Source organism: Burkholderia sp. Bmkn7 (assembly GCF_041103175.1).
GTDB lineage: Bacteria > Pseudomonadota > Gammaproteobacteria > Burkholderiales > Burkholderiaceae > Burkholderia > Burkholderia cepacia.
On sequence record NZ_JBGCUH010000001.1, the window covers coordinates 284636 to 342306 of the forward strand.

The 57671-nt window shown below is 65.6% G+C and carries 49 protein-coding genes (2 of these 49 running past the window's edge); 27 read left to right on the forward strand and 22 right to left on the reverse strand.

Annotation, left to right across the window (positions count from 1 at the left end):
- The 5 genes in view from AB3K92_RS01270 to AB3K92_RS01290 are tightly spaced (each overlapping or abutting the next) and all read right to left on the reverse strand, a layout consistent with a single transcriptional unit that may run on beyond the window.
- A protein-coding gene (locus tag AB3K92_RS01270; protein WP_301853959.1) for a hypothetical protein crosses the window boundary here: on the reverse strand, positions 1–901 show its 5' portion. Its footprint begins 419 nt before the window's first position; only the first 901 of its 1320 coding nucleotides appear in the window; the start codon lies at positions 899–901; its stop codon lies off the left edge, out of view.
- On the reverse strand, positions 891–1631 hold the full coding sequence (locus AB3K92_RS01275) for an outer membrane lipoprotein-sorting protein (RefSeq protein WP_021161211.1): 741 nt from the start codon (positions 1629–1631) through the stop codon (positions 891–893). The genes AB3K92_RS01270 and AB3K92_RS01275 overlap by 11 nt, the downstream gene beginning before the upstream one ends.
- Complete coding sequence (locus AB3K92_RS01280; protein ID WP_301853960.1) at positions 1628–2845, reverse strand: ABC transporter permease; 1218 nt, start codon at positions 2843–2845, stop codon at positions 1628–1630. Before AB3K92_RS01280 ends, AB3K92_RS01275 begins: the two co-directional genes overlap by 4 nt.
- Complete coding sequence (locus AB3K92_RS01285; RefSeq protein WP_059495768.1) at positions 2817–3527, reverse strand: ABC transporter ATP-binding protein; 711 nt, start codon at positions 3525–3527, stop codon at positions 2817–2819. The genes AB3K92_RS01280 and AB3K92_RS01285 overlap by 29 nt, the downstream gene beginning before the upstream one ends.
- On the reverse strand, positions 3524–5287 hold the full coding sequence (locus AB3K92_RS01290) for a fatty acyl-AMP ligase (RefSeq protein WP_059816405.1): 1764 nt from the start codon (positions 5285–5287) through the stop codon (positions 3524–3526). Before AB3K92_RS01290 ends, AB3K92_RS01285 begins: the two co-directional genes overlap by 4 nt.
- Positions 5288–5705: 418 nt before the next feature.
- Here AB3K92_RS01290 and AB3K92_RS01295 point away from each other — a divergent pair, with 418 nt between their 5' ends.
- From AB3K92_RS01295 to AB3K92_RS01305, 3 genes are all read left to right on the forward strand, one after another.
- Positions 5706–6653: a fatty acid desaturase gene (locus AB3K92_RS01295; RefSeq protein ID WP_366920049.1), complete on the forward strand. Its 948-nt coding sequence runs from the start codon at positions 5706–5708 to the stop codon at positions 6651–6653.
- Positions 6654–6709: 56 nt separating this feature from the next.
- Positions 6710–7582, forward strand: coding sequence for a ferritin-like domain-containing protein (locus AB3K92_RS01300; RefSeq protein ID WP_318828938.1), 873 nt, complete (start codon positions 6710–6712; stop codon positions 7580–7582).
- A gap of 615 nt (positions 7583–8197) precedes the next feature.
- Positions 8198–9190 carry a LysR substrate-binding domain-containing protein gene (locus AB3K92_RS01305; protein WP_048027489.1) on the forward strand — a complete coding sequence of 331 codons (993 nt, stop codon included), beginning with the start codon at positions 8198–8200 and terminating at the stop codon, positions 9188–9190.
- A gap of 349 nt (positions 9191–9539) precedes the next feature.
- Here the strand turns inward: AB3K92_RS01305 and AB3K92_RS01310 are convergent, their stop codons facing one another.
- Complete coding sequence (locus AB3K92_RS01310; RefSeq protein WP_059587291.1) at positions 9540–9845, reverse strand: DUF4148 domain-containing protein; 306 nt, start codon at positions 9843–9845, stop codon at positions 9540–9542.
- Positions 9846–10123: 278 nt separating this feature from the next.
- Here AB3K92_RS01310 and AB3K92_RS01315 point away from each other — a divergent pair, with 278 nt between their 5' ends.
- From AB3K92_RS01315 to AB3K92_RS01330, 4 genes are all read left to right on the forward strand, one after another.
- Positions 10124–10333 carry a hypothetical protein gene (locus AB3K92_RS01315; RefSeq protein WP_301853509.1) on the forward strand — a complete coding sequence of 70 codons (210 nt, stop codon included), beginning with the start codon at positions 10124–10126 and terminating at the stop codon, positions 10331–10333.
- A gap of 321 nt (positions 10334–10654) precedes the next feature.
- Positions 10655–11332 carry a response regulator transcription factor gene (locus AB3K92_RS01320; protein WP_021160456.1) on the forward strand — a complete coding sequence of 226 codons (678 nt, stop codon included), beginning with the start codon at positions 10655–10657 and terminating at the stop codon, positions 11330–11332.
- A 79-nt stretch (positions 11333–11411) separates the two neighbouring features.
- A complete protein-coding gene (locus AB3K92_RS01325; protein ID WP_230945805.1) occupies positions 11412–12743 on the forward strand; it encodes a HAMP domain-containing sensor histidine kinase in 1332 nt (443 codons plus the stop codon).
- Between the two features lie 58 nt (positions 12744–12801).
- On the forward strand, positions 12802–13485 hold the full coding sequence (locus tag AB3K92_RS01330) for a response regulator transcription factor (RefSeq protein WP_059485489.1): 684 nt from the start codon (positions 12802–12804) through the stop codon (positions 13483–13485).
- Positions 13486–13553: 68 nt separating this feature from the next.
- Here the strand turns inward: AB3K92_RS01330 and AB3K92_RS01335 are convergent, their stop codons facing one another.
- Both AB3K92_RS01335 and AB3K92_RS01340 read right to left on the reverse strand, forming a co-directional pair.
- Positions 13554–13709 carry a hypothetical protein gene (locus tag AB3K92_RS01335; RefSeq protein WP_162923038.1) on the reverse strand — a complete coding sequence of 52 codons (156 nt, stop codon included), beginning with the start codon at positions 13707–13709 and terminating at the stop codon, positions 13554–13556.
- Positions 13710–13778: 69 nt separating this feature from the next.
- Positions 13779–14051 carry a DUF4148 domain-containing protein gene (locus AB3K92_RS01340; protein WP_059621421.1) on the reverse strand — a complete coding sequence of 91 codons (273 nt, stop codon included), beginning with the start codon at positions 14049–14051 and terminating at the stop codon, positions 13779–13781.
- 322 nt (positions 14052–14373) lie between these two features.
- Here AB3K92_RS01340 and AB3K92_RS01345 point away from each other — a divergent pair, with 322 nt between their 5' ends.
- Complete coding sequence (locus AB3K92_RS01345; RefSeq protein WP_301853508.1) at positions 14374–15549, forward strand: porin; 1176 nt, start codon at positions 14374–14376, stop codon at positions 15547–15549.
- Positions 15550–15669: 120 nt separating this feature from the next.
- Here the strand turns inward: AB3K92_RS01345 and AB3K92_RS01350 are convergent, their stop codons facing one another.
- The 5 genes from AB3K92_RS01350 to AB3K92_RS01370 all read right to left on the reverse strand — a co-directional run bounded on the left by AB3K92_RS01350 (position 15670) and on the right by AB3K92_RS01370 (position 23305).
- On the reverse strand, positions 15670–17100 hold the full coding sequence (locus AB3K92_RS01350) for an efflux transporter outer membrane subunit (protein WP_301853507.1): 1431 nt from the start codon (positions 17098–17100) through the stop codon (positions 15670–15672).
- Entirely contained in the window at positions 17093–18298 is a 1206-nt protein-coding gene (locus AB3K92_RS01355; RefSeq protein ID WP_048027482.1) for an efflux RND transporter periplasmic adaptor subunit, read from the reverse strand. Before AB3K92_RS01355 ends, AB3K92_RS01350 begins: the two co-directional genes overlap by 8 nt.
- Positions 18288–21542, reverse strand: a complete 3255-nt coding sequence (locus AB3K92_RS01360; protein WP_301853506.1) for an efflux RND transporter permease subunit — start codon at positions 21540–21542, stop codon at positions 18288–18290. Before AB3K92_RS01360 ends, AB3K92_RS01355 begins: the two co-directional genes overlap by 11 nt.
- A gap of 157 nt (positions 21543–21699) precedes the next feature.
- Entirely contained in the window at positions 21700–22374 is a 675-nt protein-coding gene (locus tag AB3K92_RS01365; RefSeq protein ID WP_021160466.1) for a response regulator transcription factor, read from the reverse strand.
- Between the two features lie 22 nt (positions 22375–22396).
- Positions 22397–23305 (reverse strand): LysR family transcriptional regulator, encoded by a 909-nt coding sequence (locus tag AB3K92_RS01370; RefSeq protein ID WP_042975648.1) that lies wholly within the window; start codon positions 23303–23305, stop codon positions 22397–22399.
- 422 nt (positions 23306–23727) lie between these two features.
- Between AB3K92_RS01370 and AB3K92_RS01375 the strand changes: the two genes are divergently transcribed.
- Positions 23728–24102 carry a hypothetical protein gene (locus AB3K92_RS01375; protein WP_021160469.1) on the forward strand — a complete coding sequence of 125 codons (375 nt, stop codon included), beginning with the start codon at positions 23728–23730 and terminating at the stop codon, positions 24100–24102.
- A 75-nt stretch (positions 24103–24177) separates the two neighbouring features.
- On the opposite strand, the gene AB3K92_RS01380 is transcribed toward AB3K92_RS01375, so the two are convergent.
- The gene (locus AB3K92_RS01380) at positions 24178–25266 is read right to left on the reverse strand and encodes a porin (RefSeq protein ID WP_301853515.1); all 1089 of its coding nucleotides are present in this window, start codon (positions 25264–25266) and stop codon (positions 24178–24180) included.
- A 927-nt stretch (positions 25267–26193) separates the two neighbouring features.
- Between AB3K92_RS01380 and AB3K92_RS01385 the strand changes: the two genes are divergently transcribed.
- Complete coding sequence (locus AB3K92_RS01385) at positions 26194–26868, forward strand: lytic polysaccharide monooxygenase (RefSeq protein WP_301853514.1); 675 nt, start codon at positions 26194–26196, stop codon at positions 26866–26868.
- Between the two features lie 98 nt (positions 26869–26966).
- Here the strand turns inward: AB3K92_RS01385 and AB3K92_RS01390 are convergent, their stop codons facing one another.
- Positions 26967–27140 (reverse strand): hypothetical protein, encoded by a 174-nt coding sequence (locus tag AB3K92_RS01390; protein WP_301853505.1) that lies wholly within the window; start codon positions 27138–27140, stop codon positions 26967–26969.
- A 632-nt stretch (positions 27141–27772) separates the two neighbouring features.
- On the opposite strand from AB3K92_RS01390, the gene AB3K92_RS01395 reads away from it, so the two are divergent.
- The gene (locus AB3K92_RS01395; protein ID WP_081058717.1) at positions 27773–28846 is read left to right on the forward strand and encodes a glycosyl hydrolase; all 1074 of its coding nucleotides are present in this window, start codon (positions 27773–27775) and stop codon (positions 28844–28846) included.
- 54 nt (positions 28847–28900) lie between these two features.
- Here AB3K92_RS01395 and AB3K92_RS01400 read toward each other — a convergent pair whose 3' ends face one another.
- A complete protein-coding gene (locus AB3K92_RS01400; protein ID WP_059862182.1) occupies positions 28901–29779 on the reverse strand; it encodes an SDR family oxidoreductase in 879 nt (292 codons plus the stop codon).
- Between the two features lie 185 nt (positions 29780–29964).
- Here AB3K92_RS01400 and AB3K92_RS01405 point away from each other — a divergent pair, with 185 nt between their 5' ends.
- A complete protein-coding gene (locus AB3K92_RS01405) occupies positions 29965–30927 on the forward strand; it encodes a GlxA family transcriptional regulator (protein WP_301853504.1) in 963 nt (320 codons plus the stop codon).
- A gap of 77 nt (positions 30928–31004) precedes the next feature.
- On the opposite strand, the gene AB3K92_RS01410 is transcribed toward AB3K92_RS01405, so the two are convergent.
- Positions 31005–31937 carry a LysR family transcriptional regulator gene (locus tag AB3K92_RS01410; RefSeq protein ID WP_042975650.1) on the reverse strand — a complete coding sequence of 311 codons (933 nt, stop codon included), beginning with the start codon at positions 31935–31937 and terminating at the stop codon, positions 31005–31007.
- 208 nt (positions 31938–32145) lie between these two features.
- On the opposite strand from AB3K92_RS01410, the gene AB3K92_RS01415 reads away from it, so the two are divergent.
- From AB3K92_RS01415 to AB3K92_RS01450, 8 genes are all read left to right on the forward strand, one after another.
- Positions 32146–33012, forward strand: a complete 867-nt coding sequence (locus tag AB3K92_RS01415) for an NmrA family NAD(P)-binding protein (protein WP_059855951.1) — start codon at positions 32146–32148, stop codon at positions 33010–33012.
- 219 nt (positions 33013–33231) lie between these two features.
- The gene (locus tag AB3K92_RS01420) at positions 33232–33639 is read left to right on the forward strand and encodes an MAPEG family protein (RefSeq protein ID WP_048027470.1); all 408 of its coding nucleotides are present in this window, start codon (positions 33232–33234) and stop codon (positions 33637–33639) included.
- Between the two features lie 10 nt (positions 33640–33649).
- Entirely contained in the window at positions 33650–34624 is a 975-nt protein-coding gene (locus AB3K92_RS01425) for a PLP-dependent cysteine synthase family protein (protein WP_225723253.1), read from the forward strand.
- Positions 34625–35603: 979 nt separating this feature from the next.
- Positions 35604–36203, forward strand: coding sequence for a LysE family translocator (locus AB3K92_RS01430; RefSeq protein ID WP_301853503.1), 600 nt, complete (start codon positions 35604–35606; stop codon positions 36201–36203).
- A 497-nt stretch (positions 36204–36700) separates the two neighbouring features.
- Entirely contained in the window at positions 36701–38317 is a 1617-nt protein-coding gene (locus AB3K92_RS01435; RefSeq protein WP_301853502.1) for a tryptophan halogenase family protein, read from the forward strand.
- Positions 38317–39402 carry a monodechloroaminopyrrolnitrin synthase PrnB family protein gene (locus AB3K92_RS01440; RefSeq protein ID WP_021160483.1) on the forward strand — a complete coding sequence of 362 codons (1086 nt, stop codon included), beginning with the start codon at positions 38317–38319 and terminating at the stop codon, positions 39400–39402. The genes AB3K92_RS01435 and AB3K92_RS01440 overlap by 1 nt, the downstream gene beginning before the upstream one ends.
- A 65-nt stretch (positions 39403–39467) precedes the next feature.
- Entirely contained in the window at positions 39468–41168 is a 1701-nt protein-coding gene (locus AB3K92_RS01445) for an NAD(P)/FAD-dependent oxidoreductase (RefSeq protein WP_059555335.1), read from the forward strand.
- Between the two features lie 24 nt (positions 41169–41192).
- Positions 41193–42305, forward strand: coding sequence for a Rieske 2Fe-2S domain-containing protein (locus AB3K92_RS01450; protein WP_301853501.1), 1113 nt, complete (start codon positions 41193–41195; stop codon positions 42303–42305).
- 285 nt (positions 42306–42590) lie between these two features.
- On the opposite strand, the gene AB3K92_RS01455 is transcribed toward AB3K92_RS01450, so the two are convergent.
- Positions 42591–42848 (reverse strand): DUF4148 domain-containing protein, encoded by a 258-nt coding sequence (locus AB3K92_RS01455; RefSeq protein ID WP_301853500.1) that lies wholly within the window; start codon positions 42846–42848, stop codon positions 42591–42593.
- A gap of 200 nt (positions 42849–43048) precedes the next feature.
- On the opposite strand from AB3K92_RS01455, the gene AB3K92_RS01460 reads away from it, so the two are divergent.
- Both AB3K92_RS01460 and AB3K92_RS01465 read left to right on the forward strand, forming a co-directional pair.
- Positions 43049–43726: a heavy metal response regulator transcription factor gene (locus tag AB3K92_RS01460; protein ID WP_021160488.1), complete on the forward strand. Its 678-nt coding sequence runs from the start codon at positions 43049–43051 to the stop codon at positions 43724–43726.
- Positions 43723–45222 (forward strand): heavy metal sensor histidine kinase, encoded by a 1500-nt coding sequence (locus tag AB3K92_RS01465; protein WP_301853499.1) that lies wholly within the window; start codon positions 43723–43725, stop codon positions 45220–45222. The genes AB3K92_RS01460 and AB3K92_RS01465 overlap by 4 nt, the downstream gene beginning before the upstream one ends.
- On the opposite strand, the gene AB3K92_RS01470 is transcribed toward AB3K92_RS01465, so the two are convergent.
- The 3 genes from AB3K92_RS01470 to AB3K92_RS01480 all read right to left on the reverse strand — a co-directional run bounded on the left by AB3K92_RS01470 (position 45203) and on the right by AB3K92_RS01480 (position 51473).
- Positions 45203–46759, reverse strand: coding sequence for an efflux transporter outer membrane subunit (locus AB3K92_RS01470; protein WP_301853513.1), 1557 nt, complete (start codon positions 46757–46759; stop codon positions 45203–45205). The genes AB3K92_RS01465 and AB3K92_RS01470 overlap by 20 nt on opposite strands.
- Positions 46760–46789: 30 nt before the next feature.
- A complete protein-coding gene (locus AB3K92_RS01475; protein ID WP_301853498.1) occupies positions 46790–48175 on the reverse strand; it encodes an efflux RND transporter periplasmic adaptor subunit in 1386 nt (461 codons plus the stop codon).
- Positions 48176–48245: 70 nt separating this feature from the next.
- Positions 48246–51473, reverse strand: a complete 3228-nt coding sequence (locus tag AB3K92_RS01480; protein WP_369464360.1) for an efflux RND transporter permease subunit — start codon at positions 51471–51473, stop codon at positions 48246–48248.
- Positions 51474–51742: 269 nt separating this feature from the next.
- Between AB3K92_RS01480 and AB3K92_RS01485 the strand changes: the two genes are divergently transcribed.
- Both AB3K92_RS01485 and AB3K92_RS01490 read left to right on the forward strand, forming a co-directional pair.
- Positions 51743–52021, forward strand: a complete 279-nt coding sequence (locus AB3K92_RS01485) for a DUF4148 domain-containing protein (protein ID WP_021160494.1) — start codon at positions 51743–51745, stop codon at positions 52019–52021.
- 14 nt (positions 52022–52035) lie between these two features.
- The gene (locus AB3K92_RS01490) at positions 52036–52299 is read left to right on the forward strand and encodes a hypothetical protein (RefSeq protein WP_301853495.1); all 264 of its coding nucleotides are present in this window, start codon (positions 52036–52038) and stop codon (positions 52297–52299) included.
- A 185-nt stretch (positions 52300–52484) separates the two neighbouring features.
- Here the strand turns inward: AB3K92_RS01490 and AB3K92_RS01495 are convergent, their stop codons facing one another.
- On the reverse strand, positions 52485–52760 hold the full coding sequence (locus tag AB3K92_RS01495) for a hypothetical protein (RefSeq protein ID WP_301853494.1): 276 nt from the start codon (positions 52758–52760) through the stop codon (positions 52485–52487).
- A 587-nt stretch (positions 52761–53347) separates the two neighbouring features.
- Between AB3K92_RS01495 and AB3K92_RS01500 the strand changes: the two genes are divergently transcribed.
- From AB3K92_RS01500 to AB3K92_RS01510, 3 genes are all read left to right on the forward strand, one after another.
- Positions 53348–56221 (forward strand): type VI secretion system Vgr family protein, encoded by a 2874-nt coding sequence (locus tag AB3K92_RS01500; protein ID WP_081077452.1) that lies wholly within the window; start codon positions 53348–53350, stop codon positions 56219–56221.
- A 71-nt stretch (positions 56222–56292) separates the two neighbouring features.
- Positions 56293–57423 (forward strand): hypothetical protein, encoded by a 1131-nt coding sequence (locus tag AB3K92_RS01505; protein WP_060156881.1) that lies wholly within the window; start codon positions 56293–56295, stop codon positions 57421–57423.
- A 3-nt stretch (positions 57424–57426) separates the two neighbouring features.
- Positions 57427–57671 carry the start of a TIGR02594 family protein gene (locus tag AB3K92_RS01510; RefSeq protein WP_369464361.1) on the forward strand. Its footprint extends 1822 nt past the window's final position, so 245 of the gene's 2067 nt are visible here — the first part of the coding sequence; its start codon is at positions 57427–57429; its stop codon lies off the right edge, out of view.

A 57671-nucleotide genomic window follows, 5' to 3' on the forward strand; every position in this document is an offset into this window, starting at 1 on the left:
ATGCGCTCTGCATGCCGACCGCGCTGCGCCACATGACCTGGCGGTCGTTGCGGCGATCGACGGCGTCGTAGGCGGCCGGCGAATCGAGCGGCGTGCCGTTCGCGATGAAGGCCGGCAGCGGCCGTGTCGTGCCGCGTTCGAGCCATGCGCTCGCATAGACGGTGTTCGAGCGCGCGACGTCGAACGACAGCGTCGCGCCCGCGCCGCCGCGGCCCGCATGACGTCCGGCGAGCAGCGCGGCCGAGCCGCCCGACCAGTTGTACGCGCCGCGCACGAGCTGCGTCGCGCCCTGCACGTCGCGGTTGTCGACGTCGTTGCGCAGCGTGCGGTTCTCGCCGGCGATGAACTGCAGCGTGGCCTGTTCGCCGGCCCACTTCGCTTCGACGAGCGGCGTGCCTTCGACGTCGCCGTAGCGGTCGTAGATGTCGGCCGTCGCGGCCCGCTTCTGGAAGAAGCCGAGCGGGAAGAACGCCTGCGACGTGTCGAGCGGGTCGATCCGCTTGCCGGCGGTGAGCGTGATGCCGTTGTCGAATGCGTAGCGCACGCCGGCCTCGTTGAAGCGGGTGGCCTGCGCGCCGAGCGAATGGTTGCTCGCGACGGCGCGCGCGTTCAGGAACAGGTTCTCGCCGTCGATGCGCGCGAGCAGGCCCGCTTCCTGCTGGTTGCGCGGCTGGTCGCCGATCAGGCTGCCGAGCAGCGCATGGCCGTCCATGCTGTCGACCGAGCGTGCGTAGGCGATGCCGTTCAGCGTGCTCAACTGTTCCATCAGCGATTCTCCGTGCGCGAGCGTGCAGCCGAGCGCGAGCGGAACGGCGAGGACGACGCCGCGCCGGAGGCGGCCGGACGGGGGGCGAGGGCGGTCACGAAGGGCGTCGGCATGGGCGTCGTGGTCACTGGCCATCGGCAAGCGTGTCGGGGTTGAACCAGCCCGACGGAATCTTGCGCGGCTGGCCGTCGAGGATGTCGACGACGCTCGCGCGCTGCTTCTCGATCTCGTTGCGATAGGTGATCTTGCGGATCACCTTGCGCCCGTTCGCATCGACCGGCGCGGAGAAATCGGCGCTGCGGAACAGCAGGCCGCTCGCGAGGAAGAACTGCGCGCGCACCGGCACGTCGGTGTCGGGCGTGACCCACAGCTTGATCGTCGGGTAGACGTTGTCGGGATCGGTCGCGGTCAGGTCGAGCTCGGTGGCCGGCTTGCCGGCGATCGTCGTCGCGCCGGGCGCGGCCGACGCGCGATAACTGTCCGCCCAGTGCGTGCGCGTGATGTCGCTGATCACGACCTCGCCCTGCAGCCGCTGCATCCCGTTGATGCGTACCGCGCTGCGCGTGTTCGGCACGTAGAACCAGTGGCCGCGCGTCGTCGCGAGATACTTCTGGCCGTCGTTCTCGCCGCTGCGCGTCAGCGCGAGCGTGTCGCCGTTGCCGCGCGTGTAGACGAGATAGCGCGTCGCGTCGCCGGATTGTCCGCCGACCTCGTTCGTGATCTGGATGTTCGTCTGCGTATCGGCGGCCGTGCTGCGGTACGCGTCGGCACGGGCGAGCATGGTCTGGGCCGCCGGTGCGTCGGCTGCGTGGGCGAGCGGCGCGCACGCGACGAGCGCGGCGACCATCAGGCGAATGCGGTTCATGGGGCGAGTCCTTCGAGGATGTTGCGTTTGGCGAGCCCGAGCGTCGCGAGCAGCGCGGCGGCCACGCCGAGCACGACGAACGCGCCTTCGACGGCGGCCATGGCGGCCGGCGAAACCGTGAATTCGAGCAGGATCGGCTTCACGCGGCCGGGCGGCGCGGGCAAGTGGATCTGCGCATGGTTGAGCGCGACCATCGTCAGCAGCGCCGCCGCGATGCCGGCGGCCGCGCCGAGCAGGCCGAGGAACGCGGTCTCCTGGATCAGCACGCCGCGCACCGTCGCGGCCGGCACGCCGAGCGCGCGCAGGGTCGAGATCTCGCGGCGGCGCTCGACGATGCTCATCAGGATCCAGTTGCTCATCGACAGCAGGATCGTCACGCACAGGATCGCGCCGAACACCGAGAACTGGTTCTTGTACAGCGCGACGACCTGGTGATAGAGCGACACGAGCTGGTCCCAGGTCTTCACGTCGAGCGCGGGCAGCGCGGCGCGCAGCGTCGCGGCGGCGGCCGGCGTGCGCGCCGTGTCCGACAGGAACACCGCGATGCGCGATGCGCGGTCGGTGCGCAGCAGTGCCTGCGCGGCCGCGAACGTCACGTTGACGATCCGTTCGTCGACGTCCTTGTTGCCCGTGCTCATCACGCCGACGATCTGCGCGTCGGTCGCGTTGATGCCGCCGTGCGCGGTCGAGGCCATCAGCTGCACGACCGAGCCGACGTGCACGCCGAGCTTGCGCGCGAGTTCGGCGCCGACGACGACTTCGGTGCCGGCATTCGTGGGCGACAGGTAGCGGCCCGACAGCACCGTGTGATAGTCGAAGAAGCCGGGCGGCTCGCGGTTCGGCTCGATGCCTTCGCCGACGAAGCCGTAGCTGAGATCGCCGTTCGAGATCAGCCCGTCGAAGTCGATGCCGCGCGCGGTGGTGGCGACGCCGTGCAGAGCGGCGACGGCGCGCGCGGCGGTTGCCTGCTCGTCGGCGGTCAGCCCGTACTGCAGCGGCCGTTCGCCGATCAGGTCGAGATAACCGTGGTGCAGCACCTGCACGTGGCCGACGCCGCTGTCGATCGAGCCTTCGCGCACCGCGTCGAAGGTCGCGATCACGTAGCCGAGCGCGAGGCTCGACGCGAACGCGGCGACGCCGATCATCGCCATCGTCAGCACGGTGCGGCGCTTGTTGCGCCAGAGGTTACGCCACGCAAACGTCGACCAGTTCACGATTCACTCCCGGTACGCCGTCGCGCATCTCGATGCGGCGCGGCAGGTGCGCGCACAGACGATCGTCGTGCGACGCAATCAGAAAGGCGGTGCCCAGCGTGCGGTTGGTGTCGAGGATCAGCTCGGCCACCGCGCGCGCGTTGGTGCTGTCGAGGCTGGCGGTCGGCTCGTCCGCGATCACGATCGCCGGCTCCTTGGCGAGCGCGCGCGCCAGCGCGACCCGTTGCTGCTCGCCGCCGGACAGCTCGCCGGGGCGGTGGCGTTCGCGCGCGGCGAGCCCCACCGCGTCGAGCATCGCGCGGGCCCGCTCGCGGCGCGTGCGCGGCGTGCCCCACGCGAAGCAGCCGAGCTCGACGTTTTCGAGCGCGGACATCACCGGAATCAGGTTGAACTGCTGGAACACGAAGCCGATGCGCTCGCGGCGGATCCGTTCGAGCGTGTCCGGTGCGTCGTCGATCCGACGGCCTTCGAGCCAGCGTTCGCCGCTGCTCGGCACGTCGAGAAAGCCGGCCAGGTTGAGCAGCGTGCTCTTGCCGCTGCCCGACGGGCCGACGAGCGCGACGACGTCGCGCCGGCCGATCGAGATCGTCGCGTCGCGCACCGCGACGACGCGGCCCGCGCCCTCGTACACGCGCGTGACGTCGCGCAGCTCGAGCACCGGCGTGAGCGGGGCGGCCGTCATGCGTACGCTCCCTGGCCGGCTTCGACCGCCGCCGCCGCGTGGATGACCGGCAGCGCGCCGTTCGCATAGAGGTCGCGGCATTTCAGGCGCTGCAGCTTGCCGCTCGTGGTGCGCGGCAACGAGCCGGGCTCGACGAAGCACAGATCCTGCGCGGCGAAGCCGATGCGCGATGCGAGCAGCTGCTGGCACTCGGCACGCGTCTGCGGTGTCGCGTCGGCGGGCCGCGCCTCGATCGCGACGACCAGCCGCTCGGTGCCCGTCTCGGGGTCGGGCAGCCCGAACGCGATGCACGTGCTCTTGCGCAGCGTGCGATGCGATGCCAGCGCTTCCTCGATGTCGTGCGGGAAGTAGTTGCTGCCGCGGATGATGATGACTTCCTTCTTGCGCCCGAGGATATGGAGCTGGCCGTCCGCGACGTAGCCGATGTCGCCGGTGCGGAACCAGCCGTCGGCCGTCAGCGGCGCGGCGATCGAGCCGTCGTCGGGATTCAGGTAGCCGAGCATCACCGACGTGCCGCGAATCGCGACTTCGCCGACGGCGCGGTTCGCGAGCGCGTGGTCGCCGTCGTCGAGGATGCGGAAGGCCATGCCGTCGATCGGCGTGCCCATCGCGAGCACGGTTTCGGTCTCGGTGTCGGCGCCATCGTTCGCGGCGGCCGGTTGCGCGTCGCGGCGCTCGATCAGCGCGCGCCGGTCGAGCGTGTCGGCGATCACGTACGGTGCGCCGTCCACCGTGCCTTCATGCCACGCACGATGCATCGACACCGCGAGCGTCGATTCGGCCATCCCGTAGCATGGCTGCAGCGCCGATGCCGCGAGGCCGTACGGCGCGAACGTCGCGGCGAAGTCGCGCAGCGTCGTGTCGTCCACGCGTTCGCCGCCGATGAAGATGTTGCGGCATGCGGACAGGTCGACGCCTTCCATCGCGGCGGCATTGAAGCGGCGCACGCAGTAGCGCAGCGCGAAGGTCGGCACCGACGTCGTGGTCGCGCGCGCCGACGCGATGCGTTTCAGCCAGCCGAGCGGATTCCGGATGAAGCTGTTCGGCTGCATCATCAGCAGCGGCGCGCGGTAATGCAGGTTCGACAGCAGCGTGAGCAACCCCATGTCGTGATAGAGCGGCAGCCACGAGGCGGTGCCGTCACCGGCCGCGATGTCGAAGCGGACCGACCCGCCGATGCCGAGCACGTTCGCGATCACGTTCTCATGGCTGAGCACCGCGGCTTTCGGGTGCGACGTCGAGCCCGACGTGAGCTGCACATGGTGCGGGTCGCGGCCGCTTTTCGCGCTGATCAGCGCGCGTGCGCCGGCATCCGCGGCGATCGACAGCGTGTCGAGATCGACCACGCGCGTCGATGCCGCGGGAAACGCGTCGTCGCGCCACGCGGCGGCCTGCGCATCGGCGGCAATGACGAGGCGCGGCCGGTACAGCTCGCACGCGACGTCGATCACTTGCCTGCCGGCGGTGGCGCGACGCGCGGGGACGGGCACGGTGCAGGGCAGCGCGCCCGTCATCACGCAGGCCATCATCGCGACCGCGTGCTCGACCGACGCGGGCAAGGCGAGCATCACCAGGTCGTTCTCGCGCACGTCGAGTTCACGCAGCGCGCCGGCCTGGTGAAACACTGCTTCCGCGAAGCGCCGGTACGTGATGCCTGCCTCGTTGCCGGCCTCGTCGACGAACGTCATGCGATGCGTGGCGCCCGCGACGTCCTCGAGCGATTCGATCAGGCGATGAATGGTGGATGCGCACTTCGTCACGAGAATCTCCCGTTGAGGAACACGGCCGCTCGTGCCACGGTGCCGGCGGCGCCGTTCGTCGAGTGAGGGGGATTCTTGCCGGATCGACATGACGCGACAAACGGAATATTTGCAGGCTATGCATGAGCGGCACGCATCCACTCGGGTCTGCCCCGCACGGATGCATGTGAAGCCGCGCCAGGTGAATGACCGGTACGCATTCGACCGGTCGTCTAGTTCACGATGTGGTGCGCTCATGCGCGGGCGTCATGCAATGCGTTCGGAAAATTCGCTTGTCCGAAGCATCGACTCACAGAAGAATTGCAACCCGGCAGCGCGCCAGCGTCGCCGTGTCATGGCGCCGGGCAGGGTCCGGCTCAAGGAGAGCGTCTTGTCCGTCACCTCATCGCTTGTCGCCCGTCAGAAACCGGTTGCAGACATGAAGAGCCGCCCGAGCGGCGTCGTCTTCTCGCTGAAGCTCGCGGTATACGTCGCGCTCATTGCGCACGGCATGCTGTTCGCGCTGTCGACGTATGTGGTCCTGAAGATCGTCGGGATCCTGCTGATCGGCGCGATGTACGCACACGGCGTCGAGCTGCAGCACCAGGCGCTGCACTACCAGGGGTTCCGGAGCAAGCGGCTCAACATGGTGTTCGGCGTGCTGCTCGGCATGCCGATGCTGGTGTCGTTCCACGCGTACCAGGACAGCCACCTGCGTCATCACCGGCTGCTCGGCACGCCGGAGAACAAGGAGTTCTTCGACTACGGCGACCAGTACGGCGCGAGCCCCGTCGTCAATCTCGGGCTGTGGGCGTGGCGGCTGTCGATGGCCGCGCACTATATCCAGTTCGCGAAGAACGTCGCGAAGCTCGTCGTGCCGGGAGCGCGCTTCGGCGACAACCCGCTCGTGTCGCGCGCGATCCGCCGCGATCACCTGCTGATGGTCGCCGTGATCGCGCTGCTGGCCGGCGTGTCGGTCGCGCTGCATACGTGGTTTGCCGTGTGGGTGTGGGTCGTGCCGCTGGTGTTCGTCGCCGCGCCCGTGCATGCGCTGGTCGAGATGCCCGAGCACTACCGCTGCGACCTGACGAGCACCGATCCGTTCCGCAACACGCGGACGATCGAGAGCAACGCGTTCATGACGTGGTTCACGAACGGCAACAACTATCACGTCGAGCATCACATGATGCCGAACCTGCCGATCGAGCGGCTGCACGATCTGCATGGCGCGATCGGGCCGCGCATCCGCTATTACCACCGCACGTACCGGCAGTTCTATTACGCGCTGCTGCGCGGCAGGCTGTCGCCGCGCACGGTGGACGACGATGCGGACGAGCGTGCGCCCGATGCCGAAGCGGCGGCGCCGGCGTCCACGCAATCGGCATGACCGCGACGGGGCCGGCCGCCCGCGTGCGTGCCGTGCCGGAACGTTGTTCAACGACGGTGACGACGATGCTCTATCCGGAATTATTCAGGTCGCTGGAAGCGGTACGCTGGAACATGGAGAAGGACATTCCGTGGGACAAGTTCGACGCTTCGCTGCTCACCGACGAGCAGGCCGAGACGATCAGGATGAACGCGATCACCGAATGGTCGGCGCTGCCCGCGACGGAAATGTTCCTGCGCGACAACCAGCACGACAGCGACTTTTCCGCGTTCATGAGCGTGTGGTTCTTCGAGGAGCAGAAGCATTCGCTCGTGCTGATGGAATACCTGCGCCGCTTCCGGCCGGAGAGGGTGCCGACCGAAGAGGAACTGCACGCGGTGCGCTTCGAATTCGACCCGGCACCGCCGCTCGAGACGCTGATGCTGCACTTCTGCGGCGAGATCCGCCTGAACCACTGGTACCGCTGCGCGGCCGACTGGCACACCGAGCCGGTCATCAAGCAGATCTACGAGACGATTTCGCGCGATGAAGCGCGCCATGGCGGCGCCTACCTGCGCTACATGAAGAAGGCGCTGAACAACTGCGGTGACGTCGCGCGCGCGGCGTTCGCGAAGATCGGCGTGCTGATGGCGTCGGCGCGCCGCACCGAGAAGCCGCTGCACCCGACCAACCTGCACGTGAACCAGGCGCTGTTCCCGCGCGATACCGTGCAGTCGCGCCTGCCCGATCCGGAATGGCTCGAGCGCTGGCTCGACGAGCAGATCCGGTTCGACGGCGAGTGGGAAAAGAAGGTCGTCGAGCGGATCCTGCACAACCTGTCGATCCTGTTCGAGCGCACGTTCACGACCGCGCAGGAGCTGAACCGCTATCGCCGCGAAGTGACCGCGCGGACGAACCGTGTGGCGGATGGCATGGTGGACGCCATATAGCGGATGCGTGTTCCGCCCGGCATGGGCGGAACCGATTCCGGCCGGCAAGATGACGTGGTGAGCACGGCGTGCCGTATCCGGCCGGCGGGATATTCATTTCCGGACACAATTGGTTCATCAATTTCCTGTTATTGCATGGTTCAATCCAATTTCATGCGTTTAGTATATTTTTATAAACATGAAATTCCGGATTTAAATGGTATTCCGCGTGTATGTTGAGGTGTGTTTTCTTTCCGTAATGCGGCAAATTAATAAATATGTCGGGCGGTTGAAATTGTATTGTAGGCGCGGGCGCGTGATTCCGTTGCGACGTCGGGATGCCCGTCATTGCATCGTTTTTTGCCCGCAATGCGCTGTTTTTGCGGGTATTTTCAGGCCGTTCCAGGCATCATTCCACCCGAATATTTATTTACAAAATCACTACTTCATAATTTTAATGTAAGAATTTCCGTGGTGGCTAAAATCGATAGATAAATACAAGTGTCACGATTGAAAATAAGAATGATCCGCATCCATCCTTCAATATAAAATCGCTTCAGAATCCAAATAGGAGAAACGATTCAGGGGAACGAAAGGCGACTTGCCTGTCGATGGGTGCAACTTTGAGGCGGCGGTATGGCTAATGTGAGATTGGCAAAACGATTGAGAAGTATGCCTTCGCTGGATTTCCTGAGAGGCTTCGAATGCGCGGCGCGTCATTTGAGCTTTACACGCGCCGGGCAGGAACTGAACGTCACGCAATCTGCCGTGAGTCGGCAGGTCAAGGCACTCGAGGAGCAACTCCGGATCGAGCTCTTTCACCGGCACATTCGATCCCTGACGCTGACCGACAAGGGACGGGAGCTGTACGACGCGATCTCGTTCGCGTTGTCCGACCTGGAATCGGTGATCGGCAAGCTGTCGTCGAGCGTGGGACAGCGCGCGATCTCGTTGTCGACGACCGTATCGTTCGCGGCGCTGTGGCTGATTCCGCGCCTCGGTTCGTTCCGCGCAAGCTACCCCGACATCGACGTGCGCGTATCGGCAACGAGCGAAATTGAAGATCTTAAACGCAAACGTTTGCACCTGGCCGTACGATATGCGGGGCCGTATACGTCGACGGACGATACGGACGTGCTGTTTCGCGAGCGCGTCGTGGCGGTCTGCAGCCCGAGCCTGATGGCGACGGCGGGCGATGCGGCGTCGATGAAGCCGGAGGACCTTGAAAAGCACGTGCTGCTGCATCTCGACGATCCGCGCTGCGAATGGCCGTGGCACGGGTGGAGCCATCTGCTGAAGGAACTCGGTGTGCCGCGCCTGCGGCCCGCCGGCGCGCTGCATTTCAGCCAGTATGACCAGCTGGTGCAGGCGGCGGTCGACGGGCACGGCATCGCGATCGGGCGGCGGCCGCTGGTCGACGGGCTGCTGAAGCAGGGCCGGCTCGTCGAGCTGTTCGCGCACTGCACGGTCGCATCGGGCAGTTACGTGCTGGTGCAGAACCCGGATGCGTGCAACGAGTTCGACATCGCGGTGCTGACCAACTGGCTGCTCGAACAGGCGCGCCATCCGCTCGCGTCGGGCCAGGAAGCGGCCGGCAGCAACGTGCTGCCGATGTATCGCGTCGGATAGGACGGCAGGCGGCGTGCCGTCGCGCGCGACACCGGTGCGATCGACGCGCGATGCGGTGACGAGCGGCGTCGTGCCGCCGAACAGCGACCCCGCACGTTGAAGCCGATCGCGAGCCTGTGCGTGCTTGCCATACGGGGGACAACGGGCGGTCGCGGCAGCCCGTGGTACCTGGTGAAATCGATCGTACCGATCGCCGCACGTCCGGCGACGTTCACGATCACGTCGTTGCCTTCCGTCGCGATCCGCCCGTCGTTAAAAAACGGTCGCGCAGCGCGCGCGGCATCGACGAAAAAAAGCGCGCGGCCGCGAGGCACGCGCGCAAACTCGGAGATCGTTCGCCGGTGGCGAGTCAGTTGCCGTTCGACGCGACGGTGTTGGCTGCGCCCGTGCAATCCTTCTGATACTCGTTCATCAGACGCGCCTGCGCCGAATCGATATCGTCCGGATAGCTGCTCTCGTCGCCCGACGACGGGTTGTAGCCGACGGATTCCAGTTCGTTCAGCTCGTTGATCAATTGCTGATGGGAGACCGGGCCGTGCGTATGCACGAACGGATAGTCGTGGCATTGCGCCGGCGTGAGCGTCGGTGCGGCATGCGCGGCGAAGCTCATCGCGAGCAGCGCGGAACAGGCGAGGTAACGGGCGGGATGTTTCATCTTCGACTCCTGGGAAGCGTTGGGAACCGGCCGTACGGTGGATTGCCAGCGTCGACCTCACGACACAGGTTAGGTACCGCGGACTATCGAAACGGCCGCGCGAAGATGAAACTAGTTTTATCCGGACCGACCGCGCGCGGAAGCGAACGTCGTCGTACGCATCGAACCTTAAAGAAACCTTCATGCACGCGCGACCGAACGGTTAGCCGTGCGGGCGTATCGTCGAACCCGTGATCAATCGACGCTGCGCATGGCGCGGCCTGCATCGGGGTAATGCAATGAAAGAGACCGTCAGGATGGCCGCGCTCGTCGCGCTGATATGCGCACCGCTGCTGGCGTTCGCGAAGGTGCAGGGAACGGGGCTCGCGATTGCCGACGTGACGCTCGCACACGAGAAGGCCGAGCGCATGCAGCGTGTGGAGGACGCGGCACATCGCGTCGCTTCGCATCGCGTCGACCAACCCGGCGTGGAGCCGCACCGAAGCTGATGCGCGATTCTTTACCGATACCTTTCTAAGCGATCGGTCGCGACCGTCCGTGCGCGACAGCGAAGGGCCGTGCGGCATCCTGTCGCAACAACGCGCGCCGGTAACGCCGGCGGGCGTTGCCGCCGTAGATGAAACTTTCTTCATGAAGTCGACGCGCACGATTTACACGCGCGCGTGTAGTCTCCATCCGAACGCGCTCGCCCTTCGGGTGTCGAAGCGCGTGCGTCCCTTCGCTGAAGACGAGAATCGTAAATGGCATCATCAGTTTCCCCCGGTAACACGCCGGCCCTGCCCGACAGGCTGGCCAGGAGCGGTACGGCCATGGCGCACGTACTGACGATCGAAGACGACGAAATCACCGCAAACGAAATAGTCAGGGAGCTGCAAGGGCGCGGCTTCACGGTCGAATGGGTGGCGAACGGCCGCGACGGCATGGCCCGCGCGCTCGGCAACGAGTTCGACGTGATCACGCTCGACCGCATGCTGCCGGTCGTCGACGGCCTCACGATCCTGACCACGATGCGCAGCGTCGGCGTGCGCACCCCGGTGCTGATGCTGAGCGCGCTCGGCGATGTCGACGAACGCGTGCGCGGCCTGCGTGCGGGCGGCGACGACTACCTGACCAAACCGTTCGATCCCGAGGAAATGGCGGCGCGCCTGGAGGTCCTGCTGCGCCGGAGCCAGACCGCGCCGGCGCCGTTCGCCACGACGCTGACCGTCGGCCCGCTCAGGCTCGACCTGATCTCGCGCAAGGTGTTTCGCGACGGCGATGAAATCGCGCTGCTGCCGACCGAATACCGCGTGCTCGAATACATGATGCGCAATGCCGGCCAGACCATCACGCGCACGATGCTGTTCGAGGCCGTATGGGGCTATCACTTCGATCCCGGCACCAACCTGATCGAAGTGCACATGGGCCGGTTGCGCAAGAAGATCGATCCGCCCGATGCGAAGCAGATGATCCAGACGGTACGCGGCGCGGGCTACATCCTTGGCTGAGTTCGCGACCTTGACGTCCTCGACGGATCATGTCCCGCCGGCGCCGAAGCGTCGCTGGTATTCCAGCACGTTCCGGCTCGTGTCGGTCTATGCGGTGACGTTTTCCATTTCGGTGATGCTGCTGCTCGGCTTCATCGCATCGATCATCACGCACGACATGGAGCGCGAAACCGACGTGGTGATCGACTGGCAGATGATCTACTTCGATTCGCTCCAGGACAACCAGCTTGCCGCGGCCATCCAGCACCGGATCGAACACGAGCGGATGCACACCAACTACTACGGACTTTTCACGGCCGACGGCAGGCATGTCGCCGGCGACGTGCTGGCGATGCCCGACGGCATCCGGCCGGATCGCAACGGCGTGACGCTCGACCACACGATGACGATCGCAGGCGACCAGGTGCCGCCGGTCGTCCGCACGATGGCGGAGCGGCGCGCCAACGGCGACGTGCTGGTGCTCGGGCGCGACCTGACGCACATCCTGCGGATTCGCGCGGCGATCATCCAGGCGCTGGTCGGCGGCGGCCTGTTCTGCCTGGGCGCGGGCGTCGTCGGCGGCCTGATTCTCAGCGTGCGGCAGATGCGGCGCCTGAAGGAAGTCCGGCGCATCACGCAGCGCATCGCGCAGGGCGACCTCGGGCAGCGGCTGCCGATCGGCGGGCACGACGAGATCGACCTGCTGTCGCATCTGGTCAATCACATGCTCGAGGAAGTCGAGCGCCTGATGAACGAGGTGAAGGGCGTCTGCGACGGCATCGCGCACGACCTGCGTACGCCGCTCGCGCACGTGCATACGCTGCTTGCGCATGCGGCGGAGCGCGCGGACGGGCTCGACGATGCCGCGCTGGCGACGCTCGTCGCCCGCGCACGCAACGAGACCGACGTGCTGCTCAGCCGGTTTCGCGCGATGCTGCGCATCGCCGAAATCGGGTCGCTGCAGCGGCGCGGCGGGTTCGCCGAGCTCGCGCTGGAAGATCTCGTCACGGACGTCGGGCAACTGTTCGAGCCGCTCGCCGACAGCCGTGCCATCCATTTCGTCGTGCTGGTCGAACCGGTCGCGCGGATTCACGGCGATCGCGCGCTGCTGTTCGAGGCGCTCACGAACCTGCTCGACAACGCGCTCAAGTACACGACCTCGGGCGACACCGTGCGCCTCGAACTTCACGATACGCCGTCCGGTCCGCGCATCGACGTGGTCGACAACGGCCCGGGTATCGCGCCGAACGAGCGCGAGGCCGTGCTGCAGCATCGTTACCGCAGCCGTCGCACCGGGCACCTCGCCGGGGCGGGGCTCGGCCTGAGCATCGTGTCGACGGTCGTCAACGTGCACGATTTCACGCTGCGCATCGGCAATGCCGAGCCGGGCACGCGCGTGACGATCGAATGCTGGCCGAGGTCGCTCGGATGACGGTCGTTCGGATCCGGCTGCACGTGCACGCGCATTGCCGCCGCGAAGGGGGCTGACGATGCGCGTGCTGCTCGTGACTTCGCCGCACCCGGAAGCGGCGTGGCTGCACAAGGCGCTGCAGGAGAGCGGGCACAGCCTGCAGCGTGCGGACGATCTGCGCGACGGGTTGTTCCTCGCGTCGCAGGAGACGTTCGACGCGATCGTCGCGACCGCGTTCGAGCCGGGCAGCGATGCCGCGCTGATCGCGATGCTGCCGCGTTTCGTCGCCGATGGCGGCGGCGCGGCACTGGTGGTGCTGATCGGCCAGGCGTCGGCGCGCGAGCGCATCCGCGTGCTGCACGCAGGTGCCGATGCGTGTTTCGGCGCGCCGTATTCGTTCATCGAGTTGCACGAGCGCCTGCAGGCGTTGCAGCGGCTGGCCGGGCCGCGCGACACGGAAGGCCCGGTCGCGGCGGTGTCCATGCTGGAAACGCTCGCGCGCGAACTCAAGGACGGCAAGCTGCGCCTCGCCGTGACGCGGCGCGAATGCCTGCTGCTCGAATGCCTGATGCGCCACCCGAACGCGCCGGTGCCGCGCGACCAGTTGATCCGGTATGTGTGGCAGGACAAGGACGATGTCGACCCTTCGAGCGTCAATCTCGTGGTGTCGCGGCTGCGCCGCAAGCTCGCGCGGCATCTGCCCGATGTCCGGATCGATACGGTGAGCCGCTACGGTTACCAGGTGACGCTGCCGGACGCATAGCCGCGCGGCCCGGGCCGGCCCCCTGTACGAACGGGCGCGTTGCCGATGGCAGCGCGCCCGTCGTGCGTTTACGAGCCGAAGAACGGCACACAGAAATCGGGCGGGCCGACACAATCGCCGGGGCCGTCGGGTTGCGCGCCGGCGCAGCCGGACAGCATCACGCCGGCCGCGATCGCGACGAGCGCGACACGGGCGGAACGAACGAGCAAGGGACGAAGCTTCATGAATGACGGGTGATGCGAGGGGTGGGCGGCGCGCGCCGGGCAGCACGCCCGGCCGCATGGCGGTGCGCATCAATGCGAATAGAGCGTGGAGTCGAGGTACTTGATCTGCCCGTCCTGTTCGGCGTGCACGAGTTCGGCGTAGACCTCGGCACGCGTCTTCTCGTGGATCGGCTGTCCGTACGGCGGCACCCACTGGCCGGCCGCCTGCGCGCCGGGCACGCCGTCCTTGGTGGCGGCCGGCGTCATCTGCGTCGCCGGGGTACTCGTCTGCGCGAATGCGGGAACGGACAGCGCGGCACACGCGGCGAGCAGCGTGGAAGCGACGATCGAGATGGTTTTCATGTTCGGAATCCTCATGATGATTGACTGGATCATCCCCGGTGCGGCCAGTCGATGCCGCGCATCGGGTTGAGGACAAGCATAGGGGAGCGGCGCTATCGGATCGGCATACGCAACGTGAAAAGAAATTCATGCGCGGGTGCGTTCCGCACGGACATGAATGCGGTGTATCGCGAGGATGAAGAAGGTTTCATTTTTCGGGCCGTTTCGATAACGGCGCTGTCATGCCCGCTGCCTAAATTGTGCGCCATCGCATCGCGGCCGGGTCGGCCGTTCCACACCGGCCGGCGATGCGAGAAGACCGATCCACTCTAGCGAAACCATCATGAAGAAACTTCTGGCAATCCCGGCAGCGGTTGCGTGCCTGCTTGCGGGCGCGGCGCATGCGCAGAGCAGCGTCACGCTGTACGGCACGATCGACGCGGGCCTGGACTACATCAGCAACCAGAAATCGGCGGCCGGCGCGGGGCCCGCTTACGGCGTGCAGAGCGGCAACGTCAGCACGTCGCGCTGGGGGCTGCGCGGCAACGAGGATCTCGGCGGCGGCCTGGCCGCCGTGTTCACCCTCGAGAACGGCTTCAACGTCGCGAACGGCAAGTTCGGCAACGGCGGCGACGAGTTCGGCCGTCAGGCCTGGGTCGGCCTCGCGAGCCGCCAATGGGGCACTGTGACGCTCGGCCGGCAATACGATTTCCTGGTGGACTTCGTCGCGCCGCTGTCGGCGACGGGCTCGGGATTCGGCGGCAACCTCGCCGATCACCCTTACGACAACGACAACCTCGCCAACGACACGCGGATGAACAACGCGGTGAAGTTCCGCAGTGCAGACTATGGCGGCTTCACGTTCGGCGGCGCGTACGGTTTCAGCAACCAAGGCGGCGGGTTCAGCAACAACAACGCGTACAGCGTCGGCGCGCAGTATGTGAACGGCCCGGTCGACCTGGCCGTTGCCTACCTGCAATCGAACCAGCCGGGCGGCGTGAATGCGCCGCAGAACACCGGCGGCTCGCTCAGCAGTTCGGACGGCGATGCGATGCTCGTGGGCGGCCGCTGGCGCACGTTCGGCGCCGGCGCGCACTATGCGTTCGATCATGCGACGATCGGCTTCGTCTATTCGAGAACGATCCTGAACGACCCGCGCGAACTGTCGCAGGGCGGCGCGTACGGCACCGTGAACGGCCAGTTGCTGACCTTCAGCAACTACGAACTGAACGGGCGCTACTTCCTGACGCCCGCCTTCTCGCTCGGCGGCTCGTATACGTTCACGCAAGGCCGCTTCGACGATGCGGGCCGCAGCATCGCGCCGAAGTGGAACCAGTTCATGCTGCAGGCCGACTATGCGCTGTCGCGCCGCACCGATCTTTATCTCGAAGGCGTGTATCAGCGCGTGACGGGCGCGGACGGTGTCGCGGTGCTCGGCAACGCGGGGATCTTCAATCTGGCCGCGTCGGGCAACGATCGCCAGGCGGTGGTCGCGGCCGGCATCCGTCACAAGTTCTGATCGGCCGGGCCCGCGTAAAAAAAGCACCCGTCGCGATGACGGGTGCATCCAAACGCGACACGCTCCCCACGTGCCGCAACGGGCTCAGGTCGTCGAACGCGCCGGCGTCGCGACCGGCGCTTACGCGCCGGACGCTGCGTCGTCGGCCGACCACCCTCCGCCCAGTGCCGCGATCAACCCGACCGCCGCCAGCTGCCGGCGCGTATCCAGTTCCAGCATCGACACCTTCGTCTCGAGCTCGGTGGTTTGTGCGGTCACCACGTCGAGGTAGCTGACGACGCCGTCCCGATAGCGCGACATCGACAACTGCAACGTGCGTTCGGCCGCGTCGAGCGCTTCCTGCTGGCGATCGGCTTCGTCGCCGAGATGGTGCGTGAGCGCGAGGTTGTCTTCCACCTGCTGGCACGCATCGAGTACCACCGCGCGGTATTTCGCACCGTTCTCGGCCAGCTGCGCGTGCGCCTGGGCCGTGAGCGCCTGGCGGCGGCCGCCGTCGAACAGCGTGAGCGCGAGGCTGGGCCCGATCGACCAGATCTCGTTCGGCGCGCTGAGCCAATGGCCGAGCCCCGAACTCTGGTATCCGCCGATCAGCCCGAGCGTGATGTCGGGGAAGAACGCCGCGCGCACCACGCCGATCCGCGCGTTGGCGGCCGCCATGCGGCGTTCGGCGGCCGCGACGTCCGGCCGCCGTTGCAGCAGCGTGGCGGGAATGCCGGCCGGGATCGCGGGCAGATACGCGACGCTCAGGTCCGGCGCGAGCGAGAACGACGACGCCGGCACGCCGGTGAGCGTCGCGATCGCGTGCTCGTACAGCGCGCGCCGAGCCCGCACGTCCTCGGCCGACGCGCGGGCCGAGTCGAGCTGCGTCTGTGCGCGCGAGACGTCGAGATCGGATGCGATGCCGCCCGCGTGCCGGCTCATCGTGAGTTTCAGCGCACGCCGGTACGTGTCGATCGTGTCGGTCAGCAACTGCTGCTGCTGGTCGAGCCCGCGCAGGTTGAAGTACGCGTTCGCGAGGCTGGCCTGCAGGCTCAGCTGCACCGATGCGAGATCGTCGGCGCTGGCCTGCGCGTTCGCGCGCCCGGCCGCGACCTCGTTGCGCACCTTGCCCCACAGGTCGAGGTCGTAGTCGAACCCGGCGTCGAGCGTGTTCGAGCCGTACACGTTCGGCTGGTTCGAGCCGCGCAGCGGGCGCGTGGCCGATTGCCGGTTGCTCGAGACCTGCGCGCCGAGGCCGATGGTCGGGAACAGCCCTGCGCGCGCCTGATCGAACAGCGCGCCGGCTTCGTCATGGCGGGCCACCGCGGCGGCCACGTCGGGGTTGGCGGTCGCCACCCGCGCTTCGAGCCGGTCGAGCACCGGATCGCGGAACGCCTTCCACCAGCCGTCGCGGGCGATGCGGTCGGCCGGCTGTGCCGGCTGCCAGCCGCCCGCTTCCTTGAAACGGGCAGGCAGCGCGGTGGTCGGCGCGTGATAGACGGGCGCGAACGAGCAGGCGGAGAGGAACGCGACGCCGGCGAGCATCGCGCAGAGCCGACGCGGGTTAGCCATTCGCACGCTCCGTGTCGCGCACGGCCGCCGCGACGGTGCCGGCCGGCGTCGCGAGCCGGACGCGGTCGCCCGCGGACAGCGAGTCGGGCGGGTTGTCGATCACGCGATCGTCGGGCGCGAGGCCGGTCGCGATCTGCACGTGCGTGCCGAGGTCGGTCGCGATCGTGACGGGCTTGAGCACCGCGCGATCGTCCTTGCCGACCACGGCGACCTGCAGGCCGGCCTGGCGGAAGATCAGCGAGCTGGCCGGAATCGTCAACGCGTGGCTGCTGCCGGCCGGCAGCGCGAAATGCACCTCGGTGTATTCGCCCGGAATCAGCTTGCCGTCGCGGTTGTCGACCATCAGCTGCACGAGCAGCGTGCCGGTCGAATCGGCGATCGAATCGTCGGTGTCGGCGAGCGTCGCATGGAAGGTCTCGCCCGGATGCTCGGGCACGGTCAGCGTCGCGCTCATGCCGGGGCGGATCGCGGCGGCCTCGTTCTGCGGCACGCTCACGTAGACGCGCATCCGGTGCACGTCGGACACGGCGAACAGTTCGGGGCCGGTGCCGCCGCCGGCCGAGATCAGCTGGCCGATGTCGGTCTTGCGCGCGGTGACGACGCCGTCGAACGGCGCGACGATGCGCTTGAATGCCTCCAGCGCGTCGAGACGCCGCACGTTGGCCTCGTTGGCCGCGACGATCGCCTGCTTGGCGGCGAGGTCGCTGGTCTTCTCGTCGGTTTCCTGCTGCGACACGGAATCCTGCGCGAGCATCCTGGTCCAGCGCGCGGCCGTGGATGCGGCCAGCTTCTCGTTGGCGAGCGAACTCTGCAGGTCGGCGCGCGCCTGCTGCAGCTGCTGGTCGAGCTCGGGCGTGTCGATCAGGCCGAGCAGCTGGCCCGACTTCACGTGCGCGCCGATATCGGTGTACCACGCATGCAGGTAACCCGACACCTGCGCATGGATCGGCGCGCTTTCGAACGCGGACAGGTGGCCGGGCAGCACGAGCGCGGCGCCGTCGCCGCCGGTCGTCGGCGTGTACGCGGCCACTGTCGGTATGGCCTGGTCGGCGGACCAGGTCGTCATTTCCTGTTTCGCGTGTGCGCGGCCTGCAATGCCGGCCGTCACGATGCCGGCTGCGACCAGCGCGGCGATCGTGGCGACGAGCTTGAGGTTGGGCAGCCGTTTCGGGGACTTGATTTCGATCTCAGTGGACATGGGAAGCTCCGGACGCGGAAGGGGAGGAAGCGCGGGGTGCGTCGTGTTTCAGCGCATCGCGCCGATGCACGAGGCTGAACACGACGGGAACGAAGAACAGTGTCGCGATCGTCGCGCATGCGAGGCCGCCGATCACGGCGCGGCCGAGCGGCGCGTTCTGCTCGCCGCCGTCGCCGAGGCCGAGCGCCATCGGCGCCATGCCGATGATCATCGCGAGCGCGGTCATCAGCACGGGCCGAAAGCGCGTGAAGCCGGCTTCGAGCGCCGAGGCGAGCGCGTTGCCGGTTTCGGCGAGGCGCTCGCGCGCGAAGCTGACGACGAGGATCGCGTTCGCGGTGGCCACGCCCATGCACAGGATCGCGCCGGTGAGCGCGGGCACCGACATCGGCGTGTGCGTGGTGAACAGCATCCAGACGATGCCGGCCAGCGCCGCCGGCAGCGCGGAGACGATCACGAACGCATCGGCCCACGAGTGGAAGTTCACGACGATCAGCAGGTAGATCAGCACGATTGCGCCCACGAGCCCGAGCAGCAGGCCGGTGAACGCGCTGTTCATGGTCTGCACCTGGCCGCGCAGCGTGACGGTCGAGCCCTTGGGCAGGTCCCTCGCGGTGGCCTTGACGACGCTGCCGATGTCGGCGGCGACGGCGCCGAGGTCGCGGCCCTGGGTGGTCGCGTAGATGTCGAACAGCGGTTCGATGTTGTAGTGCGACACCACCGCGTTGCCGACGCCGCGCGTGATCGTCGCGAGACCGCCGAGCAGCTGCGACTGGCCGTTCGCGCCGGTGACAGGCAGGTTCTGCAGCGCCGACAGCGTGGTCATCCGGTACTGCGGCGTCTGCGCGACGATCGGATAGGACACGCCGTTACGCGGATTGAGCCAGTAGGTCGGGTCGACCTGGCTGGTGCCCGCGAGCGTCGCGACCACCGAGTTCGTCACGTCCTGCTCGGTGATGCCGAGCTGGTCGGCACGCGTCCGGTCGACCGCCACCGTGAACTGCGGATAGGTACTGGCCTGCTGGATGCGCGGGTCGGCCACGCCGGCGATCAGGCGCAGCTTGCGGTACAGCTCACGCGCATAAGCGAGGTTGGCCTGCTGGTTGGGGCCGGCCACCTGCAGGTCGACCGGGGCCGGTGCGCCGAAGTTGAGGATCTGGCTGACGATGTCCGCCGGCAGGAACGAGAACGTCGTGCCCGGATAGGCGCGCGGCAGGCGTTCGCGCAGCTCGCGCACGTAATCGGCCGTCGGTGCGTGATCCTTCGACAGCGAGATCAGGATGTCGCCGTCCTGCGGCCCGAGCGTGCCGCTGTTGTTGTAGGTCAGGTTGATCCCGCTGTTCGGCAGGCCGATGTTGTCGATCACTTCGCGCAACTGCGCGGGCGGGATCACGCCGCGAATCGTGTTTTCGATACGGTCGAACTCGGCGGCGGTTTCCTCGACCCGCGTGCCGACCGGCGCACGCACGTGCAGCGAGATCTCGCCCGAGTCGATGGTCGGGAAGAAGTTGCGGCCGAGCCACGGGACGAGCAGGAACGATGCGGCGACCACGCACAGGAACGCGACGACGAACGGCTTGCGGCGCGTGAGCGCGAGGCCCAGCAGGATCCGGTACGACGCGCGCACGGACTCGAAGCGGCGCTCGAATGCACGCTGGAAGCGCACCAGCGGATTGCGCGACGGCGGCACGTCGTGCGCGCCGGCATGGCCCGCGTGCGCATCCATGATCGCCGCGAGCTCGCCCGACGCATGGCCGGCCGACGCGTGCGGCTTGAGCAGGTATTGCGCGAGCATCGGCACGAAGGTGCGCGACAGCACGAACGACGACATCATCGAGAAGATCACCGCCTTCGCCATCGGCACGAACAGGAAGCGCGAGATGCCGTCGAGCATCAGCATCGGCACGAACACGATGCAGATGCACAGCAGCGAGACGAGCGCCGGCATCACGATCTGTTTCGCGCCGTCGACGATCGCGGTGCGCGTGTCCTTGCCCTGTTCGAGGTGCCAGTTCACGTTCTCGATCGTCACCGTCGCATCGTCGACCAGAATCCCGACCGCGAGCGCGAGGCCGCCGAGCGTCATCACGTTGAGCGTTTCGCCGGTGGCCGCGAGCAGCGCGATCGCCGAGAGCACGGCCAGCGGGATCGACGCGGCGATGATCAGCGTCGAGCGCCACGAGCCGAGGAACAGCAGGATCATCAGCGACGTGAGCGCGGCGGCGATGATGCCTTCCCGCGCCACGCCGCTGACGGCGCCGTTCACGAAGGTCGACTGGTCGCCCATCGTGACGAGCTTCAGGCCCGGCGGCAGCGTCTGTTCGACCAGCGGCAGCTTCGCCTTCACGCCCGCGATGATGTCGAGCGTCGATGCCGAGCCGTTCTTCAGGATGCTCATCAGCACGGCGCGATGGCCGTCCACGCGCACGATGTTGCCCTGCGGCGGGTAGCCGTCACGCACATGCGCGACGTCACGGATATAAATCGTCGTGCCGTCGACCGACTTGATCGGCAGGTCGTTCAACGCGTCGAGCGAGAGCGGGCTGTTGTTGAGCTTGATGTTGTATTCGAAGCGGCCGATCTTCTGCGTGCCGGCCGGGATGATCTGGTTCTGCTGCGCGAGCGCGTGCGCGACGTCCTGCGCCGACAGCCCTTTCGACTGCAGCGCCTGCGGGTCGAGGTCGATCTGCACTTCACGCGACTTGCCGCCATACGGCGTCGGAATCGCGACACCGGGCACCGACAGCAGCTGCGGTCGAATGAAGTTGACCGCGTAATCCGCCAGCTTCTGTTCGTCGAGCGTGTTGCTGGTCAGCGCGATCTGCAGCACGGGGACGGTCGACGCGTTGTAGTTGAGGATCTGCGGCGGCGTGGTGCCGGGCGGCATCTGTTTGAGCACGGTCTGCGAGATCGACGTGACCTGCGCGGTCGCCGTGCGGATATCGACGGTCGGCTGGAAGAAGATCTTCACGATGCCGTAGCCGCGGAACGATTGCGATTCGATATGCTGGACATCGTTGACCGTCGTGCCGAGCGTGCGCTCGTAGTACGTGATCACGCGTCCGGACATGTCGTCCGGCTGCAGGCCGGCGTAGTTCCAGACGACGCTGATCACCGGAATGCGGATATCCGGGAAGATGTCGATGGGCGTGCGGAGTGCCGCGAGCGGTCCCGCGATCAGGATCAACAGCGCCAGCACGACGAACGTGTAGGGCCGGGTGAGCGCGAGCCGGACAATTTTCAGCATGGGGTGCTGCTCCGTTCAAAAGCGTCGTGAAGAAGAGCCGGATGCGCGCGGCTTCGGGAAAACACCGATACGCAGCCGATGACCGCATTCTGCGGAGCGGCCCCTAACAGCCGGTCGCTAAAAAAATGAAAGAAGTTTTAGGTGGCGGCGGCCGGATTCAGCCGAGCATGTAGCCCGCGCCGCGGATCGTGCGGATCAACGGTGCCGCATCCGGCCGGTTCACCTTCTTGCGCAGGCGGCCGACGTGGACGTCGATCAGGTTGGTGCCCGGATCGAAACGGCAGCCCCACACCGCCTCGAAGATCATCGTGCGCGTGAGCACGCGCCCGGCGTGGCGCATCATGAATTCGAGCACGCGCAATTCGGTCGGCAGCAGCGCGAGTTCGCTCGCGCCGAGCGTGACACGGCGCCGCACCAGGTCGAATGCGAGCTCGCCCGTGCGCAGCACCGTCTCGACCGGCGCGCCGCGCGGCCGGCGGCGGATCAGCACGTCGATGCGCGCGCACATCTCGTCGAGCGAGAACGGCTTGACGAGATAGTCGTCGCCGCCCGCGCGCAGCCCCTGGATGCGCTGGTCGACGTCGGACATCGCGCTCATCACGAGCACCGGCGTGTCGAGGCCGACGCCGCGCATCGTCGCGAGAATCGTGAGCCCGTCGAGATCCGGCAGCATGCGGTCGAGCGTCACGACGTCGTAGTCCGCGCTCATCGCCCTGGCCATGCCGTCGCGGCCGGTGCGCGCGACGTCCACCTGGTGGCCGGCGGCGCGCAGCGCCTGGGTGATGTGATCCGCGATCAGCGGATCGTCTTCGATCGTCAGGATGTGGGGCATGGACGGAGCGGCCCGGGCGGAATCAGGCGGCGGCGCGCTCGGGCGCGCGATAGTGGTCGACCACGTAGTCGATGAAGCTGCGGACCTTGGTCGACAGATGGTTGCGGCTCGGGTAAAGCATCGAGATGCAGCGCGCGCCGCCGTTCACTTCGTAGCGTTCGAGCAGCGGCACCAGCGCGCCGCGTGCGAGATCGTCGGCGACGAGCGGGTGCGGCAATTGCGTGATGCCCATGTGATTGAGTGCCGCGATCCGCACCATCATGCTGCCGGTCGAGGCCAGCGCGTTGCCGGTGTAGACGCGGTAGGAACCGTCGACGTCCGAGAATTCCCAGCTGCGCGCGGTGCCGTTCGACACGGTCAGCAGGCTGTGTTCGTTCAGTTCGGCTGGGTCGTTCGGCGTGCCGTGGCGCGCGAGGTACTCGGGCGATGCGACGACAACGTCGCGCACGCTCGTCAGCATCCGCGACACGAAGGTCGCGTTGACGAGGCGGCGATCGTCGCAGAAGCAGACGTCGTAGCCGCCCTCGACCATGTCGACATGCGTGTCGAACGTGGTCACGTCGAACCGGACGCGCGGATGCCCGTCGCGATATGCCGACAGCAGCACGCCGAGGCCGGCCGCGACGGAGGTCGCCGACGCGGCGATCCGCAGCGTGCCGCGCGGGTCGCGCGTGACCTGCACGAGGTTCGATTCGATCTCGTCGAGCTTCTCGATGATCGTGCGGCAGCCGTCGAGATATTCGCGGCCGGTCTCGGTGAGGGACAGGCTGCGGGTCGTCCGGTTCAGCAGTCGCATGTTCAGGTGCGCTTCGAGCATGCCGACGCTGCGCGTGACCGCGGCCGCCGACATCCCGAGCTGGCGCGCGGCGAGATTGAAACTCGACAACTCGACTACGCGCGTGAACACGCGCATCGCTTGCAGTTGGTTCATGGTCCGCCGAAGGAAAGAATTGACCGTTCGCATGCGCCGCCGACGCATCGCTCGATGCGTGCCGCCGCGCGTGACCGGCAGGGTAGCGAGCCGATTATGGGATGCGGGCCGACGCCGGACGCTTAAAAAACGACGCGGAATGGATGAAATTTCGTTTAAGGAAGCGGCGGACGACGCGGGGGAAGACGCGTGCGCGTGCGGGACGGCGTTCTCGCCTGTTGCTGCGATTCACTGAACACGCGTGTCGTCGAAGGTCTCGACCATACCGTCGAGATCGTCGTGCGTCGCGACGACGAATACGCGTTTTCCGCAACGGCAGACAATCTAAAAATAAATTAATGAAGCTGCATCAAATCTTCAGGTGCGCGCGTGACGCGGCTGCCGATAATGGGCCGATACGAGTAGCCACGAGGAACGCAATAATGACGCAGCCGCTGAGTATCAAGATGATCCAGGAACACGGCAAGCCGGTGGTGCTGGTGTCGATCGAACGGGGTGCCGCGGTGCTCGATCCGGAGGACGTCGATGCGGTCATCCAGTATCTGAGCCTGTTGCGCGCGTCGATGCAGCCGGCCGTGCCCGAGATGCCGCCGCGCGCGCAGCAGTTCGTGACGGAGATGGACCCGTGCTGGTACGCGGAGCGCCATCCGCTCTACGGCGGCGCGGTGCTGTTGCTGCGGCACACGGGGCTCGGCTGGGCGAGTTTCGCGCTGCCGCCGCGCAGCCTCGAGCGTCTGCACGGGTCGCTCACGCAACTGCTCGAGGACGAGCAGATGGTGGTCAGCCTGCCGAACTGATTCGACGCGCGGGTCGATCGCACCGGCCGGGGCCGGCTTCCGGTACACGGGAAGCCGGCCTCTTCGCGCGATCGCCTAGAACGTGTGGCGCAGCCCGATCCGGCCGACCGCCTGCCGGCCGCTCGACGACGGATCGAAGCCCGCGACCTGCGCGACGCCGCCGCCCGACGCCATCTGCAGTGCCGCGAGCGCGTAGACCGCCGTGCGCTTCGACAGTTCGTACTCGGCGCTCGCGTTCAGCTGACGGTATTTGGGTTCCTGGCCGGTCGCGTGGTCGCGGCCGGTCGTGTAGGTATAACCGAGGCCGAAGTTGAGCTGGCTCGTGGCGGCGAGCGTGCCGGCGACTTCGTAGTTCTGGAACTTCACGTCCTGCTCGTCGTCGCCTTGCTGGAAATCGACGTCGGTGAAGTTGCCCATCAGCTTCAGTTTGCCGAGCTGGTACGACGCGCCGGCCGCGAAGATGTTCTGGCTGCGCGCGTTCATGAGCGCGTCGCCGTATACCGCGTTCGTGTATCCGCCGCCGTTCTGGTAGCTCTGCACAGCCTGCTCCGGATCGTTGACGCGCAGGTAACCGACACCGGCCGAGAACGGCCCGTTCGTGTACGCGAGCGCCGCGCTGTACGCGGCGTTGTCGGAGAAGCGGCCGGGCTGCCCGCCGAACGAGTAGAGCACCTCACCCGTGAAACCGGCGATCGTCGGGCTCGTGTATTTCACGGCATTGCTGATCGCGAAGCCGTTGTCGAGGTTGTCCATGTCGTTCGGGTGCGAGAAATACCAGCCCCCGTAATAGTCGTTCAGCGAATACGGCTCGATCAGGTCGACGATCGGATCCCACTGCCGGCCGAGCGTCAGCGTGCCCATGCGCTGGTCGGACAGCCCGACGTAAGCGTTGCGCGAGAACGCGAGGCCGCTGCCGAGCCCGCCGTTCGTGGAATTGAAGCCGCTTTCGAGATCGAAGATCGCGGCGAGCCCGCCACCGAGATCTTCCTTGCCGCGCAACCCCCAGCGGCTACCGGCGCTGACGCCGCTCGCCATCTGCCACAGGTGCTGGCCGTCGACGTTCGACGCGAAGTCGATCCCGGTGTCGATGACGCCGTACAGCGTGACGCTGCTTTGCGCATGCGCGTGGGAGAACAGGCCGCAGCAGGCGAGTGCGCACGTCATGCGCAGCAGCCGTGTCGTTTTATTCATGGATGAAGGTCTCGAACGTAGGTTGACGGATATTGTTCGCAGTCCTTGTTTAAAGGGCTGGTCGTCGAGAATATAGCTGCGTCAAAAGCGTGCGGATCGGCAATTCAGTCTTTCAGTTTTTGCGTTGGTTTCGTGCCTGCGGGCGGTCGACAACGCGGGTGTTGGGCGCTGTGGGTTGTTCGTTTCGGGGTTGCGGGCTTGGGGGATGATTCGTTTCGCCCTTCCGGGAAGCGGGCATGCTCCTGGCCGCTTCGAGGGGGAGTTGACGCCGCGCTTCGCAACGCGACCGACATTGACGACATCGACGCGCAGTGCGTCAGCGCTTGAATAGGCCCGGATCTCGAGGCTCCCGGTCGACCATGACCTGCGAACTATTTTCAGAACAGGCGTAATTTTCAGAGAAATAATCATTCGTACCGGTTCGGGTTTTGAATGATCGGCGGGCTTTATTCAATTCAGATATCAACCGACGAATCAAATTATCGAACAATGGAGGCGGCCATGCCGGTGGCTCCCGAACGCGAAATTCCGGGATCGATCATTCACGATCGTCAAGCACCAGAATCCGCGTTACGTCAGGGCTGACGAGCGAAGCAAGCGGGAATGGATGATTCGATGCCGCGAATCAAAAGATTATCAATGAGGGACGTTTATTTTTCCGGTTTTTGCGGATAAGGTTCGACTCGGTGAAAGTGATTTGTCAGAAAGCATGGTGATTGTTTATTGCTTGCCGCGGTTTCATTCGACCGCCGCTTTCGCCGATCAGCATGCGCGACGACGCGTCGACAGGAATCTCTTCGCGGAATCTTGCGACAGGCTCGATGTGCGCATATCCGTTTCGACATTCATGCCATGAGAGGGCTCATGAACAAGAACATCCGCAGCTACGTTGCTTCCGTCATGCCACGCGCGCTGGCCGGTGTCGCACTGCTGGTCGCGGCGGCCGGTGCGCACGCGCACGGCCGTTTGACCGAACCGCCTTCGCGCATCGTGCTGTGCACGCAAGGCCAGAATCCGAACTGCCCTGTCGACGCGTGGCACGCGAACGCGATGGAGAACGGCAAGTTCTTCCCCGCGACGCAAAGCGGCCTGTCGGATCCGTTCGCGCCGGACGACGCGAAGAATGCCGCACCGCCGAAGGATGGCGAAATCGCCGGCGCCAGCACGAATGGCCCGCTGCCCGTGCTGAACGAGCAGGCGCCGGGCCGCTGGGAGAAGATCCCGCTACGGCCGGGCGCGGTGCAGAATTTCAAGTGGGAGTTCAGTGCCGTGCACAAGACGCGTCGCTGGAACTACTTCATTACACGCGCCGACTGGAACCCGTCGGAAAAGCTCACGCGTGCGCAGTTCGAGCCCACGCCGTTCTGTACGATCCAGAATCCCGGCCAGCCATACTGGGACCCGAACGCGAACCTGGTGCCCCAGCAGCCGACCATTCACGCGTGCCGGCTGCCGATGCGTAGCGGCTACCACGTGATCCTCGCGGTCTGGGAAGTCGCGGATACGGCGATGGCGTTCTATCAGGTCGTCGACGCGATCTTCACCAATGGCGATACGACACGCAGCCCGTTCTGATACGGCCGCGACATGACGCGCCCGGCGATGCCCGGCGCGTCATGAATTGAAGAACCCGCGTGAGGGACGCGGTGGGCGGCACTCACACGGCAACCGGCTTACCCGGCGACCACCTGGTTGCGGCCTCCCGGTTCGATGGATGCATCAGGGTCGGCAGCCAATACGATGAAGCCCGATCGCGCCGCCTTAATTTCGTTGATTTGAACAATCAGCCAAATGGCTGCGGAATATCCGGTTGAATTATCGAATGGCGATAATTGCAATATGGCCATGCGATCGTGTGAATATTTCTGGTTTGGATCTGGGTGAAAATACTCGATTCAAGGGTTGATGCTTGACGATTATGTAGTATAACCAAACGAAACGTGGGCGTCGGATTGAAGCATCACTACATCGGTCGGTGAAAGACCAGTGTCCGCCGCCGCGTGGCAGGCCCGCTATCCCGGGCCTGCGTGACGGCTACACGTACCGCCTGCAGCGCGCTTGTGACGGACATCCGGCCTTGCGCGTAAGTGGCGTGCACACGCTTCACCAGCATCGACCGACGTCGTCGTTTTTTTCGTCGTAGATATAAAAACAGAATCAATATCGGAATTTGTTTCAGGTGGAAATTTGTAAGGTTGATTTTTTTGAATTCGACCTGGGCGGAGCTTTGTCGATCGAAAGGGGAAACCACCGGTTGGATGAGCCCCAAGGCTGATCTGGTCGCGATGTTGATTTGGTAGTCCGTATCAATGATGCCGACGCGTGCCGTCCGCGTGACGTGGCGAGTTTCCGTTACGCCTGCGCGGGCGGAGCGCGTCTTCCTGACATATTCCCCGGCATGTATCGCGTGGAAGACCGATGCCGGTAATGCGTATAACGCGATGAGGGCATGAAAATGAAGAGCAACCGATCCGGAATCATGCAGCGCTCGACCTTGAAGGGCGCGCTGGCGCTTCTGTTGGCATGGTCGTCCTTCGGCACTGGCACCGGCACCGCCGCGGCAGCCGGGACGGGTACCGGCACGGCGCCGGCATTCGTTTATAGCCCGTACAAGGACGCGACGATTTCGATGAACTGGAACACCAACGTCATCTCGTCGAACGTCACCGGTCAGATGAGCCCGGTGCTGTCGGTGCTGCCGGCCGGTGTCCGCACGCTGACGCTCGCGTTTGCGACGGGCGAATGCGGCAGCGAGAACTGGGCGGGCGTCGACGGCGGCGCGCTGGCGGCCGCCAACGTGCCGCTTTTCACCGCGGCCAATGTGAATTACGTGATTTCCACCGGCGGCGCGGCCGGCATGTTCACGTGCGGGACGGATGCGGGCATGGCGGCCTTCATCAATCGTTATGCGTCGAACAACCTCATCGGGATCGACTTCGATATCGAGGGCGGGCAGACACAACAGGTGATCGACGATCTCGTCCGGCGCGTGGCAGTCGCCCAGCAGAATTATCCCGGCCTGCGCTTCAGCTTTACGCTCGCGACGCTGGCCCCTTCCCAGCAGGGCGCGACCACGGCCAGCTCCTGGGGCGCCAGCGCTCCCGACAGCTTCAACGTGTATGGAGACTGGGTCATGCAGGCGATCCAGGCGCACGGCCTGAAGAACTACACCATCGACCTGATGACGATGGACTACGGGTCGGCGGGGGCGGGGAACTGCGTGGTGGCGAACGGCACCTGCCAGATGGGACAGTCGGCGATCCAGGCGGCGATGAACCTGCACGATCACTGGGGCGTACCGTACAGCCAGATCGAGCTGACGCCGATGATCGGCGGCAACGATGTGAGCGGCGAAACCTTTACGCCGGCCGATGCGGACACCGTTGCGCAGTTCGTGAAACAGAATGGCCTCGTGGGTGTCCACTTCTGGTCGTTCGACCGTGACGTCGATTGCCCGCCCGGCGCCGCATCGTCGACGTGCAACTCCATCGGCGGCGTCGGTACGCTCGGTTATACGAACCGGTTTGCCAACGACCTCGCACCCGGCAATTGAACGAAGCGGGGGCAGTGCGCCGGATCGGTGTGGGCTTCTGCGTCGACCGTACCTTCAAGCCGCGGCGGATCGCCCTTTCGGCTCGGCGAGGTGTGCCAGCCCGAGGCCCTCGAGCACCTGCGCCTGAATCGAGGCCGCTTGAGCGTTGAGGGCGTCGGCGCCGAATGACTCGCCCACGATCAAACGCGGCGGACGAGTACCGTTGGCTTGTGCGACAAGCTGCACGATCGCGTCGGCGACGTCGTGCGGGTTCGGCGCGTGGTCGCTCGCGAACAGCGCCATGAGCGTCTCCACCATCTTGTCCGGGATCGCACCGGCCTCGCCGTAGCCGGGTACGCGCGCGGCGTCGGCCGGCCGCTGCGCGCTGGCGAAAATATTCGTCGGATAGTTACTGGGTTGAACGAGAACGACGTCGATGCCCGACGTCGACAACTCGTAGCGGTAGCTGTCGGTCAACGCTTCGAGCGCGAACTTCGATGCGCCATAGAGACCGAAGAACGGAAACGTCACGCGGCCGAGTATCGAACCGATGTTCACGATCAGGCCTTCGCCCTGTTTCCTGAAGGTCGGCAGCACCGCCCTCGACGTTCGCTGGATGCCGAATACATTCACGTCGAAGAGCGCCTGTACCTGCTTTGTCGTAAACGCCTCGGAAATACCCGCTGATCCGATACCTGCGTTGTTGACGAGGACGTCGAGATGCCCGGCATTTTCCAGCACGGAAGCTACGCCTCGCTCGACGGACGCATCGTCCGTCACATCCAGTTCGATGACGTGCATGCCTTTCGCTTGAAGGGCATCGGCATGCGGCCGGTTTCGGCCGGCGATGTCGCGCATCGACGCGAATACCCGGTGCCCGGCCGCCGAGAGCGCTTCTGCAGTGTCGCGGCCGAAGCCGCTGCTGGCGCCGGTTATCAGAATGGTTTTGGACATGTCGAGTGTGTTCCAGCAAAACAGGGTTGGAGAGCCGCAACCGAATCAGCGCGAGCGCGTCCGATGCGATCGAGATGAAATGGACGATGTCATTCGAGAAATCTTCGCCGCATTGCTGCGCAGTCTAGGTTTTTCACGGAAAGCGGGCTATAGTCGCAAATGACATTAATAGATGTGTTTACGACATGAGATTGTCCATTCTGGCACTCGAAGGGCTGTTCGACACCGGCCTGACGGTGTTTTTGGATACCTTCGCGATGGCCAACGAACTGGCTGCCGCTCAGGGCTTCGCCGCGCCGCCCTTCGACGTCGAAGTGGTCGGCGTACGCAGACGCATCCGCACCGCGCACGGACTGTCCATGCTGGCGGAGCCCGCAAGCAGCGCACGCCATGCCGACTGGGTGGTCGTGCCCGCGCCCGGCATCAGGCAGCCGGAGCGCCTGATCGAGGCGCTGGAGCGTCCGGACATGTGCGATGCCATGGCGCACCTTCGGGCGTGGCATGCCGATGGCGTCGGCGTCGCCGCCGCTTGCATCGGCACGTTCGTGCTGGCGGAAGCCGGGCTTCTGGATCATCGCGAGGCGACGACCACCTGGTCGCTCTCGCCCTTCTTTCGGCAACGTTATCCTGCAGTCGATCTGAACGATTCACGCATGGTCGTCGCCGCGGATCGCCTGGTGACGGCGGGGTCGGCCATGGGCCATCTCGACCTTGCGCTGTGGTTGCTGCGTCAGGCGAGTCCCGAACTGGCCACGCTCGTTGCCCGTTTCATGCTGATCGACAAGCGTTCGTCACAGGCCGAATACATCGTTCCGGATTACCTTGCCCATGCGGATCCGCTGGTCGCTCGATTCGAGCGATGGACCCGCGAGCATCTTTCCACGGGTTTTTCGCTTCAGGCGGCGGCCGCCGCATTGGCCGTCGGACCGCGCACGTTGCAGCGCCGTACCGAGGCGGTACTCGGGAAGTCGCCATTGGCGTTCGTCCAGGATCTCCGCATCGAACGGGCGCAGAATCTCGTGTCGATGGGTTACGACCTGGAGACGATTGCGAGCGAGGTCGGCTACGCGGATGCGGCGACGTTGCGGGCCTTGTTGCGTCGCAGGCTCGGCCGTGGGGTGCGGGAATTGCGTGCCGGCAATCGATAGCGTCCGGCCTTGAAAAGCGGTGTTGCCGTACGCTGCGAAGGCAGCGCCAAGGGGCCGCGGGCGCCGCCGGAGCGGCGCTAGCGCATGCCGGCGCGGCCGTGAATATCCGTCAGTTCGACCATGAAATCCAGGAACGCCCGCGTCTTGGCCGGCACGTGATGCCGGGATGGGTAGTACGCATATAACGGATACCGCTCGTCGGCCCATTCGGGAAAGAGATTGATCAACCGGCCGTCGGCGATCAGCGGCTCGGCACCGAGCAGCAGCATCTGTGCAATGCCTGAACCGGCGAGGCACGCGCCGAGCAGGGCGCCCGGATCGTTGACCGTGAGGCGTCCCCGGGTGTCGACCACGATGCGTTTGCGCCGACGATGGAATTCCCAGGCGAACGGCTTGCCTGTCTCCGGGTTGCGAAATTCAAGGCATCGATGGCTCCGGCTTTCGAGATCCTCGGGTTTGGCCGGCCGTCCCCGGCGAGCGATGTACGACGGCGCCGCGACCGTCACGACGCCGGTATCGAGCAGCTTTCTCGCAATCAGGCTGGACGATCGCGGTTCGCCGAATCGCACGGCGAGGTCGAAGCCATCCATGACGAGGTCGCCCAGGCTGTCTCGCGCGATGAGCTCGATTTCGAGGTCGGGATGTGCGTCCATGAACGCATCGAGTCGTTGCCCGAGAATGGCCCGGTAAACGACGGGATCCAGATTGATCCGCAGCTTTCCGCGCACGACGGAGGCGCCGCCCGCGGCCGCCGCGGCTGCTTCCTCCAGCCCGGCAAGATGCGGCATGACCTGCTCGTAAAACCTGCGGCCCTCTTCGGTCAGCGACACCGACCGCGTCGTTCGATTGAACAGCCGGATGTTCAGCCTTCTTTCCAGTCGCGCAATCGCTCGACTGACGCCCGGCGGCGTCATGCCTATTACGTCGGCCGCAGCCGCAAACGTGCCGGCATCGACCACGGCGGCGAACACGCTGATGCTGCCGGACAGTTTCTCGCTACTGGATCTCATGATTGTTCGAGTGCATACGGTGGCGGATCGCGGGCGACCCACGGAAGGCCGACACGCCGACGCCGGATAGCGCGGCCATGCCGGTCGTCGGCGTCGATCATGCCGAATTAGTGACGCGTTGTCACTTATCTGCTTCCATCCATGTCGTTTTGTTTCGCTCGATGTTTGGCCAGAATGCGACCGACGTATTCACACACGGAGAACGAGCATGTATGCGATAACAGGCATCACCGGCAAGGTCGGCGGCGCATTGGCCAGCGAACTGCTGGCCTCGGGGCGGTCGGTGCGCGCGGTCGCGCGCGACGCGACGCGGGCAGGGGCGTGGGCGGCGCGCGGGTGCGAGATTGCGACCGCCTTCATGGAAGACCCATCGTCGCTCGCCGCCGCGTTCACGGGCGCTGCGGGCGTTTTCATCCTGCCGCCTTCGGAGTTCGATCCGGAGCCCGGGTTTCCCGAGGCGCGGAAGGTGATCGAGGCCGTGTCCGCGGCGCTTCTGCAGGCGCGCCCCGAAAAGGTCGTTTGCCTGTCGACGATCGGTGCGCAGGCTGACGAGCCCAATCTGCTCACGCAACGCACGCTGATGGAACAGGCGCTGCGCGAGATGCCGATGCCCGTGACGTTCCTGCGGCCCGGCTGGTTCATGGAGAACGCCGCGTGGGACGTCGCGTCCGCGCGCGACGATGGCGTCGTCGCCAGCTACCTGCAGCCGCTCGACAAGCCCGTGCCGATGGTCGCCACCGCGGACGTAGGTCGCGTCGCGGCAGAACTGCTCCAGCAGACCTGGCGCGGTGTGCGTGTCGTCGAGCTCGAGGGCCCGCGCCGCGTGAGCCCCGACGATCTTGCACTCGCCTTCGCTCGCGTTCTGGGGCGGCCGGTGCGCGCGGAAGGCGTCGACAGGCGAACGTGGGAAGCGCTGTTCCGCGCGCAGGGCATGAAACATCCACTACCCCGCATGCGCATGCTGGACGGCTTCAACGAAGGCTGGATCGATTTCGAAAGTAATCCGGAAGAAATCATGCGCGGGCACATCGAACTGGATGCGGTTCTCGGCGAGCTTGTGTCGCGTGCGGTCTGAATGAATGCGGTGGGCGACGAGTGGCGCGTTTGTGCCACGCGCCAACGATGCATCGTCGCGGTCGAACCACTGCCGTATTCCGTTTCGATCTTGTGTCGTGATTGTCGCTATTAATGTCATTTGTGACTATGGATCGGGCCTCGTCGCGAGTCTAGACTGCGAAGCATTTCCGGCATCCGCAGATCTCTGCCGCACCTTCTGTTCGACAAGGCCCATCCGATGACATTTTCGCCAGAACTTCACCTGCTGACGCTCACTGCACTCGCAACGCTGCTGATGTGGATTCCGTACATGCTGGCCAGGATCACGACGCGTGGCCTGATGGCGGCCCTGAACAATCCCGATCCGTCCCGTCCGCCCGATCCGCCGTGGGCGGAGCGCGCACGTAGCGCGCATGCGAACGCGATCGAGAATCTCGCCGTGTTCGCCCCGCTCGTGCTGATGTGCGCGATGACGGGGGCGAGCGGCCCGGCGACGGTGTTCTCGGCCAAGCTCTATCTGGGTGCCCGGTTGGTTCACTACGTGGTCTACGCCGCCGGCATTCCCGTCGTTCGCACGATCGCTTTCCTGGCCGGCTTCGCGGCGACGCTCACGTTTGCTGTTGCATTGCTCGGACACGCGAGCTAACCCCACGCACTTGCGTTTCACTTGCCCGCTTACTTCAGAGGTCACCATGAAATCGACTCCCGGCAACATCCTCGACACGATCGGCAACACGTCACTCGTCCCGTTGCGAAACGTCGTCCCGAAGAACGGCGCACGCCTTTTCGTCAAGCTCGAAAGTCAGAATCCAACCGGCAGCATGAAGGATCGGATCGCGCTCGAGATGATCGAAGCTCCCGAGCGGGATGGGCGTCTGAAGCCCGGCGGCGCAGTGGTCGAATACACCGGCGGCAGCACCGGCGTGTCGCTGGCGCTGGTGTGTGCCGTCAAGCGGCATCCGCTGCATCTGGTTTCATCGGATGCGTTCTCGAAGGAAAAGCTCGATCACATGCGCCTGCTGGGCGCGAAGCTGACGCTCGTCCCCAGCGACAACGGCAAGCAAACCGAGAAGCTGACGAAGGACATGATTCGCGAAGCGCATCGAATTGCCGGCGAGACGGGCGCATACATCACGGCGCAGATGGAAAACACCGATCAGCTCAACGCCTATACGAAGATGGCCGACGAGATCTGGGAGCAGACCGGCGGCCGCCTCGACGGCTTCGTCCAGAGCGTCGGCACGGCTGCGTCGCTGCGCGGGATTTCGCGGCGCTTGCGCGAACACGATGCACGCATTCGGATCGCCGGTGTGGAACCCGCCGAATCCGCGGTACTGTCGGGTGGCCCTACCGGCGCGCACAAGATCGACGGGATCGGCGCGGGTTATGTCGTGCCGCTTTGGCGCGACGGGATTGCTGACGAGCTCGAGCGTGTCTCCACGGAGGAGGCGAGAGCCATGGCGTTTCGACTGGCCGCCGAAGAGGGGTTGTTCTGCGGTACGTCGACCGGAGCCAACGTAACTGGCGCATTGCGACTCGCCGAACGGCTTGGCCCGGACGCCACGATCGTGACGATCATGTGCGACACCGGCATGAAGTACCTGAAGTCGTTCGCGCCAACGACGGGCTGACGGTCATTCGTCGTAGCCGCATCGTTTTGCACCGAGACCGGCTTCGTCATGCGCATCAGGTGAACGACGATCGGCGCGACCGGCACGGCCGGCACGACGCTGACGATCCAGGGGCGGGCGCGGCGCCGTGCTGGCGGGAAGGCCTCGGGTTCACTCACGTCCGCCTCACGCTTGGATGATGCATCGCTCTACTGAACGACATGAAAGGATTCCTGATAACAAAGAGGTGGAGCGAATGAAAAGGGACGGCGTCTGCGACGCGGCCCTCTACCGTTGATCGACGATCGACCGGTGCCGCATCGGGATGCGCGTGCGACGGCGGACAGTCGTTACGGTTGGTCGGCAGCAGTGCGTCGGCTTCGGTATCGGCATCGATCGGTTGCCGGCGGACTTCGGCGCGCGTGAGCGACGCCAGCGTGGACGGTGTGAAGGTCAGCGTGCCGAACGGCAGGGTCGGTGCCTGTTATTAACCTATATGGATCCGGCCATTAGCGGCATTGGCGGATTTGGCCCGCAGCGTATTCCAAGTGATGCGCAGGTGACGTTTGCCTTTACCGCGCGACTCTCTTCGCGGCTATTGGGGCCATCCTGATCGTCGTGACCCGATTAAGCGATTAATGGCACGTAATCGAATCAATCACGTGGAAAGTTACGCTTTGCTTTTCAGAATAAAAAATGTGTGATTGGGTAACATTAATTGCGTCGATTTTAAATCGCGCGCAGGCATTTTCAGGTGCGGCATAATTCGGTTCGGCGGCGTACAATTCGCTGCGAAACGGCAATGCCGTGACAAATTCATCATTCCCCCCGAATCCCCTTGAAACCAGTTGGTTTGCTCTTGATCGCCATTTGCATGGTTGCCGGGCACAGCTAGCGCCTGTCGCGCACGCCCACAGCAGCCCGAATGCAGAATGACCCCCAACCGATACGACAACTCGCCCCGACACATGGCGACCGTCATCGACACCAAGGAAGCAAGATGCCGACATTCCAGGTGATGTTGAAGATGGCACTCTACGTTTCGCTGGTCCTGGCCACGCCAGGCCCGACAAATACCTTGTTGCTGTCCTCGGGAATCAGGGTCGGCTTCCGGCAATCGTCGCCGCTCCTGGTTGCGGAGGCATCGGGCTACGGCTTCGCGATTTCCCTGTGGGGTTTCTTCCTGGTGACCTTCGCGGCCACGCGGCCCTGGCTTTACGATGTGCTGAAGCTGGGGAGTTCGGCCTACATCTTCTATCTCGCCCTGCAACTATGGAAAAGCCCGCACCTTGACGGCATCCGGTCGGGCACGATCGGCTTTCGCGACATGTTCGTCGCGACGACCATGAACCCGAAGGCGTTGTTGTTCGCCACGGCGATCTTTCCCCCGCAGGCGTTCGTATCGGTTCCGTTCTATCTTTGCTCGATCGCGGTCTTCACGGTGCTCGCCGTGACGATCGGTTCGATGTGGCTTGTGGTCGGCGGCGTCCTGACGGCGCGCCGGTCGCTGGCCACCCATACCGGAACGCTGCTTCGCGGCGCGTCGGTCGTGCTGGCGATGTTCGCGGGCACGCTGGCGTTTTCCGTACTCAACCGCTAAGGCCTGTCGGGTAGCACCCCTCTCCTCGCCGGGTGCGGGTCGAATTCGCCGAAATACGCAAGGGTCGACATCATTGTTTCGAAAATGGTGGCGACCTCATTCGTTTCCCGTTAATTGGGTGGTTCGTTTATCGTTTTTATACAATAAATCGATGCGTTTGCTAAAAGTGAAATGATTGATTTTTAAAAATGTGAATGTTCATCTGGAAAATATCTCGTCGATATTTTATGGATTGAATATTTCTCTGGGGCAATGAAAATTGATATGAAATTTTGCGAGGTGTGCCGTCGTGAACGCTGTTAAGGTGTGTCCGGCAGGTTACGCGAACGGTATGAAAAGCTTCGGGAGGCTGAAGTTTCATGTGAATTCGATGAGCTAATGGCAATTGGCGCATTGGCAAGCCAATCCATTCCCGACGCGTTACCGGACGATTTACGCGTTCAGCTCGATCAGGCGGCACTATCCCTTCAGGTTTCAAATCCTATGAGAACCGTGTCATGAGCAACCCGATCAAGAATATCGTCATCGTGGGCGGCGGCACCGCGGGCTGGATGGCCGCTTCGTACCTCGTCCGGGCGCTCCAGCAGCACACGAGCATCACGCTCGTCGAGTCCGCGGCGATCCCCCGGATCGGCGTGGGCGAGGCGACCATCCCGAGTTTGCAGAAGGTGTTCTTCGACTTCCTCGGGATACCGGAGCGGGAGTGGATGCCCCAGGTGAACGGCGCGTTCAAGGCCGCCATCAAGTTCGTGAACTGGAGGAAGTCCCCCGAGCACGCGCGCGACGATCATTTCTACCACTTGTTCGGCACCGTGCCGAACTGCGACGGCGTGCCGCTTACCCACTACTGGATGCGCAAGCGCGAACAGGGCTTCCAGCAGCCGATGGAGTACGCGTGCTACCCGCAGCCCGGGGCGCTCGACGCCAAGCTCGCACCGTGCCTGTCCGACGGCACCCGCCAGATGTCCCACGCGTGGCACTTCGATGCGCACCTGGTAGCCGACTTCCTGAAGCGCTGGGCCATCGAGCGCGGGGTGAAACAGGTGGTCGACGAGGTCGAGCAGGTTCACCTGAACGAACGCGGCCACATCGCCAGCCTGTCCACCAAGGAAGGGCGCACGCTGGAGGCGGACCTGTTCATCGACTGCTCCGGCATGCGGGGGCTGCTGATCAACCAGGCGCTGAAAGAGCCCTTCATCGACATGTCCGACTACCTGCTGTGCGACAGCGCGGTCGCCAGCGCCGTGCCGAACGCCGATGCGCGCGTGGGAGTCGAGCCGTACACGTCGGCGATCGCCATGAATTCGGGGTGGACCTGGAAGATTCCGATGCTGGGCCGGTTCGGCAGCGGCTACGTCTTCTCCAGCAAGTTCACGTCGCGCGACCAGGCCACCGCCGACTTCCTCAACCTCTGGGGCCTCTCGGACAAGCAGCCGCTCAACCAGATCAAGTTCCGGGTCGGGCGCAACGGGCGGGCGTGGGTCAACAACTGCGTCGCGATCGGGCTGTCGTCGTGCTTCCTGGAGCCGCTGGAATCGACGGGAATCTACTTCATCTACGCGGCGCTTTACCAGCTCGTGAAGCACTTCCCCGATACCTCGTTCGACCCGCGGCTGGCGGACGCATTCAACGCCGAGATCGTCCACATGTTCGACGACTGCCGGGATTTCGTCCAGGCGCACTATTTCACGTCGTCGCGCGACGACACGCCGTTCTGGCTCGCGAACCGGCACGACCTGCGCCTCTCGGACGCCATCAAGGAGAAGGTTCAGCGCTACAAGGCAGGATTGCCGCTGACCACCACGTCGTTCGACGATTCCACGTACTACGAAACGTTCGACTACGAATTCAGGAACTTCTGGCTGAACGGAAACTATTACTGCATCTTTGCGGGCCTGGGCTTGCTGCCCGACCGGTCGCTGCCGCTCTTGCAGCACCGGCCGGAGTCGATCGACAAGGCCGAGGCGATGTTCGCCCGCATCCGGCGCGAGGCCGAGCGTCTGCGGACGAGCCTGCCGACCAACTACGACTACCTGCGGTCGCTGCGCGACGGCGGCGCGGGGTTGTCTCGCAGCCAGCCCGGGCCGACGCTCGCGGCGCCGGAAATCCTGTAGTGGAGCGCACCCTCGACCGCGCATGCGCATTCGCGGCGACGCACGCCGCGGTGGCGGCTTGCGATCCGCTGCGGGCGCGGGCACTCGTTCTGCAACTGCCGGGCCTGAACCGTCAAAAGGACGTGCCCGGCATCGTCGGCCTGTTGCGCGAGTTCCTCCCGGTGCGCGGCGTGCCCGCCGGCTGGGGCTTCGTCGAAGCCGCCGCCGCGATGCGGGACATCGGGTTCTTCCTGGGCTCGCTCAAGCGGCACGGCCACGAGCCCGTGGACGCGGTGCCCGGGCTCGAGCCGGTGCTGCTCGACCTGGCGCGCGTGACCGGCCTGCCGCCGCGCGAGACGCTCCTGCACGTGACGGTCTGGAACCCGGCAGCGGCCGACGCGCAGCGGAGCTACACCGGGCTGCGCGACGAAGCGCACCTGCTCGAGAGCGTGCGCATCTCGATGGCGGCGCTCGAGGCGGCCATCGGGATGACCGTCGAGCTGTACGACGTGCCCCTGCGGTCTCCGTCGTTCGCCGAAGGGTGCGACGAGCTGGCGGACTATCTCCACAAGATGGTCGAATCGATCGTTTACGCGTACCGCTATATCTCGGTGCAGGTCTTCTACGACGAGCTTCGGCCGTACTACGAACCGATTCGGGTCGGGGGCCGGAGCTACCTCGGCCCCGGCGCGGTGGAAATGCCGCTCTTCGTGCTGGAGCACGTGCTGTGGGGATCGCAATCGGATCACCCCGGTTATCGGGAATTCAAGGAAACGTACCTGCCCTACGTGCTTCCGGCGTTCGGGGCGATCTACGCGCGGTTCGCCGGGGCGCCGTCGCTCGTCGACCGCGTGCTCGGCGAGGTGCAGGCGGCCGGCGCGCGGGGCGAGCCCGTCGTGGCCGGGCTGGCGGCCCTCGACCGGGTCTTCGAGATCCTGCTGCGCTTCCGCGCGCCGCACGTCAAATTGGCGGAGCGGGCGTATGAAGTCGGGCGAAGCGGCCCGACGATCGGCAGCGGGGGGTACGCGCCCAGCATGCTCGGCGATCTGCTCACGCTCACGCGTGCCGTGCGGTCCCGCCTGCGCGCCGCGCTCGACGAGCCCTGACGCCCGACGTCCGACGCCCGACGCGTGCGGCCATGTGTTCCATCTCACCAGGAGAGTGTGCCCCCATGACTCAAATGAGCCCCGCGAACGGGCGCGACAGCAACCACTTCGACGTGATCATCCTCGGGTCGGGCATGTCCGGCACCCAGATGGGGGCGATCCTGGCCAACCAGCAGTTTCGCGTGCTGATCATCGAGGAGTCGTCACACCCGCGCTTCACGATCGGCGAATCGTCGATTCCCGAGACGTCCCTGATGAATCGCATCATCGCCGATCGCTACGGCATTCCGGAGCTCGACCGCATCACGTCGTTCTACGCGACGCAGCGTTACGTCGCGTCGAGCACGGGCATCAAGCGCAACTTCGGCTTCGTGTTCCACAAGCCCGGCCAGGAGCACGACCCGAAGGAATTCACGCAGTGCGTGATTCCCGAACTGCCGTGGGGCCCGGAGAGCCACTATTACCGCCAGGACGTCGACGCCTACCTGTTGCAGGCCGCGATCAAGTACGGCTGCACGGTGCGCCAGAAGACGAACGTGACCGAATACCATGCCGACAAGGACGGCGTCGCGGTGACCACCGCCCAGGGCGAACGGTTCACCGGCCGGTACATGATCGATTGCGGCGGGCCGCGCGCGCCGCTCGCGACCAAGTTCAAGCTCCGCGAAGAGCCGTGCCGCTTCAAGACGCACTCGCGCAGCATTTACACGCACATGCTCGGGGTCAAGCCGTTCGACGACATCTTCAAGGTCAAGGGGCAGCGCTGGCGCTGGCACGAGGGAACCCTGCACCACATGTTCGCGGGCGGCTGGCTCTGGGTGATTCCGTTCAACAACCACCCGCGATCGACCAACAACCTGGTGAGCGTCGGCCTGCAGCTCGACCCGCGTGTCTATCCGAAAACCGACATCTCCGCACAGCAGGAATTCGACGAGTTCCTCGCGCGGTTCCCGAGCATCGCGGCGCAGTTCCGGGACGCCGTGCCGGTGCGCGACTGGGTCAAGACCGACCGCCTGCAATTCTCGTCGAGCGCCTGCGTCGGCGACCGCTACTGCCTGATGCTGCATGCGAACGGGTTCATCGACCCGCTGTTCTCCCGGGGGCTCGAGAACACCGCGGTGACCATCCATGCGCTCGCGGCGCGCCTCATCAAGGCGCTGCGCGACGACGACTTTTCTCCCGAGCGTTTCGAGTACATCGAGCGCCTGCAGCAGAAGCTGCTGGACCACAACGACGATTTCGTCAGTTGCTGTTATACGGCGTTCGCGGACTTCCGCCTGTGGGACGCGTTCCACAGGCTGTGGGCGGTCGGCACGATCCTCGGGCAGTTCCGGCTCGTGCAGGCCCATGCGAGGTTCCGCGCGTCGCGTGACGAGGGCGACCTCGACCACCTCGACAACGACCCTCCGTACCTCGGATACCTGTGCGCGGACATGGAGGGGTACTACCAGTTGTTCAACGACGCCAAGGCCGAGGTCGAGGCCGTGAGCGCCGGGCACAAGGAGGCCGGGGAGGCCGCGGCGCGGATTCACGCCCTCATCGACGAACGCGAGTTCGCCAGGCCGATGTTCGGCTTCGGGTACTGCATCACCGGGGCCAGGCCGCAACTCAACAACTCGAAGTACAGCCTGGTGCCGGCGATGAAGCTGATGCACTGGACGCAAACCAGCGCGCCGGCAGAGGTGAAACGGTACTTCGACTACAACCCGATGTTCGCGCTGCTCAAGGCGTACATCACGACCCGCATCGGCCTGGCGCTGAAGTAGCCGGCCGACACCGCCAGGAAAACGATGAACGACGTTCAATTCGATCAAGCGGTCGCCACGGAGCAAGCCCCGGGGGCGTACGACGCGACCACGCGCGTGGCCGCGAGCTGGTACGTCGCGATGCGCTCGGACGACCTCAAGGACAAGCCGACGGAGTTGACGCTGTTCGGCCGTCCGTGCGTGGCGTGGCGCGGCGCGACCGGGCGGGCGGTGGTGATGGACCGCCACTGCTCGCACCTCGGCGCGAACCTGGCCGACGGGCGGGTCACGGACGGGTGCATCCAGTGCCCGTTTCACCATTGGCGGTACGACGAGCAGGGCCGGTGCGTTCACATCCCCGGGCACAGCCAGGTGGTGCGGCAGCTGGAGCCCGTTCCGCGCGGCGCGCGTCAGCCGACGTGGGTCACCGCGGAGCGGTACGGCTACGTGTGGGTCTGGTACGGCTCCCCGCAGCCGCTGCACCCGCTGCCCGAAATCGCCGCGGCCGACGTCGACAACGGCGACTTCATGCACCTGCACTTCGCGTTCGAGACGACGACGGCGGTCTTGCGGATAGTCGAGAACTTCTACGACGCGCAACACGCGACCCCGGTGCACGCGCTCCCGATCTCGGCCTTCGAACTCAAGCTGTTCGACGACTGGCGCCCGTGGCCGGAGGTCGAGCCGCTGGCCCGGGCGGGCGCGTGGTTCGGTGCCGGGATCGACTTCACCGTGAACCGGTATTTCGGGCCCCTCGGCATGCTGTCGCGTGCGCTCGGCCTGAACATGTCGCAGATGAACCTGCACTTCGACGGCTACCCCGGCGGGTGCGTGATGACCGTCGCGCTGGACGGAGACTTCAAATACAAGCTGCTCCAGTGCGTGACGCCGGTGAGCGACGGCAAAAACGTCATGCACATGCTCATCTCGATCAAGAAGGTGGGCGGCGCCTTGCGCCGCGCGACCGACTACGTGCTGTTCGGGTTGCAGACCCGACAGGCCGCGGGGTACGACGTCAGGATCTGGAACGGGATGAAGCCGGACGGCGGCGGTGCGTACAGCCGGTACGACAAGCTCGTGCTCAAGTACCGCGCGTTCTACCGAGGCTGGGTCGACCGCGTCGCCGAGACGGGCGGCCGACCGCACCGTCGTGAGTGAGCGGCGAGGCGGGAGGCGAGGCGTGAAGCGGCGGCCGGGAACCGGCCCGTGAGCAGGATCGCGCCGGCAACGCATGCGGCCGGCACGCCCGGGCCGAGCACGGGCTTTTTTTCGCGTTCATCGTTTCACGTCGTCGGGCAGGCGGGCGGCCGTCGGGCCGGTGCGCTCAAGCGCCTGAGCCACAAGGATTTCGCGGGCCCGGCTGCGGGCGCCGCGAAATCCGCCGACAGGCGCCGGGTCGGCGCGCGATCCGGCTGTCGGCCGGCTGCCGGACACAGGCGGAGATCAATTGCCGGCCGATGCCGTCGCGACCGGCGCCGCATCGGGATGCGCGCGCGCGTAAAGCTGGCGATTGCGCGCGATCTGCGCGTGCGACGGCGGATAGTCGTTCCGGTCGGTCGGCAGCAAGCCGCCGACTTCGGCATCGATCAGCTGCTGGTAGATTTCGGCGCGCGTGAGCGGCGCCTGCGTGGACTGGGCGAAGGCCTGTGTACCGAACGGCAGGCTCAGCGCGGCAGCGACAAAGGCAGTGAAGAGTTTCATGGCGACTCCCTGGTGGGTTGAACGAACGGGCGAGTGGGGCGGCCCCACGTATCCCATTCTGGTTGCCGCGGCAGTCACGACGCTGACCCGCCGATTACAGATTTGTAATCCGCCCGTTTCGCGCTTGCACGATGCGGCTCGCGCGCCGCGTTTCCCGGTAACATCGGCGCATGTCACCACCCCATGCGACGGAGCCGACCATGCGCATCCTGATAGTCGAAGACGAACCGAAGACCGGCGCGTACCTGAAGAAAGGGCTCGAGGAATCCGGCTTCAGCGTCGATCTCGCGAAGGATGGCGGCGAGGGCCTGACGCTCGCGCAGGAGGAAAGCTACGACGTGATCGTGCTCGACGTGATGCTGCCCGTGCTCGACGGCTGGAGCGTGCTCAAGCGGCTGCGCGACACGCACGCGACGCCCGTGCTGTTCCTGACCGCGCGCGACGACGTGCAGGATCGTGTGCACGGCCTCGAACTCGGCGCCGACGACTACCTCGTGAAGCCGTTCGCATTCGTCGAGCTGCTTGCGCGGATCCGCACGCTCGCCCGGCGCGGGCCGCCGCGCGAGACGGAGCGTATCGCGGTGGGCGACCTGGAGATCGACGTCGTGCGCCGCCGCGTGAAGCGCGGCACCGTGCGGATCGACCTGACGCCGCGCGAATTCTCGCTGCTGCAACTGCTCGCGCGCCGGCAGGGCGAGGTGCTGAGTCGCACGCAGATCGCGTCGTACGTGTGGGACATGAATTTCGACAGCGACACCAACGTCGTCGAAGTCGCGATCCGGCGGCTGCGCGCGAAGATCGACGACGATTTCGCGGTCAAGCTGATCCATACGGTGCGCGGCGTCGGCTACGTGCTCGAGCCGAAGGACGCCGCATGACGCTCGGCCGCTCGATCGGCGCGACGCTCGCGCTCGCGTTCGGCGCGACCATGCTCGCCGTCTTCGCGCTTGTCGGCACCTATGTGTATACGGCCCTCGAGCGCCAGGTGAGCACGCAGGACGACCTCGACATCGTGCTCGCCGCGCGGCACACGCGCCGGCTGGCGGGCGAGCTCGATTCGCTCGACGCGGTGCGCACGCATGCGGACCGGCTGACGAGCCAGGTGCTCGGCAACGCGGCGCTGTCGATCGCCGTCGTCGACGGGCAGGGCAACGTGCTCGCACGCCACAACGTCGAGCGCACCGGGTTCGAGGACTCGCCTGAGCCGGCGGCAGCCGCATCGACGCCCACCTCGCCCACCTCGCCCGCGTTGCCGGCATTGCCCGACGCCGCGCTGTTCCCGCCGCACGCGACGCCGGTGCCCGCGAACGAACGGATCACCACCGACCGGATCGCGACCTGGACGGCCGGCGGCGGCGTGTCCGTGCGCGGCGTCGTCAGCGATGCGCAGTTGCGCGACCACTCGACGATCCGGATCGCGATCGCGCGCAACATGAGCGATCGCGCCGCGATGCTGGACGGCTACCGCGACCGGCTGAAGATCGCCGGCGGCCTGGGTGCGCTGTTCGCGATGCTGCTCAGCTACGGGCTGATCCGCACATCGCTCGCGCCGCTGCGCGAGATCGTCGCGAACACGGGCCGGATCACCGTCGACAAGCTCGATACGCGGCTCGACGCGTCGCGTGCGCCGCGCGAGCTGACGGCGCTCGTCGACGCGCAGAACGCGATGCTCGGCCGCCTGCAGCAGGCGTTCGGACACCTGTCGCAATTCAGTGCGGATCTCGCGCACGACCTGCGCACGCCGCTGAACAACATGCGCGGCGCGACCGAGGTGGCGCTCGCGCGGCCGCGTTCGCCCGACGAGTACCAGGCACTGCTCGAATCGAATCTCGAGGAATACGACCGTCTCGCGCGGATGATCGAGAACGTGCTGTTTCTCGCGCGCGCCGAGCATCCGGGTTTCGTCACGCGGCAGCGTGCGTTCGACGTGCACGACGAACTGGAGCGTATCGCCGGTTATTTCGAAGGGCTGGCCGACGAAGCGGGATCGACACTGCGCGTCGACGGGCACGGGCAACTGACCGCCGATCTCGAACTGTTCCGCCGCGCGGTCAGCAACCTGCTCGCGAACGCGCTGCGCTATACGCCGGCGGGCGGCGTGATCGCGATGAGCGTCGACGAAACGGCAGATGCGGTGCACGTCGTCGTCGCGAACCCGGGCGAGCCGATCGATCCCGCGCTGCTGCCGCGCATCTTCGAGCGTTTCGTGCGCGGCGACCCCGCACGCAGCGGCGGCGTGCCGGGCGGCACGGCCGGGCTCGGCCTCGCGATCGTGCGCTCGGTGATGGAATTGCACGGCGGCACCGTACGCGTCGAAAGCGACGCGGCCGGCACGCGCTTCATCCTCACGTTCGTCAGGACGCCGACGGCGTAGCGGCCGCGTGCGCGGCGGCCGTTGCGTGCGCATCCATATCCGTATCCTTGTTCCAGCCGCCGCCGAGCGCCGTCAGCAGCGCGACCGCCGCCTCCATCCGGCGCGCGGCGATCTGGTCGGCCAGGCGCCGGTTCGACAGCGCGATCGTCTGCGCGGTCACGACGTCGAGATAACTGACCGCACCGGCGTTGAAGCGGTTGGTCGTCAGCTTCAGCGACAGGTCGGCCGCGTCGGTCGCGCGCTGCTGGCTGTTCGCTTCCGATGCGAGCGCATCGAGCGCGGACAGTTGATCCTCGACCTGCTGGAACGCGGCCAGCACGGTCTGCCGGTAATCGGCGACCACTCCGTCGTACTGCGCATGCGCGGCGTGCAGCGACGCGCTGCGGCGCCCGCCGTCGAACAGCGTGCCGGCGAGCTGCGAGCCGAGCGACCAGAACAGGCTCGGCGCGGTGAGCCACGGCGCGAAGAACGAACTTTCGAGCCCCGCGCTCGCCGACAGCACCAGGTCGGGGAAAAACGCGGCGCGCGCCTCGCCGATCTGCGCGTTCGCGGCCGCGACGCGCCGCTCGGCCGCCGCGATGTCGGGCCGCCGCTCGAGCAGTTGCGACGGTACGCCGGCCGGGATCGCCGGCACGTCGAATGCCTGCACGCGCGGCGGCAGCGTGAAGGTCGACGCGCTTTCGCCGACCAGCGTCGCGAGCGCATGCTGGAGTTGCGCGCGGGACGCGTCGATGTCGGTGTCCTGCGTCTGCGTCGATTCGAGCTGCGTCTCGGCTTGCGCGACGGCCGACGCGTCGATCGCGCCGTCCGCGAGTTGCTGCTTCAGCAGCTTCAGGGCATCGGCATACGCGCGCACCGTTTCGTCGAGCAGTTGCTTCTGCGTGTCGAGCGAGCGCAGCGCGAAATAGTCGGTCGCGAGCTCGGCCGTGACGGACAGCCTCACGGCCTGCAGGTCGGCCGCGCTCGCGTCGGCATTCGCCTGCGCGCCCGTCACGGCGTCGCGCACGCGGCCGAACAGGTCGGGTTCCCAGCTCGCGGCGACGCCGGCCTGGTAGTCGGGCGTCGTCTTGCCGGCGAGCGACGAGCCGAGCTTGTTCTGCGACAAGCGCGAGCGGCTCTGCGCGACGCCGGCCGTGACGGTCGGCAGGAAGCCCGCACGCTGGTAGCCGACCATCGCGCGTGCCTGCTCGAGATCGGCGACGGCTTTCTTCACGGTCTGGTTCGAGATGTCGACGCGCGCTTCGAGCGCGTTCAGTGCGGCGTCGTCGAAGACGGTCCACCACGGGCCGCGCGACGCGGCATCGGCGGGCGTGGCGACGTTCCAGCCGGGTTGGGAGGCGGGAGCGGCCGTGGCCGGTATGCCCGCAGCCGGGACGCCCGAAGCCGGTATGCCCGAAGCCGGGACGCCCGCATAGTGCGCAGGCACCGCGACGTTGGGGGGCGAGTAGGCGGGTAGCGTCGAGCATGCGGTCAACGCGGCGGCGATGCCGAGCGCGACGACGCGGCGTGCGAACGGAAGCGGATGAAAGAGGCACATGGTGGAGATCTCGCGGGTTGTCATGAACGGTCAGCCGTGGGACTGCGTCGACGTCGCGACCGACGTGGCAACCGGCGTCGACGCAGGCGCCGCGACGGCGGCCGGTGCTGCCGCAACCGCGCGAGGTGCCGCCGGCGCACCGGTAGCCGAGCCGGCCCGCGCAGCCGCTTGCGCGGCGCCGGGCTCGACCGCCACGATCTTCACGGTCTCGCCGTCGGCGATCGAATCGCCCGGGTTGTCGATCACGCGATCGGTCGCGGTCAGCCCCGCGACGATCTCGACGTGCGTGCCGAAATCGCGGCCGATCTGCACGGTCTTCAGCGCGGTGGTGCCGTTCGCGGCGACGGTCGCGACCGTCACGCCGTTCGGCCGGAACAGCAGCGCGCTGACCGGCAGCTCGAACGCGGGCGCCGCACTCGCGACGAGCAGGTGCGCCTGCGCATACGCGCCCGGCATCAGCGCGCCGTCGCGGTTGTCGACGTCGATCTCGACCCGCAGCGTGCGCGTCACGGGATCGATCGCGCCCGCGCTGCGCGCCACGCGCGCGGCGAAGCGCCGGCCCGGATACTGCTGCGTGGTCAGGTACACGGGCGTGCCGGCCGATACGCCGGCCGCGCTATCCTGCGGGACGTCGACGAACACGCGCAGCGTGTCGGTCTGCTCGAGGTGGAACAGCTCGCCCGACAGCCCCGGGCTGCCCGGTGTGCCGCCCGCCGTGACGAGCGTGCCGACGTCGACGTTGCGCGCGGTGATCACGCCGTCGAACGGCGCCGTCACCGATTCGTACGACACGAGTTCGTTCAGATGGGCGGCATTCGCCTGCGCGGAGGCGAGCATCGCGCGCTTCGCGTTCATGTCGGCGACCTTCGTATCGGTGTCCTGCTGCGATACCGACTGCGTCTTCAGCATCTCCTGCCAGCGCTGCGCGGTCGATTTCGCGTAGTTGTAGTTCGCCTGCGCGGTCGACGTGTCGGCGTGCGCCTGACGCAACTGCGCGTCGAGGTCGGGCGCCGTGATCTGCGCGAGCGTCTGCCCGGCTTTCACGTGCGTGCCGATATCCGCACTCCAGTGCGCGATGTAACCGCTCGTGCGCGCGTAGATCGACGCTTCCGCGTAGGGCATCACCGCACCCGGCAGCGTGAGCGTCTGGTCGGCCGGCGCGGCGCCGGGCCGGATCACGGACACCGGCAGCGCCTGCTGCGCGGCCACCTGCACGCGCTGCGCGGCGCGCGCATCGATACGCGGCACGATGCCGGCGGCCAGCAGCGCGGCGGCGAGTGCGAGCGCGGCCAGCGGCACGGCGATCCTGCGGCCGCGACGGGGCAGCGGCGCGTCGGGTGCGGTGTCGCGCGCGACAGGCGGCACCGCCGCCGTTTCGGCGGAAAGCGGGGCGAGAGGTTCGGTCGAGTCGTTCATGATGGGTTCGAAGTCGGGCGAGTCGGAGGAAATCGGCGGGTATCCAGTCCAGCTATCCGGGTATCCGTGCTCAAGGCAGGGCCGGCGTGTCCGGCACGCGGCGTGCGGCGGCCGCATCGCGTCGCCGTTCGAGCCACGCATGGACGAAGCCGAACACGACGGGTACGAACAGCAGCGTCGACACCGTGCCGAACGCGAGGCCGCCGATCACCGCGCGGCCGAGCGGCGCGTTCTGTTCGCCGCCGTCGCCGAGGCCGAGCGCCATCGGCAGCATGCCGATCAGCATCGCGAGCGCGGTCATCACGACCGGGCGGAACCGGCTGAACCCCGCATCGAGCGCGGCCTGCCACGGCGGCGTGCCGCCGGCGCTCAGCTCGCGCGCCGCGTTGACGACGAGAATGCTGTTCGCGGTCGCGATGCCGATGCACAGGATCGTGCCGGTCAGCGCGGGCACCGACAGCGTCGTGTTCGTGACGAACAGCATCCACGCGATGCCCGCGAGCGACGCGGGCAGGCCGCTGACGATCACGAGCGGGTCGAGCCAGGACTGGAAGTTCACGACCATCAGCAGGTAGACCAGCGCGATCGCGAGCACGAGGCCGCTCAGCAGCCCCGCGAACGACTGGTGCATCGCCTGCACCTGGCCGCGCAGCACGATCGACGAGCCGGGCGGCAGTTGCGCGCGAGCGGCGTCGACGAGCTTCGTCACGTCGGCCGTCACGCCGCCGAGGTCGCGGTCCTGCACCGACGCGAAGATGTCGAGTACCGGCTGCACGTTGTAGTGCGACACGACGGCCTGCTGCTCGGCGCGCGAGAAGGTGCCCAGCGTGCCGAGCAGGTTCTGCGCGCCCGCGCCGGCCGCGGGGCCGCCCGCGGGCGTCTGCGGCGATTGCGCGGCGGTCGGCATCGCGATGTTCGCGAGCGACTGCAGCGAATTGACGTCGTACTGCGGCGCCTGCACCAGCACCGGGTAACTGACGCCGTTGGCGGGGTTCAGCCAGAAGTTCGGCGTGGTCTGCGAGCTGCCGGACAGCGATATCAGCAGGTTCTGCGCGACGTCGCGCTGCTGGAGCCCGGCCTGGATCGCCTTGGTGCGATCGACGTCGACGTTGATCGCGGGTGCGTCGCCGGGCTGCTGGATGCGCGCGTCCACGAGGCCGCGCACGCCGCGCAGTTGCGCGAGCAGCCGGTTCGCGACCGCGCGGTTCGCATCGAGCCGGTTGCCGACGATCTGGATGTCGATCGGCGCGGGCAACCCGAAGTTGAGGATCTGGCTGACGATGTCGGCCGGCAGGAACGCGAAGGTCACGCCCGGGAACGCCTGGTTCAGCAGGTTGCGCAGCTTCGTCACGTACTGCGCGGTCGGCCGGTGGTTCGGCTTCAGCGTGATCATGATGTCGGCGTCGCCGGCGCCGACCGGATCGGACGAGTCGTAGGTCAGGTTGATCCCGCTGACGGGCACGCCGATGTTGTCGAGCACGCCGGCCAGTTCGTTCGCGGGGATCACCGAGCGGATCCGCGTCTCGACCTCGTCGGTCAGGCGCGCGGTCTCCTCGATCCGCGTGCCGGTCGGCGCGCGCAGGTGCAGCCGGATCTCGCCGGTATCGACCGACGGGAAGAAATCCTGCCCGGCGACGGCGAACAGGCTCGTGGAAGCCACGCAGGCGAGCAGGAACGCGGCCGCGAAGCGGCGCCGGTTCGCGATCGCGGCCGACAGCAGCGCGCGATAGCGCGCGCGGACCGCTTCGAAACGGTGCTCGAAGGCGGCCTGGAAGCGCGCGAAGCGGGCGAAGATGCCGCGCGGCGCCTTGCCGTGCCCCTTGGCGCGCATCAGCACCATCGCGAGCGTCGGGATCAGCGTGCGCGAGAAGAAGTACGACGCGATCATCGCGAAGATCACCGCTTCGGCCATCGGCACGAACAGGTAGCGCGCGACGCCCGTCAGCAGGAACATCGGCGCGAACACGATGCAGATCGACAGCGTCGACACGAAGGTCGGCACGGCGATCTCGCCCGCGCCGGTCAGGATCGCCTCCTCGAGCGGCGCGCCGCGTTCGAGGTGGTGCGTGATGTTCTCGATCGCGACGGTCGCATCGTCGACGAGAATCCCGACCGCGAGCGCGAGCCCGCCGAGCGTCATGATGTTGATCGTCTCGCCGAGCGCGGCCAGCGCGCACAGCGACGTCAGCACCGCGAGCGGGATCGTCACGGCGATGATCAGCGTCGCGCGCCAGCTGCCGAGGAACAGCAGGATCATCAGCGCCGTCAGGCACGCGGCGATCAGCGCCTCGCGCGCGACGCCCTGGATCGCCGCTTTCACGAACACCGACTGGTCGCCGAGCGGCGTGATGTGCAGCGCCTTCGGCAGGCCGGCCGCGATCTTCGGCAGCATCGCCTTCACCTGGCCGATGATCGTCAGCGTCGATGCGCTGCCGGTTTTCTCGACCGTCAGCAGCGCCGCGCGCTTGCCGTCGCTGCGCACGATGTTGGTCTGCGGCGCGTAGCCGTTGCGCACGTGGGCCACGTCGCGCACATAGACGACGTTGCCGCCCACGGTCTTCACCGGCAGGTCGTTCAGCGCGGCGACGGTCTGCGTACTGCCGTTCATCTGCACGTTGTATTCGCGCGCGCCGATCTTCGCGGTGCCGCCGGGCAGGATCAGGTTCTGCGCGTTGATCGCGTTGACCACGTCGATCGGCGCGAGCCCCTTGGCCTGCAGCGCGCGCATGTTCAGGTCGACGACGATCTCGGGCACCTTGCCGCCGAACGGCAGCGGCACGGCCGCGCCCTGGACGGTCGCGAGCTGCGTGCGGATGAAGCTGTTGCCGAGGTCGTACAGCTGCTGCTCGGCGAGCGTGCTGCTCGACAGGCCGAGCTGCAGGATCGGCACCGTCGACGCGTTGTACGTGATGATGTTCGGCGGCAGCGTGCCCGGCGGCAGGATCCGCAGGATCGACGCGGCGTTGCTCGAGGCTTCGGCAATCGCGCGATTGATGTCCGCGCCAGGGTGGAAGAAGATCTTCACGACCGACACGCCGTTCAGCGATTGCGATTCGATGTGCTCGATGTCGTCGACGTCGGACGTGAGCGCGCGCTCGTAGTTGGTCGTGATGCGCTTGGCCATGTCCTCGGCGGAAAAACCGTTGTACGACCAGACGATGCTGACGACCGGGATGTCGATGTTCGGAAAGATGTCGGTCGGTGTGCGCAGGATCGCGAGCGTGCCCGCGATGAAGATCAGCAGCGCAAGCACGACGAACGTATAGGGCCTGCGCAATGCCAGCCGGACGATCCACATGATGTTTTCCTCGAAGCAGGGCAAGGGCGCCGCGATGGATGCGACGAGCGTGCAGTCTGCCGTTGCCGCGTTGACCCGGCCCTGACTCGAAGATTACGAAACGGTTATCTGCGCGTGGAGCCGCAGATTTCAGGATTGTCATGTGGCGGTCAGCGTCGTGCCGGCCGCAGTCACCAGAATGAAGATGTCGGGCGGCGAACCGCTTCCGCGGCACCGCCGGCGGCGCATCGACGATGCGTCCTTATCGAACCGTTCTGGGGAGTTTCATCATGAATCGCAGACTGATCGCAGCGACCGCGCTGCTCGCCCTCGCCATCGGCACGCCGGTTGCCGCTTTCGCGCAAGCGTCGTCGTCGGGCCCGACCCGTGCCGACGTGATCGCCGAGCTCGTTCAGGCGCAGCGCGACGGCACCGTGCCCACGTCGAACTGGGACTATCCGCCGAGCCCGTCGACGATTGCGCGCAATCGCGAGCTCTATGCGATCGCGCACGGCGAGCAGGCCACCGCGACCGCGTCGACGCCGGTGCCGGCCGTCAGCGCGCAGTGACCGGGAGACAGGCGATGACGCGCCTTTTCCGGCTGGCGATCGCCGCGCTGCTCGCGGCGGCGGTCGCGCCGGCCTTTGCACGCGGGATGCCGCAATTGCCCGATGACGACGGCGGGCGCGCGAGCGTGCTGCAAGCGTTGAACCCGGCGCGTGCGGCCGACGCCGGTCGGCCGCATGCGGCCGGCGTCGTGCCGAATCGGGGCGGAGAGACGCCGCGCGGTCGCGACAGCGGCGTCGACCGGCGGCTCGGCTTGGCCGGCGATGGCGATGGGCGGTAATTCTGGCCGTCGTGAGCGACGGTCGGATAAAAGCGCGCGGTCGGCGCGTTCATGCCGGTATGGGCGCCGGGAATGAACGATCCCCAAGCAAAGGCGAGCACCTGTTGGGGCCGGAACGTCGACTGCATCCCGTGCGCGGCCCGGAGCGACCGTACCGCCAGGCAAAAACTCGTGGCGATCATCCGTTAGCGGTCGAAGCGATCCGTCAGCCAGCCGATCGCGACCGAGGCCGGTCTGCCGCCCCGGTTCAGGAAGCCGACCATGATCGCGCCTTGTGCGCTCGTATAGCCGGTGCTTTTCGCCATCGTCGGCAGCCAGTTGTACAGCAGGTAAGGGACGAACAGCCCGACGAAATAGCACGGCCAGATCAGGGCCGTGTCCGCGAGATAGCGCGACGAGAGGATCGTGCCGCCTTTCACCTTCGGTTGCGCGGGCAGGAAGAATGTCGTACCAGCTGCCACGCGCGTGCGGCCGATCGCGGATGGGATTTTCGCGATCAGGTCGGGACGCGGGTTCTGAAGCGAGGCGCGGTGCTTGATTTGCTGTGTTGGCCGTTCCGCAATGGTTCGTTGCGGAACTCATTCAGTTTGAATCAAATTGGTCTGCAATGAGGCGGACCTGATAGCGGTTCGCTTTTCATTTGACAGCACTGAACAGCCGGCACTGATTGCGACGTCGTCTGCCTCTGGGCGGTTCAACCGGATACGAAGCCAGTGAGGCCGATTGAGGTGTCGTCGACATCAGCATCGACTGTGGCGGCTACCGCAAAGCACCCAAACATTACATATTTCATTCTCGTTGGCATAAATAGAAATTATAAAGAAAGGAATGTGTTTGGAAAATGGAATATTGAAGATGTCGAAAGGATGTGGCTGGCGGATTCGTGAATCGCACTTCAACTTTTGTCAGTCAATATTGTTGTTTTAGAGATTAAATACATTCTCGCGACTTGTTGTTGCCGCTAGAATTGCGGCGGCAAGACGGGGTGCCGTTCCCGTGAGAGTGCGGACCACTACTGGCTCGCAAAAAACAAGAAGATGGATAACGAATGAACATGACCGAAGTGGCTCAGGCGATTCGTGGCGGCCTGATTCAGCATGATCGCCTGCTCAAGACGAGCATCCCGGTTTTGCCGGAGAACGCACTCGTACCGCGGCGCGCTGTGACCTACGCCGAGCTTGGTCGCGACTTTAGCGTGACGCTCGACATGGTCTCCACGGCGGGCGACATCGAATTGAAGACGCTGATCGCCCAACCGATCACGCTCTGGATTCAACAAGCGAACAAGTCCTATCGACCGCTCAACGGCTACATTCATACGGCTCGAAGACTTGGTGCTGACGGTAGCCTTTCGAGCTATCAGCTGACTTTCGCTTCTTGGATGCATTTCCTCAAATTTCGCAACGACATGCGGTACTGGCAGGACAAAAGCGTCGACGCCATCATCACGGACGTATTTAACGTGCATCCGCAGGCACAAGGGCAGTTCGAATTTGCATTGCTAAAGCCGCTGCCTTCGCGTTCATATTGCCGCCAGAGCGAGACCGACTGGAATTTCATCCATCGTTTGCTGGAGGAAGAGGGTTTGTTCGGCTTCTGGCGGCACGACAACGACGGGAAGTCGCATCGATTTGTCGTGACTGACGATATCTACTCGCTCGATGAGATGTCACCTGGTTCGGTCGGGTTCTCAAGGTCGGGTACGCGTGGCGAAACGGATGCATTTGCGCAGTGGGCGGGTTCCCGGACGTTGCAGAGCACCGTTCACACGACACGCACGTTCGATTACAAGGCGCCTTCGTCCGTCGTCAATCCCAAAGGCACGACTTTGCCCACAATGTCCGGTCAAGGGAATTTGCCGGAGCAGGCTGAAGTCTACGAATACACCGGCGCCTATACGTATCTGGACCGGAGCCGCGGCGAACACCTGTCAAAGATTCACCTGGAGGAATGGGAGTCGCGAGCGAAGCGATTCTTCGGCGTCGGTGGTGTCCGCGCGATTGACGCCGGTTGTCGCTTCACTCTGACGGGACATCCGGAACATGATCGCGACTCAGCCAGCCAGCGCGAATTCGTCGCGATCAAGGTGCAGCGGCACATCGAGAACAACCTGCCGTTGCCCATCCAGGAAGCGAACTTCCCGCATAGCTTGCAGAGCCAGCTTGCGCACGCGAAATCGGCACATACGGGTGAGGCCGTTGTGCACGGAGACGGATCGGCGGGATTTTACGTGGTCGAGGTGGAAGCGCAGCGGGTGACCGTCCCGTATCGGAGCCCGTTCGAACACAAGAAGCCGGTGATGGAACTGGAGACCGCTATCGTAGTTGGCCCCCGGGGTGAAGAGGTATACACGGACGAACTGAACCGGGTCAAGGTCATGTTCGTGTGGGATCGTCAAAACCCGGCCGATGCGAGTGCTTCATGCTGGGTAAGAGTCGCGCAATCGGATACCGGTGGCGGGTACGGGAGCGTTCACGTTCCGAGGGTCGGTGAGGAAGTCTTGGTCGGATACGTCGGCGGGGACTGTGACAGGCCGATCGTTCTCCATCGCGTCTACAACGGGAGCGTCCGGCCCCAGTGGCACAGCCACGGCGTCTTGTCCGGCTATCGGTCGAAAGAATATGGCGGCAGTGGTTACAACCATCTCGTGATGGATGACTCTACCGGCCAGAACCGAGCGCAGCTGTACTCGACGAGTGGCGATTCACATCTGCATCTCGGGCACCTTGTCGAGCATGCCGACAACACGCGGGGAAGCTATCTCGGAACGGGCTTCGATCTGAAGTCGACAGCATACGGCGCGATCCGTGCAGGTAAAGGATTGTACATATCGACGCATCAGGCAACCGCGGGACAACCGCTGGATGCAGGCGAGGCGACGGAGCAACTCGTCAATGCGTACGGGGTGCTCGACGCGCAGTCGCAGGCGAGTGTGGCGAGCCAGGCGGAAAGCCTGCAGCCGGGCAGCGATGCGCTGGCCGGATTCCGTGATGCGACGCGGCACAGTGTCACCGCTGCGTCGCATGGCGGGCGGACTGCTGGCGGTGGCACGGGCAGCGCGAACAGCTTTGCGAAGTCGGTGATGCTGATGGCGAGTCCGGACGGTATCGCGCTGTCGACGCAGCAGTCGACGCAGATCACGGCAGACGAGCACGTCACTCTCGTCAGTGGGCAAAACATGCACGTTGCGACAGGCAAGTCTCTTGTCGCGAGCGTGGCGGAGAAACTCAGCCTGTTCGTTCAGAAAGCGGGGATGAAACTGTTCGCGGCCAAAGGCAAGGTCGAGATCCAGGCACAGGGTGATGCGATGGCGTTGGCGGCATTGAAAGACATTTCGATCTCGACCAAGGACGGCCGGATTGTTCTGACCGCTCCGAAAGAAATATGGATCGGCGCGGGCAACTCTTACATCAAGATCTCGACGAACGGGATTGAGAACGGTACGCCGGGGCAGATCCTGGAGCGGTGCGCATCGTGGGAAAAGCAAGGCGGCACGAGCGTCTCGCCTCCGCAGCAGGCATTTTTCGAAAGCCAGCAACCGTTGCAGTACAGCCAGCAACTGGTGCTCGACGAAGTCCTGCACAAACCGGATGGCGTTGCGCAGGCGGTCGGTTATCGATTGGTCGGTGACGCGGGGGTCATTCTCGGCAGCGGCATGCTCGACGGCAGTGGACAGACTTTGCGCGCCTTTACCGATACGCCGCAACAGATCCACGCGATCTTCGATCTGAACCATGGCAAATGGAAGACGATGATGTATCAGGAGCCGTTCTACATGAGCGCCAACGAGGTCGATCACCCCAATGCGGGCGTGTTTGACTATGCGGATCATGCGATGACGGACGATGCCGGCGACACGACGGGCGAAGACGATTCGATTGACGCAGACGATTTGCCGGATACGGAAAACACGGCGGCCTGACCTCCATCCGGAAGCAGACGGGTGGGCATTTGATGTCACGAAAGGCAGTTAGAGAGATAAGGCAAAAGCAGATGAAAGCACGAGAGCAGATCAAGTACTGGATACGCGCTGTATTGGGCGCGATGCTGGTCCATGTAACGGTTGCATCGGCGCAGATGATGGAGTTTCCGCTCGGTGCGCCGGAAGGATTCAGTGCCGATGCCATCAATCCGCTCGGCAATGACCGTTACTGCATCAGCGGACATGTCTATGACGACACCGTGCCGAGCCGATCCGCAATGGTCGTGCTGTTTGATGCAGGTAGCCGCCGGGTGGAATGGCGTACGGCCATTCCATTTGGCTCGGGTCATGTCAGCAATTCGGCGGTGGCCTGCGGTAGCGATGGCCACTCGATTTTTGTGGTGACCGAGGAACACACGCAGGGCAGCGAGTCGCTCAATCAAACGAGCGTCGTCGTGAACCGCCTCTCCGTTGCGGGCAAGCTCGAAAAGCGGCAGCCGATTCATGCAGGCTTTGACGAGTGGTTCTACATGCTGGACGTGGGTCCTGCCAGCGTCAATGTCGCAGGGGGCACTAGTGCGACATTGCAGCGTGGCGGGCCATTTGGCACATTCGTCGCGCACCTCGATGCCGATCTCGAGCAGCCGACACTGACGCAGCTTTCGAGTGGAGCATTCTGGACCGACGCGTCTGCCCGTCTGGATGGCCGGCGCCTTCTGGTGGCAGGCAAGTTCCTGCCGAATGCCGGAGCAGGTCACAACGGATACGCGGTGTCGCAGATTGATCTCGACAGCAAGCGATATGTCCGTTCCGCGTATCCGTTGCCCGGGAATGTGACGTCGGCGAGTGCGTTTGTGTCTTCCGACGGTCTTGTGCATGACGTTGGCGTCACGCCTGCTGGTGTGTTGACGGTCGTGATGGTCGACCCTTCGGGAAAGACAACGTCCATGTTCTCGACGGCAAATGGCACGCTCTGCAGCATCGATGCAGTCGCTCGCGGCAATCGTACCGTAAGCGTCATCGGTGACGCATGCAAGGGTAATCGCACAGTGTTGCTGTCCGTCGATCCGGCCTCGCATGCTGTGAGCACCGTCCATACGTTTGGCAGCGAGATGGATGCGATCGGGTTCGACGGCAGTAATTGGGTCGGCGTGGCGAAAACCAAAGGGCATGGCGCTGTATTTCAGCGGGGAGCGAGATAAGTTATGGCGGGCGACAAGAAGTATACGTACGACGACGAACTCGAATTCATCAAGAACCTGTATTGTCCGGCCCGACAGGTCGCCGACGAGACAGGCTGCTCGTGGAAACTGATTCTTGCGCAGGCTGCGCAGGAAACGGGCTGGGGGGAGCACGTTCTGGAGGGAACGAACAACTTTTTCAACATCAAGGCTGACGCGTCGTGGCACGGTGAGTCGCGTAACTTTACCGTCCCGGAAGAGAGGGAGGA

Coding starts and splice junctions, on each gene's coding strand:
- AB3K92_RS01445 (WP_059555335.1), top strand. CDS start 39,468: ATGACTCAAATGAGCCCCGCGAACGGGCGCGACAGCAACCACTTCGAC.
- AB3K92_RS01285 (WP_059495768.1), bottom strand. CDS start 3,527: ATGACGGCCGCCCCGCTCACGCCGGTGCTCGAGCTGCGCGACGTCACG.
- AB3K92_RS01335 (WP_162923038.1), bottom strand. CDS start 13,709: ATGAAGCTTCGTCCCTTGCTCGTTCGTTCCGCCCGTGTCGCGCTCGTC.
- AB3K92_RS01450 (WP_301853501.1), top strand. CDS start 41,193: ATGAACGACGTTCAATTCGATCAAGCGGTCGCCACGGAGCAAGCCCCG.
- AB3K92_RS01475 (WP_301853498.1), bottom strand. CDS start 48,175: ATGAACGACTCGACCGAACCTCTCGCCCCGCTTTCCGCCGAAACGGCG.
- AB3K92_RS01410 (WP_042975650.1), bottom strand. CDS start 31,937: ATGAGATCCAGTAGCGAGAAACTGTCCGGCAGCATCAGCGTGTTCGCC.
- AB3K92_RS01360 (WP_301853506.1), bottom strand. CDS start 21,542: ATGCTGAAAATTGTCCGGCTCGCGCTCACCCGGCCCTACACGTTCGTC.
- AB3K92_RS01385 (WP_301853514.1), top strand. CDS start 26,194: ATGCCACGCGCGCTGGCCGGTGTCGCACTGCTGGTCGCGGCGGCCGGT.
- AB3K92_RS01310 (WP_059587291.1), bottom strand. CDS start 9,845: ATGAAACATCCCGCCCGTTACCTCGCCTGTTCCGCGCTGCTCGCGATG.
- AB3K92_RS01320 (WP_021160456.1), top strand. CDS start 10,655: ATGGCGCACGTACTGACGATCGAAGACGACGAAATCACCGCAAACGAA.
- AB3K92_RS01420 (WP_048027470.1), top strand. CDS start 33,232: ATGACATTTTCGCCAGAACTTCACCTGCTGACGCTCACTGCACTCGCA.
- AB3K92_RS01340 (WP_059621421.1), bottom strand. CDS start 14,051: ATGAAAACCATCTCGATCGTCGCTTCCACGCTGCTCGCCGCGTGTGCC.
- AB3K92_RS01465 (WP_301853499.1), top strand. CDS start 43,723: ATGACGCTCGGCCGCTCGATCGGCGCGACGCTCGCGCTCGCGTTCGGC.
- AB3K92_RS01395 (WP_081058717.1), top strand. CDS start 27,773: ATGCAGCGCTCGACCTTGAAGGGCGCGCTGGCGCTTCTGTTGGCATGG.
- AB3K92_RS01350 (WP_301853507.1), bottom strand. CDS start 17,100: ATGGCTAACCCGCGTCGGCTCTGCGCGATGCTCGCCGGCGTCGCGTTC.
- AB3K92_RS01330 (WP_059485489.1), top strand. CDS start 12,802: ATGCGCGTGCTGCTCGTGACTTCGCCGCACCCGGAAGCGGCGTGGCTG.
- AB3K92_RS01315 (WP_301853509.1), top strand. CDS start 10,124: ATGAAAGAGACCGTCAGGATGGCCGCGCTCGTCGCGCTGATATGCGCA.
- AB3K92_RS01430 (WP_301853503.1), top strand. CDS start 35,604: ATGCCGACATTCCAGGTGATGTTGAAGATGGCACTCTACGTTTCGCTG.
- AB3K92_RS01390 (WP_301853505.1), bottom strand. CDS start 27,140: ATGGCCATATTGCAATTATCGCCATTCGATAATTCAACCGGATATTCC.
- AB3K92_RS01415 (WP_059855951.1), top strand. CDS start 32,146: ATGTATGCGATAACAGGCATCACCGGCAAGGTCGGCGGCGCATTGGCC.
- AB3K92_RS01480 (WP_369464360.1), bottom strand. CDS start 51,473: ATGTGGATCGTCCGGCTGGCATTGCGCAGGCCCTATACGTTCGTCGTG.
- AB3K92_RS01345 (WP_301853508.1), top strand. CDS start 14,374: ATGAAGAAACTTCTGGCAATCCCGGCAGCGGTTGCGTGCCTGCTTGCG.
- AB3K92_RS01505 (WP_060156881.1), top strand. CDS start 56,293: ATGAAAGCACGAGAGCAGATCAAGTACTGGATACGCGCTGTATTGGGC.
- AB3K92_RS01490 (WP_301853495.1), top strand. CDS start 52,036: ATGACGCGCCTTTTCCGGCTGGCGATCGCCGCGCTGCTCGCGGCGGCG.
- AB3K92_RS01435 (WP_301853502.1), top strand. CDS start 36,701: ATGAGCAACCCGATCAAGAATATCGTCATCGTGGGCGGCGGCACCGCG.
- AB3K92_RS01355 (WP_048027482.1), bottom strand. CDS start 18,298: ATGTCCACTGAGATCGAAATCAAGTCCCCGAAACGGCTGCCCAACCTC.
- AB3K92_RS01370 (WP_042975648.1), bottom strand. CDS start 23,305: ATGAACCAACTGCAAGCGATGCGCGTGTTCACGCGCGTAGTCGAGTTG.
- AB3K92_RS01275 (WP_021161211.1), bottom strand. CDS start 1,631: ATGAACCGCATTCGCCTGATGGTCGCCGCGCTCGTCGCGTGCGCGCCG.
- AB3K92_RS01365 (WP_021160466.1), bottom strand. CDS start 22,374: ATGCCCCACATCCTGACGATCGAAGACGATCCGCTGATCGCGGATCAC.
- AB3K92_RS01470 (WP_301853513.1), bottom strand. CDS start 46,759: ATGTGCCTCTTTCATCCGCTTCCGTTCGCACGCCGCGTCGTCGCGCTC.
- AB3K92_RS01405 (WP_301853504.1), top strand. CDS start 29,965: ATGAGATTGTCCATTCTGGCACTCGAAGGGCTGTTCGACACCGGCCTG.
- AB3K92_RS01375 (WP_021160469.1), top strand. CDS start 23,728: ATGACGCAGCCGCTGAGTATCAAGATGATCCAGGAACACGGCAAGCCG.
- AB3K92_RS01500 (WP_081077452.1), top strand. CDS start 53,348: ATGAACATGACCGAAGTGGCTCAGGCGATTCGTGGCGGCCTGATTCAG.
- AB3K92_RS01460 (WP_021160488.1), top strand. CDS start 43,049: ATGCGCATCCTGATAGTCGAAGACGAACCGAAGACCGGCGCGTACCTG.
- AB3K92_RS01400 (WP_059862182.1), bottom strand. CDS start 29,779: ATGTCCAAAACCATTCTGATAACCGGCGCCAGCAGCGGCTTCGGCCGC.
- AB3K92_RS01485 (WP_021160494.1), top strand. CDS start 51,743: ATGAATCGCAGACTGATCGCAGCGACCGCGCTGCTCGCCCTCGCCATC.
- AB3K92_RS01455 (WP_301853500.1), bottom strand. CDS start 42,848: ATGAAACTCTTCACTGCCTTTGTCGCTGCCGCGCTGAGCCTGCCGTTC.
- AB3K92_RS01295 (WP_366920049.1), top strand. CDS start 5,706: ATGAAGAGCCGCCCGAGCGGCGTCGTCTTCTCGCTGAAGCTCGCGGTA.
- AB3K92_RS01305 (WP_048027489.1), top strand. CDS start 8,198: ATGGCTAATGTGAGATTGGCAAAACGATTGAGAAGTATGCCTTCGCTG.
- AB3K92_RS01380 (WP_301853515.1), bottom strand. CDS start 25,266: ATGACGTGCGCACTCGCCTGCTGCGGCCTGTTCTCCCACGCGCATGCG.